Source organism: Pseudomonas sp. SO81 (genome assembly GCF_030374125.1).
Taxonomy (GTDB): domain Bacteria; phylum Pseudomonadota; class Gammaproteobacteria; order Pseudomonadales; family Pseudomonadaceae; genus Aquipseudomonas.
The window spans coordinates 3,431,942-3,487,939 of the sequence record NZ_CP126126.1 but is presented as its reverse complement, the minus strand read 5'-3'; the positions used below and the strand labels follow the sequence as shown (position 1 = coordinate 3,487,939).

The following is a 55,998-nucleotide window of genomic DNA, read 5'->3' as shown; positions in this document are numbered from 1 at the left end:
ACTTCTGGCATAACGCCGCCAAATTGGGGCCTCACCGGCTTGGCAAGGGCCTTGCTCTACCGACAGGACCATTCCTGGCCGGAAGCCCAACATGCTGGTGATCCATCACCGCCTCGAACCCCAGCCCTACTGGGACGAAGAACTGCACCTGACCTTCGACGCCCGTAGCAAGAGCCGCCTGCGCTGTTTCAGCGCGGCGGGCGAAGACGTCGGCCTGTTCCTCGAACGCGGCCAGCCCGCGCTACGCGACGGCGACTGCCTGCGCGCCGAGGACGGCCGCATCGTACGGATCTGCGCCCGTCCGGAAACCCTGCTGCACGTCACCTGCGCATCCAGCTTCGAGCTGATGCGCGCCGCCTACCATCTGGGCAACCGCCATGTGGCTCTGCAGCTGGGCGATGGCTGGCTGCGCCTGCTCGACGACTACGTGCTCAAGGCCATGCTCGACCAGCTCGGCGCCACCACCTGCACGGTCGACGCGCCCTTCCAGCCCGAACAGGGCGCCTATGGCGGCGGCCACCACCATTCGCATGCCGGCGAGGCCGAGTTCAGCTACGCACCGCGCCTGCACCAGTTCGGCGTGCGCCCGTGAACAAGGCCTGGGCCCTGCTGCGCCTGGCCAGCCCGCAGCTGCCGAATGATCTGTTGGCTACAGCGCAGCGGGTGCGGCCATGCATGCCCCTCTGCACGGAGCGAAGCCATGAATAAGGCATGGGCGCTGCTCAGGCTTGCCAGCCCGCAATTGCCCATCGGTGGTTACAGCTATTCCCAGGGCCTGGAGATGGCCGTGGAGCGGGAGCTGGTACGCGACCAGCACAGCGCACACAACTGGATCGCCGACCAGCTGCTGCTCAACTTGACGCGCTTCGAGGCACCGCTGCTGCTGGCCCACTGCCGCGCCGCGGCAAACGCGGACTGGCCAAGACTGGCCGAGCTCGCCGGGCAGCACCGCGCCAGCCGCGAGACCCGCGAGCTGGCCCTGGAAAGCCGGCAGATGGGCTACTCGCTGCGCCAGTTGCTGGAGGGCCTGCCCGAACTGGACCAGGAGGCCCGCGACTTTCTCGCCGACCAGTCCGAGCTGGGCCTGGCACCGGCCTGGGCCCTAGCCGCCCGCGCCTGGGTGATCGACCCGGAGGACGCCCTCGCCGCCTGGCTATGGGGCTGGCTGGAGAACCAGCTGGCGGTGCTGATGAAGACCCTGCCGCTGGGCCAGCAGGCCGCCCAGCGCCTGACCTCCGAACTGCTGCCGCTGCTGGAACAGGCGCAGCAGCAGGCCACCACCCACGAACCACACCATTGGGGCAGCGCCGCCTTCGGCCTGGCCCTGGCCAGCATGGCGCACGAGCGCCAGTACAGCCGTCTCTTCCGCTCATGAGAAAAGGAAACATGCCATGAACAGCCAACCCCTGCGCGTCGGTATCGGCGGCCCGGTCGGGTCGGGCAAGACCGCCCTGACCCTGGCCCTGTGCCAGGCCCTGCGCGAGCGCTACAACATCGCCGTGGTCACCAACGACATCTACACCCAGGAAGACGCCCAGTTCCTGGTGCGCAACGAGGCCCTGGCGCCCGAACGCATCATCGGCGTGGAGACCGGCGGCTGCCCGCACACGGCGATCCGCGAGGACGCCTCGATCAACCTGGAGGCGGTCGACCAGCTCAACCGACGCTTCCCGGGCCTCGACCTGATCATCGTCGAATCCGGCGGCGACAACCTGTCCGCCACCTTCAGCCCCGAGCTGTCGGACCTAACCCTGTACGTGATCGACGTGTCCGCCGGCGACAAGCTGCCGCGCAAGGGCGGCCCGGGCATCTGCAAGTCCGACCTGCTGGTGATCAACAAGGTCGACCTGGCGCCCATGGTCGGCGCCTCGCTGGAAGTGATGGACCGCGACGCGCGCAAGATGCGCGGCGACAAGCCGTTCGTGTTCAGCAACCAGAAGGTCGGCCAGGGTCTCGACGAGATCATCGCCTTCATCGAACGCCACGGCATGCTCAGCGCCGCCTGAGCCATGACTCCCTCTCCCCCGGGAGAGGGCTGGGGTGAGGGACACCCCGCCAACGCCATGCCTTACCAGGAGTACCCACCAATGAATCTGCGCAAACCCCTGTTCGCCATCGCCCTGTTCCTCAGCCCGGCGCTGGCCTTCGCCCATGCCGGCCACGACCACTCCGGCCTGATGGCGGGCGTCGCCCACCCGATCACCGGTCTCGACCACCTGCTGGCGATGCTCGCCGTCGGCCTGTGGGCCGCGCAGCAGAGCGGCGCGGCGCGCTGGGCTCTGCCAGGTACCTTCGTCGCCACCATGCTGCTCGGCGGCCTGCTCGGCTTCTCCGGCGTGGAAATCCCGCTGATGGAGACCGGCATCGCCGGCTCGGTGCTGGCCTTCGGTCTGCTGGTGGCGGTCGCCGCGCGCCTGCCGCTGGCGGTGTCGCTGGGCCTCACCGGCCTGTTCGCCCTGAGCCACGGCGTGGCCCATGGCCTGGAACTGCCGGAGCTGGCCAGCCCCTGGGGCTATGCCGCCGGCTTCGTGGCCGCCACCGCCGCCCTGCATGGCCTGGGCTACGCGGTCGTGCGTTACCTGCCGCGCGCCGCCGCACCGCTGGTGCGCCTGGCCGGTGCCGCATCGGCGGGTGCCGGAGTCTGGCTGCTGGCCAGCTGAGAAAACACTCACGGGCGTGCCCGGCACGCCCTTGCTAGACTGGCGGGGTCCATCCCCACGGTTCCCGCCATGCCTGTTCGTCCTCGCCGCGCGCTGATCGGCCTGCTACTGTTGTGCTCCTCGATCGCCCACAGTGCGCAGCCGCCAGGCCTGGAAGTGACCTGGAACATGAGCCCCTGGCCGGGCCTGATCAACATGCAGGACGGCCGGCCCAGCGACGGCATCATCGTCGACCTGCTGCAGCAGATCACTCAGCGCCTGCCGCAGTACCGCCACAACCTCCGCCTGAACAACCTCACCCGCGGCCTGGAGCAGCTCAAGCGCGAGCCGCTGAGCTGCTTCCTGCCGACCTTCCCCACCCCCGAACGCGACCAGCACGGCTACTACGTCGGCCTGTTCGTCGCCATGCCGCACCAGCTGGTGGTGCGCACCGCCGACCTGCAGCGCTTCGCCCAAGGCAAGGACGAGGTGTCGCTGCGCCAGCTGTTGCGCGACAGCCAACTGCGCGGCGGCCTGGTTCGTGATCGCAGCTACGGACCGATCCTCGACCCGCTGCTGCATGCTCCCGAGGCCCAGCCGCAGCTGCAGCGCATCCAGACCAGCAGCGCCGGCAGCAACCTCTACGGCATGCTCGAACACCAGCGCATCGACTACCTGCTGGACTACGCCGAGGTGGTGCAGTACGTGCAGCGCCAGCAGGGTGTGGCCCAGGGCCTGAGCCTGCTGCCGCTGGCCGAGGCCAGTTCGCCCTACGTCAGCGGCATCTATTGCAGCAAGAATGCCGAGGGCGCCGAGCTGGTCCGCCAGATCGACCGCATCGCCCGCCTGCCCGAGGTCATCGCCCTGTTCATCGAGGCGCAGAAGGCCTATATGCCACCGCGCACCCTGGCCCACTATCAGCCCTGGCTGGATCGCTTCTTCGCCGAGCGGCCGCACAAGGACCTGACCAAACTGCCGCGCTAATGGCTATGACGGCCATCGAGACAATCTAAGGGCCGGTGCCGCAGGGTCGGCCTACTCTGACGGCCAGCCCCAAGCGGAGATGCCGCCATGCCCATCCACGATTTCCTCTACGCCCTGCTGGCCTGCTACGCGGCCGGCGCCAGCGGCACCTGCCCGCAAGAGCTCGCCTGACCGATCGGACAGGGTTACCCTGTGCAGCCTTTTTCGCCTGGGAGCACCCTGCATGAGCCTGAAGTCCGTCTGCGTGTTCTGCGGCGCCAGCCCCGGCGCGCGCCCGATCTACCGTGAGGCCGCCGAGAATCTTGGCCGCAGCCTGGCCGAGCGTGGCCTGACCCTGATCTACGGCGGCGGCGCCGTCGGCCTGATGGGTGTGGTGGCGGACGCGGCCCTGGCCGCCGGTGGCGAAGTGATCGGCATCATCCCGCAGAGCCTGGAGCGCGCGGAGATCGGCCACAAGGGCCTGACCCGCCTGGAAGTGGTGGACGGCATGCACGCGCGCAAGGCACGCATGGCCGAGCTGGCCGACGCCTTCATCTCCCTGCCCGGCGGCCTCGGCACCCTGGAAGAGATGTTCGAGGTGTGGACCTGGGGCCAGCTCGGCTACCACGCCAAGCCCCTGGGCCTGCTGGAAGTGGACGGCTTCTACGCGCGCCTGACCGATTTCCTCGACCACCTGGTGGCCGAGCGCTTCGTCCGCGAACCGCACCGCGCCATGCTGCAGGTCGGCGAGTCGCCGGCCGAGCTGCTCGACCGCCTGGAAGCCTGGCAGCCCACCGTGGCGCCCAAGTGGGTCGACCGCACGTAACGCCCGCGGCGCCGATGACAGTGGCGCGGCGCCATGCTACACAGGGGCCCGACCCAACAAGGATGTTTCGCCCATGCCCCTGCTCGCGCTGCTGCTCATCGCCTGCCAGATCATCTGTGGCCTGCACGTGCTCCGTAGCGGCCAGGAGCGCTACTGGCTGTACCTGATCATCGCGCTGCCCGGCCTCGGCTGCCTGATCTACTTCCTCGGCGTGATGCTGCCGGACATGCTCGGCAGCCGCAGCGGCCGCCGCGCGATCAACCAGCTGCACGACCGCCTCGACCCGGAGCGCCATCTGCGCGCCCTGCGCGATGCCCTGGACCTGAGCGACACTCGCGAGACCCGCGTGCAGCTGGCCGACGAGCTGCTGCGTCTGGAGCAGCCCGCCGAGGCCGCCGATCACTATCGCGCCGCCCTGCGCGGCGTGCACAGCCACGCGCCAGACATCATGCTCGGCCTGGCCCGCGCCCAGTTCGCCCTGGACAACGCCGCCGCTTGCCGCGAGACCCTGGACCAGCTGATCCAGCACAACCCGCAGTTCCGCTCCGCCGACGGCCACCTGCTGTATGCCCGCGCCCTGACCCGGCTCGGCGAGCTGGCCAAGGCCGAGGAGGAGTTCCACGCCCTGCTCGGCCACTTCGCCGGCCCCGAGGCGCGCTACCACTATGCCCAGCTGCTGCGCCAGGCCAACCGCACCAATGAGGCCCGCGCCCAGCTGGAGCAGATCGAGCAGTACGCGCGGCGCGCGCCCAAGCACTACCGCAACCTGCACCAGGCCTGCCTGGCCCAGGTGCGCGACGAACTCAAGGCGCTGGACGCCCCGCAGCAGCAGAGCGCCTGAGGCCTGCCCTCAGCCGGCGGCCTGCTGGACGATCACCGTCTGCGCCGCCATCGGCGCCGGGAAACCGGCCTCGCCGAGGGCATCCTTGATCACCTTGTTGCTGTCGAAGTACACCTGCCAGTAGTGATCGGTGTGGCAGTAGGGCCGCACCGCCAGCACCGGGCCGACCAGGTTGAACTCGAGGATCTCCACGTCCACCGCCGGTGTCGCCAGCACGTTGTCGATGGCCGCGATGCGCTGCTTGAGCAGGGCCGCGGCGCTCTTCCAGTCGGCCGCGCCGGACAGCTGCGCGGTCAGGTCGACACGGCGGAAGGCGTTGTGCGAGAAGTTCTGGATGTTGTCGCTGAAGATCTTGTTGTTGCCCACCAGGGTCAGCACGTTGTCCGGGGTGTTGATCGCGGTGACGAACAGGCCGATCTCGGTGACGGTGCCGGTGACCCCGCCGGCGCAGATGAAGTCGCCGACCTTGAACGGCCGCAGCACGATGATGAAGCCGCCCGCCGCCAGATTGGCCAGCAGCCCGGACCAGGCCATGCCGATGGCCAGGCCGACCGCCGCGATCAGGGCGGCGAAGGTGGTGGTCTGCACCCCGAAGTAGCCGAGGATGCCGATCACCAGCAGGATGTTCAGGGTCACCGTGATGAAGTTGCCCACGTAGCGCAGCACGGTCGGGTCGACCTTCTGCCGGCCCAGGGCCTTCTGCAGCAGGCCGACGGCGAAGCCGATCAGCCAGCGCCCGATCACCCAGAACGCAATGGCTGCGAGCATCTTCGCGGCGAAGGCGGCGCCGTACTGCGCCACCATGTCCATCAGCTGGTTGACCTTGGTGGTCCCCACCGTGATCAGCGACTCGCCCTCTTCCATTTCCCTGCCCTCGCATGCCGTGAATGACAGCAAGAACGCTAGCACGCCATGGCCGAAACGCCCTGGCGGAGCGTCCGCTTTGCCGTTACGGCAAGGCACTTGGCCATCGTATACACTGCTGAAGCGCCCCCTCGCTTCCCGGTCCACCCCCATGCGCCCGATCCTGGTGTTGCTCGCAGTTCTGCTACCCCTCGCCCCGGGCTTCGCCGCAGCCAGCGAGGCGGTGCTGCGCCTGCTGACCTGGCCCGGCTACGCCGACGCCGACCTGGTGGAGCAGTTCGAGCAACGGCACGACGTGCGGGTGGAGGTCACCCTGGTCGGCAACGACGATGTATTGCGCAGCAAGCTGGCGGAGAACAAGGGCGGCAACTACGACCTGATCGCCGCCAACACCGCGGAGATCGACCACTACATCGACCAGGGCCTGCTGCAGCCACTGCAGCCGACGCGCATCGCCAATACCACCCGCCAGCTCTGGCGCTTCCGCGACTACCCGAAGATTCCCGGCATCAGCCGCGACGGCAAGGTCTACGCGGTGCCCTATACCTATTCGGAGATGGGCCTGATCTACGACCGCAACCAGTTCACCGAACCGCCGCAGTCCATCACCAGCCTGTGGGACCCGCAGCTGCAGGGCCGGGTGCTGGCCTTCAACGGCAGCAGCCACAACTTCTCCCTGGCCAGCCAGGCGCGCGGGCGCGACCCGTTCCGCATCGAGCCCGACGACTTTCCCCAGCTCACCGAGCAGCTGATCGCCCTGCGCCGCAACGTGCTGACCTTCTATTCGCTGCCCGAAGAGGCCGCCAGCCTGTTCCAGGAGCACAAGGTGGCGCTGCTGTTCGCCAACTACGGGCGCCAGCAGCTCAAGCAGCTGCGCGACAACGGCGCCGACGTCGGCTACGTGATCCCCCGCGAAGGTGCCCTGGCCTGGCTCGACTGCTGGGCGATCAGCCGCGGCGCCCGGGACGTGAAACTGGCCGAGGCCTGGATCGACTTCACCCTGGAGCCGCCGATGAGCCACGCCCTGGTCGAGCGCCAGGGCCTGTCCAACACCCTGCAGGAGGAGGAAAGCAGCGGCGTGCCCGGGCGCATGATCTGGCTGCGCCCGGTGGAGGACGCCGAGCGCCGCACCCGTCTGTGGGAGCGCATTCTCTCCGGCGAACGCCCGCCGCTGACGGAGGCGCCATGAAGTTCGGCATCGCCTTCAAGCTCGGCTGTCTGCTGGCGGCGTTCGGCGTGCTGGTCTGCGGCCTGACCGGCTACTACTCCTACAGCAGCAGCCGCGCCACCCTGCTCAAGGCGGCCGAGCGCGACCTGCTCACCGCCACCCAGGTACTCGGCCGCAACCTGCGAGGCAGCATCGACGGCGTGGCCCGCGACGCCCTGCTCATGGCCGAAGTCTCCAGAGCTCGCGAGCTGCCCAGGGTGACCGACGAGCACCACCGCGAACACAGCGAAGATGACCTGGCCGAGCTGTTCCGCGCGCAGATGCAGGTACACCCGGAATACATGCAGATCCGCCTGATCAGTGCCACCGGCCATGGCCTGGAGCAGGTGCGCATCGACCGCGCCGGCGAGCGTCTGCTGCACATCAGCGGCGCCAAGCTGCAGGAGAAGGGCCACTACGCCTACGTGTTCGACACCCTGCGCCTGCCGCCGGGCGAGGTGCGCCTGTCGCCCATCGTGATCAACCACGAGCTGGGCGCCCACTCGGGCCTGGGCAAGCCGACCCTGCACGTGTCCACCCCGGTGGCCGATGCCAATGGCAAGGCCGGCGCCCTGATCGTGATCAACGTCGACCTGGACCAGCTGTTCGCCCAGATCAAGAGCGACCTGCCCAGCCACTACCAGGTGTACCTGAGCAACCGCTGGGGCGACCTGCTGATCCACCCCGACCATCGCCGCACCTTCGGCTTCGACCAGGGGCGCCGGCTGTTCATCCAGGAGGAGTTCCCCGATGTCGCCGCCCTGCTCGGCGACGGCAAGCAGAGCAGCCTGATCAGTCGCACCGATAACAGCGGGCACGACCTGGTGGCCGCGTTCGTCCGCCTCGGCGTCAATGCCAGCACACCGGAACGCTTTATCGTCCTCGGCCTGGCCCAGCCGGAAGACCATGTGCTGGCCGAAACCACCCGCCTCGGCCAGCGCATCATCCAGGTGGTGATCCTCTCCAGCCTGCTGGCCGTGGCCATCGCCATCGTCGCCTCGCGAGCCATGACCCATTCGCTGAAGAGCATCACCCTGGCCGTGGAACAGTTCACCCGCGAACGCCGCAGCGGTCCCCTGCCGGTGCAGCGCCAGGATGAACTGGGTCAGCTGGCGCGCAGCTTCGCGCAGATGCAGGAGGAGATCCTCGACCAGCTCGACGAGCTCAACCAGAGCCGCAACGCCCTGGAGCACCTGGCGCGCCACGACGCGCTCACCTGCCTACCCAACCGGCGCATGTTCTTCGAACGCCTGGAACACGCCCTGGCCAACGCCCGGCGCAGCGCCATGCCGCTGGCCGTGCTGTTCGTCGACCTGGATCACTTCAAGCAGCTCAACGACAGCCTCGGCCACGGCGCCGGCGACCGCGTGCTGCAGGCGGTGGCCAACCTGCTGCGTTCGGCCACCCGCGAGAGCGACACGGTGGCGCGTCTGGGCGGCGACGAGTTCGTCATCCTGATCGAGCAGATGGACGATCCGCAGCGGGTGATCGCGGTATTGCACAAGCTGCACGAGCGCTTCCAGCTGCCCATGCTGATAGACGGCCACGAGGTGCAGGTGCAGGCCAGCATGGGCGTCAGCCTGTTCCCGCGTGACGGCGACGACATCGAATCGCTGCTGCAGCAGGCCGACCGCGCCATGTACGCGGCCAAGAACGCCGGGCGCAACACCTACAGCTACGAGGCCAACGAACAGCGCTGAGCGCCGCCAGCGCACGGGTACTTGTCACCGCTGCCCCGTCATGTTTTCCCCTATCGCGACCCGGCCGACACGCCGTCTATGCTTGCCCTAACGCTTATCACCAGGTGACTCCAGTGCTTCCACTGCTGGTCTGCGACGACTCGACCATGGCGCGCAAGCAGCTTATCCGCGCCCTGCCCCCGGAATGGCCGGTGACCATTACCCAGGCCAGCCAGGGCGAGGAAGCCATGGCCGCGATTCGCCAGGGCCTGGGCGAGGTGGTGCTGCTGGACCTAACCATGCCGGTGATGGACGGCTACCAGGTGCTAGCCAAGGTGCGCGAGGAAGGCCTGGCCTGCCGCATCCTGGTGGTCTCCGGCGATATCCAGGACGAGGCCCAGCGGCGCGTCGCCGAACTCGGCGCCCTGGGCTTCATTCAGAAGCCGGCGCCGGCCGAGGAGCTGCGCGCCACCCTTAAACGCCTCGGCCTGTTCCAGCCGCCCGCCAGCGGCGAGACGGCGCCGGCCCATGAAGAGCGGCTGTTCAAGGTCGGTTTCCGCGACGCCCTGCGCGAGGTCAGCAACGTCGCCATGGGCCGCGCCGCCGCCCTGCTGGCCGCCGAGCTGGGCGTGTTCGTGCAGCTGCCGATTCCCCAGGTCAATCTGTTCGAGGTCAGCGAGCTGCACATGGCCCTGGAGGACGCCCGGCGTGGCGAGCACCTCAGCGCCGTGTGCCAGGGCTTCATCGGCGAGGCCATCGCCGGCGAGGCGCTGCTGCTGTTCCATGACTCGGAAGTGGCCGACATCGCCCAGCTGCTCGGCTGGCAGCCCAAGGATGCCGGCGAGACCTCGGAGATGCTCCTGGACCTGGCCAGCATCCTGATCGGCGCCTGCCTGGCCGGCATCGCCGAGCAGATCGACATCCGCTTCTCCCAGGGCCATCCGCAGCTGCTCGGCCAGCACGCCGCCATCGGCGAGCTGATCCAGCTCAATCGCGAGCGCTGGAAGAAGACCCTGGCGGTAGAGATCAGCTATGGCCTGGAGGGCCACGCCGTGCACTTCGACCTGCTCCTGCTGTTCACCGAGGACTCGCTGCCCCGGCTGACCGGCAAGATCCAATACCTGATGGAGTGACCGACCCATGACCGGCCGCGCGCAGATCGACATGCAGGAGCTGCACTGGCTGCTCGACATCGTCCAGTGTCTGGACGTGGGCGTGCTGGTGCTGGATCGCCAGTATCGCATCGAGGTGTGGAACAGCTTCATGGAGAACCATTCCGGCCTGGGCGCCGACCAGGTGCAGGGCCGCGAGCTGTTCGAGCTGTTCCCGGAGATCGACCGGGCCTGGCTGGAGCGCAAGGTCAACAGCGTGCTGCGCCTGGGCACCCGGGCCTTCAGCCTGTGGCAGCAGCGCCCGTACCTGCTGCGCTTCAAGAGCTACCGGCCGATCACCGGGCAGGCCGACTTCATGTACCAGAACCTCACCGTGCTGCCGCTGGCCGCCTCCCGGGGCCAGGTCGAGCACGTATGCCTGGTGATCTACGACATGACCGACGCCGCCGTCGGCCAGCTGCGCGGCGGCTAGCGGTCAGCGCTTCTTCGGCCCCGGCTTGGGCTTCTCGCCGAACTTGGGCACCGCGCGCACGGCCTTGGCCTTGGGCTTGTCGTCGTCGGCCTCGAACCAGTTGCCCATGTGGATCTTGCCCTTGCCGGCGCGGGCACCGGCGCCGGGAATCACCTTGACCTTGGGCTTCTTCGGCTTCTTCAGTACCGCGCCGCCGGGGGCGGTCTGCGGCACCCGGTGATCCGGCTCGAAGCCCGGTTCGTCCTCGCGGCGGATGATCTGGCCGATCAGCGTCTCGATGGCCGCCAGCAGCTCCACCTCGTCGGCGCAGACCAGCGACACCGCCTCGCCGGTGGCACCGGCACGGCCGGTACGGCCGATGCGGTGCACGTAGTCCTCGGCGACGATGGGCAGGTCGAGGTTGACCACCCGCGGCAGCTCGCTGATGTCCAGGCCGCGTGCGGCCACGTCGGTGGCGGCCAGCACGCGCACCTCGCCTGCCTTGAACCGTTGCAGGGCACGCAGGCGCGAGGGCTGCGGCTTGTCGCCGTGGATCGAGTCGGCAGCGATGCCTTCGGCCAGCAGCAGCTGCTCCAGCTCGTCGACGCCCTTGCGGGTCTTGGCGAACACCAGCAGCTGGTCCCAGCCGTGCTCACGATACAGGTGCAGCAGCAGCTCGCTCTTGCGCTTCTTGTCCACCGTCACCAGCCACTGCTTGACGCTCTTGGCCGCCGCGTTGCGTGGGCTGACCTCGATGGACAGCGGGTCGCGCAGCAGCTCCTTGGCCATCAGGCGGATGGCGTCGGAGAAGGTGGCGGAGAACAGCAGGGTCTGGCGCTTGCGTGGCAGTGCGCTGAACAGTTCGTCCAGCTCCTTGGCGAAGCCGAGGTCGAGCATGCGGTCGGCCTCGTCCAGCACCAGCGCCTGCAGCTGGTCGAAGCGCACCGCGTTCTGCCGGTACAGGTCGAGCAGGCGGCCAGGGGTGGCCACCAGCAGGTCGATGCCCTTGCGCAGCTTCATCATCTGCGGGTTGATGCTGACCCCGCCGTACACCGAGTAGGTGCGCAGCGGCAGGTTCTGCGCGTACTGCTGCACCGCCTGCGCCACCTGCTCGGCCAGTTCGCGGGTCGGCACCAGCACCAGCGCACGCACCGAGTTGGCCGCTACCTGGCTGCCTTCCATGGTCAGCTTCTGCAGCAGCGGCAGGGCGAAGCCGGCGGTCTTGCCGGTGCCGGTCTGCGCCGCGGCGAGCACGTCGCGTCCCTTAAGCACGGCGGGAATGGCCTGCTTCTGCACCGGCGTGGGCTCGCTGTAGTCGAGCGCCTTCAGGGTACGCAGCAGGGGTTCGATCAGGCCGAGGGGTTCGAAGGACATGGCGGAGCAACCGGAAACGGAAAGACGCCAGTTTAACCGTTCGCTTCAGAACCTGTTCAAAGTCTCGCGAGCTAGAGCCAGGCTAGGCAAAAACAAGCGAAGAAGGCACTGGGCCCGCACACGGGTTTACGAGTGGTAAATGAGCATTCCGAGACGCCGCGTCCCGGCTTGTTTTTAACAACGCATGGCCGACGCGCAGCAGGCTTTGGGCAGGTTCTCAGTCGTGCTCGACTACCACGCGCAATCCCTCGTCACCGGCTTGTGCGCGCAGACGAATCGCCGCCGGGTCCTGCAGCACGCAGTCGGCGATGGCCGGCTCCAGCTCGGTGCGCACCCGCCGCGCCAGGGCACGGGCGCCATAGCGTGCGTCGTGGGCGCGGCACAGCCACTCCACCGCGCCCTCCTCCAGCCACAACGAGCGGCCCTGGCGGCCCAGGCGCTGGTTGAGTTTGGTCAGCTCGATCTCCAGCAGCGCCTCCAGCCAGTCGTCGTCGAGGCTCTGGAAGTCGAGGATGCGGTCGATGCGGTTGAGAAACTCCGGGTCGAAGCTGCGCCTGAGCGCCCGCTCGCGCTCGCCGGCCTCGTCGGCGCGCAGGCCCAGCCAGCTGCGCCAGCCACGGGCGAAACGCTCGCGCAGGCGCTGCACCGGCTGGGCGCCGACGTTGCTGGTCATGAAGATCAGGCTGTTGCGGAAATCCAGGGTGCGGCTGCCGGCGGTAAGGGTCAGGCGGCCGTTCTCCAGCACGCCGAGCAGGCTGCGCAGCACCTCGGGGCTGGCCTTCTCCAGCTCGTCGAACAGCACGATGCCGGGGCGGCCGAAGCTGCCGGCGATGGCCTCGGCGTCGAACAGGGTAGTGCCCTCCTTGCTGCCGACATAGCCTGGTGGCGCGCCGGTCAGCGCAGCGGCGTAGTGCTCCTGGGCCAGGGTATGCATATCGATACGGCAGAAGGCGTCACCGCGGCCATGGATGGCCTGGGCCAGCAGGCGCACCACCTCGGTCTTGCCGACGCCGGTGGGGCCCATGAACAGGTTGACCGACAGCGGCCGCTCACGCTCGCCGATGTCGGCCTTGACCACCTTGAGCAGCGCCTCGACCTGCTCCAGCACCGCATCCTGGCCGACGATGCGCTCGCGCAGCAGGGCCATGACCTTGCCCGGTTCGAACAGGAAGCGCGACTGCAAAGTGGCCGCCGGCGCCGCCTCGGCCAGGCGCTGGCGGTTGTGTTCGAGCAGGTCGTTGGCGAAGGGCATGGCTCAGCCTGCGACCTTTTCCTTGCCGGGGTGCGGCAGCTCGCCCACCGGGCAGTCGGCCACGCCGATGGTCGAGCGGGTCAGCTCCTCCACGTCCTCCCGGGCCTTCTGCGCGTCCAGCACCCAGGTGCGGTAGAACTCGAACGGGCAGTCGGCCACACCCTTGTCGCCGTCGCCGGAGTTGTACACGCCGGTGTAGCCACGATGCAGCAGCTTGAACAGGTGGTTCTGCGACTGGTCGTTGGCCCGTGCGTCACGGATCTGCGAGACCGACAGCTGGGCGTACTGGATGCCCATCTCCTCCTCGCCGCACTCGCCGAGAGTGCGGCCGTCGAAGCCAATCAGCGCGGAGTGACCGAAGTAGCTGTACACACCGTCGAAGCCGGTGGCGTTGGCCACCGCCACGTAGCAGTTGTTGGCCCAGGCCATGGTCTTGGCCATCAGCACCTGCTGGTCCTTGGCCGGGTACATGTAGCCCTGGCAGCGCACGATCAGCTCGGCGCCCTTCATCGCGCAGTCGCGCCAGATCTCCGGGTAGTTGCCGTCGTCGCAGATGATCAGGCTGATCTTCATGCCCTTGGGGCCTGCGGAGACATAGGTACGGTCGCCCGGATACCAGCCCTCGATGGGGCACCAGGGGATGCACTTGCGGTACTTCTGCACGATCTCGCCCGCATCGTTGATCAGGATGAGGGTGTTGTACGGCGCCTTGTGCGGATGTTCCTCATGGCGCTCGCCGGTGAGCGAGAAGATGCCCCAGGTCCTGGCGTCGCGGCAGGCGGCGGAGAAGATCGCGGTCTCCTCGCCGGGCACCGTGGCGGCGGTGGCCATCATCTCGTCCTTGTCGTACATGATGCCCATGGTGCTGTACTCGGGGAACACCACCAGGTCCATGCCTGGCAAGCCGAGTTTCATGCCCTTGATCATCTCGGCGATCTTGCGCGCGTTGTCGAGCACTTCGGCCTTGCTGTGCAGGCGCGGCATCTTGTAGTTGACGACGGCGACGCCGACGGTATCGGGGCTGCTGGAAATATCGCCGTGACGCATGACGGAACTCCTGTGTTGAGGCTGGAAACTAGTGGCTGATCATCCACGGCCGCGCCGAGGGGCTGGCCTTGAGGCCGTGGGGGTTGGCCTTGGTCCGCTCGACCGGCTTGCTCGGGCCGCAGCAGCTGCAACCGGCCGGGTGCTTGCGGTTGGCCTTGTACTCTTCGAGGGTCTGCGGCGCGTGGCGCGAGCGCTCGTTGGTCTCGTGCACGCGGCGCTGGCTGCCGGGCATGGTGGCCAGGCCCGGGGCGCTGAGAATCACCCGCTCGCTGACGGTTTCGCAGTAGGGGCAGGCGCAGGGCGTGTCGCGCTCGGCCATCGGCCGCAGCACGGTGAAGTCGCCACATTGCGGACAGTCGTATTCGTAGATCGGCATCGCGACCTCCTGGGAAGCGGAGCGCACGGCGCACACGGCGCCGTGCGCGGGTGCATCACTTGTCGTAGGCGATGGGCATGTCGATGCTGCCGTCCAGGTACTTGGTCGGGCCGCTCGCGCTGGGGTTGATGTCGAACTCGAAGATGTCGGTCGGCAGCCACAGGGTGGCGCAAGCGTTGGGGATGTCGACCACGCCGCTGATATGCCCCTGCACCGGCGCCGAGCCGAGCAGCGAGTAACCCTGGGCAGGCGAGTAGCCGAACTTGGTCAAGTAGTTGATGGCGTTGAGGCAGGCCTGCTGGTAGGCCAGGTTGACGTCCAGGTAGTGCTGCTTGCCGGCGTCGTCGACCGAGATGCCTTCGAAGATCAGGAAGTTGTTGTAGGTCGGCACGATCGGGCTGGGTTTGAAGATCGGGTTCTTGATGCCGTACTTGGCCATGCCGCCCTTGATCAGCTCGACCTTCATGTGCACCCAGCCGGCCATCTCGATGGCGCCGCAGAAGGTGATCTCGCCGTCGCCCTGGCTGAAGTGCAGGTCTCCCACCGACAGGCCGGCGCCGTCGACGTAGACCGGGAAGAAGATCTTCGAGCCACGCGACAGGTCCTTGATGTCGCAATTGCCGCCGTGCTCGCGCGGCGGCACGGTGCGCGCGCCGGTGGCGGCGGCCATGTCGCGGGAGGCGCCGGTCATCTTGCCCATGTGCGCGGTGCTGGCGAACGGCGGGTTGGCCAGCGGCGGCACGCGGGTCGGATTGGTGTCGATCAGCTCCTGCTCGCGGCGGTTCCACTCGGCGAGCATCTTGTGGTCCGGCAGGCAGCCGATCAGGCCGGGGTGGATCAGGCCGGCGAAGCGCACGCCGGGAATGTGCCGGCTCTTGGTGAACATGCCCTCGAAGTCCCAGATCGACTTCTGCGCGGACGGGAAGTAGTCGGTGAGGAAGCCGCCGCCGTTGTTCTTCGAGAAGAAGCCGTTGAAGCCCCACTGCGACTCGGCCTTGGCGCCGATATCGAGCAGCTCGACGATCAGCAGGTCGCCCGGCTCGGCGCCATGCACGCCGACCGGGCCGGACAGGTAGTGCACGGTGGACAGGTCGACGTCGCGCACGTCGCTGGCGTCGTCGTCGTTCTTGATCGCGCCGCCGGTCCAGTCGTAGGTCTCCAGGATGAAGTCGTCGCCCGGCTTGACCCAGCAGGCCATCGGGATGTCCGGGTGCCAGCGGTTGTGGACTTGTTCGTTCTCGGTGGCGGCCTGGTTGAGGTCGACCTTGATCAGGGTGTCGGTCATGACGTTGCTCCTGGGACCAGTGGTGGGTGCCTGGCGCCAATGCGCCGGGGTACGGTGGCCAGTCTCAGGGGGCGCAACGAAACGGAAAATACGTTGGATAACGTATGCGTGGCGCCAGCAATGGCGCGGCTTGCAGCGGCTTTTGTGCAGACACGAAAAAGCGGCCGGGGCATGGAGAACACGCCGGCCGTAAACAGGTGAAGCGCTGCCCTCCCCCGGCCGGGAGAGGGGCTGAAATCACACCGAGAGGTAGCGGCTGATGGTCGCCTCGTCGACCCTGTCGCGCGCCTCCTCGATGACGAACTTGCCCTTCTCGATGACCAGGAAGCGGTCGGCGATTTCCATGGTGAAGGACAGCACCTGCTCGGAGACGATGATGGTCAGGTCACGCAGGTTGCGGATCTCCTTCAGGGTACGGGCGATGTCCTTGATGATCGACGGCTGGATGCCCTCGGTCGGCTCGTCGAGCAGCAGCACCTTGGGATTGGTCGCCAGCGCACGGGCGATGGCCAGCTGTTGCTGCTGGCCGCCAGAGAGGTTGCCGCCCTTGCGGTGGCGCATCTCCTGCAGCACCGGGAACAGCGCGTAGAGGTCGTCCGGCACCTTGCCCTTGGCCGACGCCGGCAGGCCGGTCTGGATGTTCTCCAGCACGGTCATGCTGGGGAAGATCATCCGCCCCTGCGGCACGTAGGCGATGCCGGCCTCGACGCGCTGGTGGGTCTCCAGCCTGGAGATGTCCCGACCATCGACGCTGATCTGCCCGCCCCACTGCGGCAGCACGCCCATCAGGCTCTTGAACAGGGTGGTCTTGCCCATGCCGTTGCGGCCCATCACCGCGACGATTTCCTTCTTCGCCACGTCGAGGTTGAGTTCGTGGAGGATCTGGCTCTGGCCGTAGCCGGAGACGAGGTTGTCGATCTGGAACATGCTGGACTCCTTGACCCGGGGCTCAGTGCCCCAGGTACACCTCGATGACCTTGGGATTGCTCTGCACCGCGTCCATGCTGCCCTCGGCCAGCACCTTGCCCTGGTGCAGCACGGTGACCTTGTGGGCGATGCTCTTGACGAACTCCATGTCGTGCTCGATGACCAGCACCGAGCGGCCCTGGCTGATACGCTTGAGCAGCTCGGCGGTGGCCACGCGCTCGCTGACGCTCATGCCGGCCACCGGCTCGTCGAGCATCAGCAGCTGCGGGTCCTGCATCAGCAGCATGCCGATCTCCAGCCACTGCTTCTGGCCGTGCGAGAGCAGGTCCGCCTGCAGGTGCAGGTGCTCGCCGAGCATGATTTCGGTGGCCACCTGCTCGACCCGCTCGATCACCGCCTGCGAGCGTTTGAAGAACAGCGCGCCGAACACCTTGCGACCTTTGGGATAGGACATCTCCAGGTTCTCGAACACCGTCAGGTTCTCGTAGATCGACGGGTTCTGGAACTTGCGCCCGACGCCGGCGCGGACGATGTCGAACTCGCGCATCCTGGTCAGCTCGCGGTTCTCGAACTGGATGCTGCCGGCGGTGGCCTTGGTCTTGCCGCAGATCAGGTCGAGCACCGTGGTCTTGCCGGCGCCGTTGGGGCCGATGACCACGCGCACCTCGTTGCGGTCGATGTACAGGTTGAGATCATCGACCGCCTTGAAGCCGTCGAACGACACGGTCAGGCCCTCGATGGCCAGCACCGGTTTGGGCATCTGGAAGCCAGCGGGATTGGGGCTCATGGGGTGGTCTCCAGTTCGGGAGTAGGTGCGGCCTTGGCGACCGGCTTGGCCATCGGCTCGGTCTTCACCGGCGCCTTGGCCTTCGGCTTGAGGCGCGCGAGCCAGCGCTTGCCGTGGCTGTCCCACAGGCCGGCAAGGCCGTTGGGGAAGTACATGACCACGGCGATGAACAGGCCGCCCATCAGGTACAGCCACAGCTCGGGGAAGCTCTCGGAGAAGTAGGTCTTGCCGAAGTTGACCAGCAGCGCGCCGTACACCGCGCCGAGCAGCGACAGGCGCCCGCCGACGGCGGCGAAGATGACCATCTCGATCGACGGCACGATGCCGACGAAGCTCGGCGACATGAAGCCGACCTGCAGGGTGAACATCGCCCCGCCGATGGCGGCGAAGGCGGCGCCGACGCAGAACACGAAGATCTTGAAGCTGGCCACGTCGTAGCCGGAGAAGCGCACGCGCTCCTCCTTGTCGCGCATGGCCAGCAACAGGCGGCCGAGCTTGGAGGCGATGATGAAGCGCGCCAGCAGGATGCAGCCGAACAGCAGGAAGGCGCTGACGAAGTACAGGATCAGCTTGGCCTCGTCGGTGCGGATGTCCCAGCCCATCAGGGTCTTCAGGTCGGTGATGCCGTTGACCCCGCCGGTGTAGCCCTGCTGGCCGATGATCAGCACGGTGAGGATCAGCGCAATGGCCTGGGTGACGATGGAGAAGTACACGTCACCGACGCGGCGCTTGAACATGGTCAGGCCGATCACCAGGGCCAGCAGCACCGGCACCGCGATCACCGCCAGCAGGGTGAAACCGAAGCTGTGGAACGGCTGCCAGAGCATCGGCAGCTCGGTGATCTGGTTCCAGTCCATGAAGTCCGGGATGCCGGGGGTGGACTGGATCTTGGTGCTTTCCGGGTCGGATGCCTCGAGCTTGAGGAACATCGCCATGCAGTAGCCGCCGAGGCCGAAGAAGATGCCCTGGCCGAGGCTGAGGATGCCACCGTAGCCCCAGCACAGCACTAGGCCGACGGCAACGAAGGCGTAGGTCAGGTACTTGCCGACCATGTTCAGGCGGAAGGCATCGAGCAGCAGCGGGAACACCACCAGGATCAGCACGGCGAGCACCGCCAGGCCGATGGCGCCCTGCTTGCCGCCCAGAAGTTTGTCGAGAGTCGGATTCATGGGCGGTTCCTCATTTACGCACTTTGATCGAGAACAGGCCCTGCGGGCGCATCATCAGAATCAGGATCACCGCCGACAGGGTCAGCACCTTGGCCATCGAGCCGCTCATGAAGAACTCCATGATCGACTGGGCCTGGGCAATGGAGAACGCCGAGGCGATGGTGCCGAACAGGCTGGCCGCGCCCCCGAAGACCACCACCAGGAAGGTATCGACGATGTACAGCGAGCCGGCGGTCGGGCCGGTGGAGCCGATGGTGGTGAAGGCCGCGCCGGCCACACCGGCCACGCCGCAGCCGAGGGCGAAGGTCATGCGGTCGACGCGCTTGGTGTTGATACCCACCGCGCGGCTCATCACTCGGTTCTGCATGGTGGCGCGCACCTGCAGGCCCCAGCGCGAGCGGTACAGCATGAGGAAGATGGTGGCGGTGAGGAGAATGGTCAGGCCCATGACGAACAGGCCGTTACGCGGGATGTCGATGGTCTCGGTGGGGTTCCACGAGCCCATCAGCCACTCCGGCAGGGTGGCGCTGACCTCGCGCGCACCGAAGATCGAGCGGAACGCCTGCTGCATCACCAGGGACAGGCCCCAGGTGGCCAGCAGGGTATCCAGCGGCCGCTGGTACAGCTTGCTGATCATCGCCCATTCCACCAGCCAGCCGATGGCGCCGGCGATGAGGAAGGACAGGACGATGGCGAAGAAGAAGTAGTAGGGCCCGAAGGCCGGGGCGTACTGCTCGGTCAGCGAGGACACCACAAAGGTGGTGTAGGCGCCGATGGTGAGGAACTCGCCGTGGGCCATGTTGATCACGCCCATCTGGCCGAAGATGATCGCCAGCCCCAGAGCCATCAGCAGCAGGACGCAGAACACGGACAAGCCGTTGAAGCCCTGCATGGCCGCGATGGCACCAAATTCCGATAGCCATTCCATGTTGATGGTCTCCTGGCGGGAAAAATGGCGAGAGCAATTCAGCCCTCACCCCAGCCCTCTCCCGAGGGGAGAGGGGGTTGTACGGGAGTCGGCTGGAGGGCACCGCGCAAATCGGCGACACCGCTCCAGTCCCCTCTCCCACTGGGAGAGGGCTAGGGTGAGGGTCCGAGCGCCTCACCCCATCACATGCTTACTGGTAGCCTTTCGGGAAGGGGTTCGGCTCGATCAGGCCGGACTCGTAGACCACCTTGAACTGGCCGTCCTTCTGCACCTGGCCGATGCGGGTCTTGCTCCACAGGTGATGGTTGTCGTGGACCTTCACGTAGCTTTCCGGCGCGCTGTTCAGCTCGATACCCGGCGAGGCGGCGGCGACCTTGTCGACGTCGAAGCTGCCGGCTTTCTCGACCGCGGCCTTCCACAGCCACGGGCCGAGGTAGGCGGCCTGGGTCACGTCACCGATGACCGCATCCTTGCCGTACTTGGCCTTGAAGGCCTCGACGAAGGCGGCGTTGTTCGGGTTGTCCAGGCTCTGGAAGTACTTCATGGAGGCGTAGAAGCCTTCCATGTTCTCGCCGCCGATGCCGAGCAGTTCGTCCTCGGTAACCGACAGGGTCAGCACGTTCTGCTTGGCGGCGGTGACGCCGGCGGCCTTCATCTGCTTGTAGAAGGCGACGTTGGAGCCCCCGACCACGGCGGTGAACACCACATCAGGCTTCTTCAGCTTGACCTTGTTGATCAGCGAGCCGAACTGGGTGTTGCCCAGCGGGTAGTACTCCTCGCCCACCACCTTGCCGCCGAGCACGTTCTCGATGTGCTTGCGCGCGATCTTCATCGAGGTACGCGGCCAGATGTAGTCGGAACCGATCAGGTAGAAGGTCTTGGCGCCCTTCTCCTTGGCGATCCAGTCGAGGCCGGCGAGGATCTGCTGGGTCGCCTCCTGGCCGGTGTAGATGACGTTCTTCGACTGCTCCAGGCCCTCGTAGAAGGTCGGGTAGTAGAGCAGGCCGTTTTCCTTCTCGAACACCGGCAGCACCGCCTTGCGCGAGGCCGATGTCCAGCAGCCGAACACGGCGGCGACCTTGTCGCCCACCAGCAGCTTCTTGGCCTTCTCGGCGAAGGTCGGCCAGTCGGAGGCGCCGTCTTCCTGGATCACCTTGATCTGCCGGCCGAGGATGCCGCCGGAGGCGTTGATCTGCTCGATGGCCAGGCGCTCGGCCTGGATCGAACCGGTCTCCGAGATGGCCATGGTACCGGTGGCCGAGTGCAGCTGGCCGACCGTCACTTCGGTGTCGGTCACGGCCAGGCCGGTGGTGTTGGCGCTGTCGGCCATGACGCCCTGGCTGAACACGCTGGCGGCCAGCAGCGAGAGCGCGGCGGCGCCCAGCGCCAGCCGGCGGGGTAGAAGTCGGGTCGGTTGTGCATCCATCGTCGTGCTCCTCGTGCGGTTGGGTCGTTGCCGGCCTGTCTGCGCAGGTCTGCTCCGGGTTCGCCGCAAGAATGCGGGCGCCCTCCCCGCCGGGGTATACGCAGCATGACGTAAGCGCATACGTCATCTGACGTACAGCGCCACGGCACCAGCCTGGTGCACTCTCGAGCCCGAGCAGGAAGCCAGACAGAAGCCCGGGCGCACGCGCACGCGGCCCGCAGTTGGGGGCATGGATGTTGCAAATTCGCAGAGCAAACGGCAGCACCAGGAGCACGGGCGTGCAACCCACCGGAACCCAGCGCATCGTCAAGATCCGCCGCGACTACAACAGCTGGGTCGCCGACGAGACCATGGAGGACTACGCCCTGCGCTTCACCCCGCGGGCGTTCCGCAAGTGGTCGGAGCTGCGCATCGCCAACACCGCCCTCGGCGCCGTGTCGTTCCTCGCCCTGGAGGCCATCGGCGGCGCCCTGGCGCTGTCCTATGGCTTCACCAACACCCTGTGGGCGATCCTCGCGGTGAGCCTGGTGATCTTCCTCACCGGCCTGCCGATCAGCTACTACGCGGCGCGCTACGGCGTGGACATGGACCTGCTGACCCGCGGCGCCGGCTTCGGCTACATCGGCTCGACCATCACCTCGCTGATCTATGCCAGCTTCACCTTCCTGTTCTTCGCCCTCGAGGCGGCGATCATGGCCCTGGCCCTGGAGCTGTACTTCGACATCCCGCTGGCGCTGGCCTACGTGATCTGTTCGGTGATCATCATTCCCCTGGTGGCCTACGGCATCACCCTGATCAACCGCCTGCAGACCTGGACCCAGCCGGTGTGGCTGGTGCTGCTGTTGCTGCCCTACGCCTTCGTCATCGCCAAGAATCCCGAAGCGATCGGCGACTGGACCAGCTTCGCCGGCCGCGAGGGCGAGGCCGGCAGCTTCAACCTGCTGCACTTCGGCGCCGCCTGCACCGTGGCCCTGGCCCTGGTCACGCAGATCGGCGAGCAGGTCGACTACCTGCGCTTCCTGCCGGAGAAGACCGCGCAGAACCGCAAGCGCTGGTGGGCCGCGCTGCTCATGGCCGGCCCCGGCTGGATCATCCCCGGCGCGCTGAAAATGCTCGCCGGCGCCTTCCTCGCCTTCCTCGCCCTGCAGCACGAGATCCCCATCGAGCGCGCCGCCGAGCCGACGCAGATGTACCTGGTGGCCTTCCACTACGTGTTCGCCTCGCCGCAGTGGGCACTCGGCGCCATGGTGCTGTTCGTCATCGTCAGCCAGGTGAAGATCAACCTGACCAACGCCTACGCCGGCTCCCTGGCCTGGTCCAACTTCTTCGCCCGCGTCACCCACAGCCATCCGGGGCGCGTGGTGTGGCTGGTGTTCAACGTGGCCATCGCGCTGATGCTGATGGAGCTGGGCGTGTTCGAGGCGATCGAGGAGGTGCTCGGCCTCTACGCCAACATCGCCATCGCCTGGATCGGTGCGCTGGTGGCCGACCTGGTGATCAACAAGCCGCTGGGCCTGTCGCCACGCTACATCGAGTTCAAGCGCGCGCACCTGTACGACATCAACCCGGTCGGCGTCGGCGCCATGCTGTTCGCCTCGCTGCTCTCGGTGCTGGCCCACTTCGGCCTGTTCGGTGCCCTGGCCCAGGCCGCCTCGCCGCTGGTGGCGCTGTTCTCCGCGTTCCTCTGCGCGCCGCTGCTGGCCTGGTTCACCGGCGGCCGCTTCTATATCGCCCGCACCAGCACGGCGGCGCTGATCCACCCGCCGAGCGCGACCGACGCCGGCCGCTGCGGCCTGTGCAACAACGCCTTCGAGATCGAGGACATGGCCTTCTGCCCGGCCTACAGCACGCCGATCTGCTCGCTGTGCTGCTCGCTGGACGCGCGCTGCGGCGACGCCTGCAAACCCCATGCGCGGCTCAGTCGGCAGGTCGATGCGCTGCTGCACTGGCTGCTGCCCTGGGCCAGCATCCCGCGCCTGCACAGCCGCCTGGCCCAGTACCTGGGCTTCCTCGTCCTGCTGGTAGTGATGCTGTTCGGCGCCCTGGCGCTGATCTACAGCCAGGTCTCCCACGGCCTGGTGCCGCACTCGGCGGAGGTGCAGCAGACGCTGTACCAGGCCTTCATCAAGGCCTTCCTCACCCTCTCGCTGTTCGCCGGCATGCTCGCCTGGTGGATCGTCCTGACCCGCGAGAGCCGCCAGGTGGCGCAGCAGGAGTCGGACCGTCAGACCCTGCTGCTGATGCAGGAGATCGAGGCCCACGGCAAGACCGACGAGGCGCTGCAGAAGGCCAAGGTTCTGGCCGAGAACGCCAACGCGGCGAAGAGCCGCTATGTCACCGGCCTGTCCCACGAGCTGCGCACGCCGCTCAACAGCATCCTCGGCTACACCCAGATCCTGCAGCGCGACGCGGCCATGCCCGAGCGCCATCACGACGCCCTGGCCACCATCTACCGCAGCGGCTCGCACCTGCTGTCGCTGATCGACGGCCTGCTCGACGTGGCCAAGATCGAAGCCGGCAAGCTGCACCTGGAACTCTCGGAAATCGCCCTGCCCGAGTTCGTCGGCCAGCTCGAACGCATGTTCGCCCCCCAGGCCGCCGAGAAGGGCCTGGCCTTCCGCCTGGAAACGGCCGGGCGGATTCCCGCCGTGGTGCGCGGCGACGAGAAGCGCGTGCGGCAGATTCTGATCAACCTGCTGGGCAATGCCGTGCGCTTCACCGAGCAGGGCGAGGTGCGCCTGCGCGTCAGCTACTTGCGCGAGACCGCCTGCTTCGAGATCGTCGACACCGGTATCGGCATCGCCCCCGAGCAGATCGAGCGCATCTTCCAGCCCTTCGAGCGCGGCGACCTGATGCGCCAGGACAACGGCGTCGGCCTAGGCCTGACGATCACCCGCATGCTCACCGCGCTGATGGGCGGCGAGCTGTCGGTGCACAGCGAGCCGGGCAAGGGCACGCGCTTCCAGGTGCGCCTGTTCCTATCCGAGGTGCGCGCGCCGCAGGCGGTGGTGCACGTGGCGCACGACATCATCGGCTACCAGGGGCCGCGCCGCCTGGTGCTGGTGGTGGACGACCACCTGGAACACCGCCGCGTGCTGGCCGGCATGCTCGAGCCGCTGGGCTTTCGCGTCGAGCAGGCGGCCAGCGGCCAGGAGGCGATCCGCCAGGCCGCGCTGCTCAGCCCCGACCTGATCCTCATGGACCTGTCGATGCCGCAGATGGACGGCTTCGAGGCCAGCCGCCTGATCCGCCGCAACGCCCTGTGCCAGGCGCCGATCATCGTCATCTCGGCGAATGCCTTCGCCGACGACCGCGAGCGCAGCATCGCCGCCTACTGCAACGACTACCTGGCCAAGCCGGTGCATATCCCGGCGCTGCTCGAACGCATCCAGCAGCAGCTCGGCTTGCAGTGGCTGCACCGCGTGGCCGAACCGGAGCCGGCGCAGCCGCAGGTCGAGGCACTGCCCAGCGCCGGCGAGCTGGCCGAGCTGCGCGAGCTGGCGGCGCTCGGCTACATGCGCGGCATCCAGGACAAGCTCGACGCCATCGAACGCCAGACCCCGGCCTGCGCGCCCTTCACCAAACGCCTGCGGGCCCTGGCCAAGGGCTTCCGTCTGGATGAACTCAACCGCCAACTCAAGGAGGCCGAACATGAATGCAGCCACGCAGCTTGCTGAGCGCGGTACGGTGCTGATCGTCGACGACACACCGGACAACCTCGCCCTGCTCTCCGACGCCCTCGACGCCCAGGGCTACATGGTGCTGGTGGCGCTGGACGGCCAGAGCGCGCTGAACCGCATCCAGCGTCGGCGCCCCGACCTGATCCTGCTCGATGCGATGATGCCCGGCCTGGACGGCTTCGAGACCTGCCGCAGGATCAAGGCCGAGCCGAACAGCGCCGACATCCCGGTGCTGTTCATGACCGCCCTGACCGACAGCGAGCACGTGGTCGAGGGCTTCGCCGCCGGCGGCAGCGACTACGTGACCAAGCCGATCCACACCGACGAGGTGCTGGCGCGGGTCGCCGCCCACCTGCGCACCGCACGCACCCTGCAGTCGGCACGCGCCGCGGCGCAGCCGGTGGACCTGACCCTGAGCAACGAGCCGACCTTCGAGACCCTCTCGGCGCGCTTCCAGCTCACCGAGCGCGAGGTGGAAGTGCTGCGCTGGGTGGCCTGCGGCAAGACCAACCGCGACATCGGCGACATCCTCGGCCTGTCGCCACGCACGGTGAACAAGCACCTGGAACACGTCTACGTGAAGCTCGGCGTGGAGACCCGCACCGCCGCGGCGGCGGTGGCCATCTCCGCCAGCGTGGCGCGCTAAAGCGGCATAGCCGGGGCATTCACCCCTTGCCGCCCTGCTGCATCTGCCGCAGCAGCGGCGCGCACTGGCTGGGCTCGTCGCCACTGCTGGGCGCCACCAGTGCCAGCAGGCCTGCCGCCGGCGCCACCGCCACGCCGAGCGCCACTAGGCCGACGCCGCGCAAGGCCAGCGGTGTGCCCTTGACCCCGGCGTCGGGATTCTTGAAGGTGCCGCGCACGAACAGCGGCGAGCGCAGGGAGAAGATGCGCAGGCCCTTGGCCGCCGGGGTGACGACGAAATCGAGACGCTCGTTGGCGAAGCTGGCGCTGCCGTCGACCTTGATCAGCGCGTTCTCGGTATCGACCACGAACAGCCGGCTGCTCATCAGCCCGTTGCGGATGCCGAGGTCGGCGGCGGCGCAGTTGATGGTCACCTCGTCGTCGCCGAACAGCTTGCCGACCAGATAATTGCCGACGTTGAGCCCGGCGATTTCCAGCAGGCCGCGGCTCACGGCGCCATCGTTGATCAGCATCTGCAACTCGCCATCGGCACTGCCTAACAGGGCCGCCACCGAGTTGCCGGTGCCGCTCAGCTTGGCGTCACCATTCAGCGCACCGAGGCTGGTCTGCATCGGCGCGAAGGTGGGAAACAGCTGCTTGAGCTTGAGACCGCGGGCGCTCAGGCGTGCCTGCCCACGCATCGGCACCTGCGCGCCGTTCAGACGAATCTGCGCATCCAGCGTGCCGCCGGCCATGCCGAAGCGCAGGGGCTCCAGGCTGAGCACGCCGTAGTTGAGCACCAGGTGGGTGTCCAGGTCGCGGATCGGCAGCTTCTCGTCATGCACGATGCGCTTGCCGGTGAAGCGCACGTCGGCGTCCATGCTGCGCCAGCGCTCGGTGCGAAACTCCTCCACCGGCAGCACCTTGTTCGCCGGCTGGCTGACGGCGGCGCCGCGCGCCTTCTTCTCGGCATTGGAGTCGGCGCCGATCAGCGGCGCCAGGTCGGCGAACAGCAGTTGCTGGGAGGTCAGCCGCCCCGACAGCTTAGGGCGCGGCTGGCGGTTGACGAAGGTCAGGTCGCCCTGGATATCGCTGTCGCCGATGCGGCCATTGAAGTCCTGGTAGCGGAACAGCGCGCCGCCGGCGTCGCGCAGATCCGCCTGCAGGCGGCCGTCGGTGCTGTAGGGCGGGGTGTCCGGCAGGGTCACGCCGGTCAGCGGATAGAGTTGGCTCAGGCTGGTGCCCGCCAGGCGCAGGCGCAGGTCGAGGGCGCCGAGGTGCCGCGGATCGGTCAGGCTACCGGCGACGCGAATGCGCGTGCTGCCGATGCGTACATCGGCCTGCAGCGGAAACGGCAGGCTGGCGTCCTGCAAGGCGAGCAGGCCGCCGACCTTGCCGCTGCCGCTCACCGCCTGGCCCTGGAAACGGCCCTTGGCGCGCCAGGCGAAGGCGTAGTCCTGGGCCGCCGCATGTTCGTCGGCCAGGCGCTTGGCGGCGCTGTCGCCGACTATCTGGGCAAACGGGATGGGCGCGCCGAGCGGGTCGATCTGCGCCTCGAGGCGGGTCTTCGACACCTGGTCATCGAGGCTGACCACGCCCTGATCGAAGCCGATGGTGCCGATATCCAGGGTCCAGGGGCTCGGCTCGGCCGCCTCATCCGGCTGCTGGCCACCCAGGTCGAAGGTCCAATTGGCGCGGCCATCGGCCAGGCGCTGCAGGCTGACGTAGGGTGCGCCAAGCTCGATGCGCGGGATGCTCAGGGTCTTCCACAGCAACGGTAGGGGTGCTAGGCGGAACTGCACCCGGTCGAGGCTGACGAAAGTGTCGCCCTCGGCCCACTCGGGATTGCCCAGGTTCAGCTGTTCGGCGGCGAAGTGCGGCCACGGCAGCCAGGCGCGCCAGCCACCCTCCTCCGGCTCGCGCTGCCAGACCACGCTGAGGTTGCCCTCGATGGCGAACGGCCGGTTCAAGGCCTGCGACACCTTGTCGTTGATGCTCGGGCGCAGCAGGTTCCAGTCGAACAGCACCAGGAACAGCATGAGCGCCGCGACCGCCAGAAGCAGTACGGCCAACGCCCCGCTCATCCACTTGCGAATCCGCAGCATTCCTCGGTTTCCTTTCTGACCACTGCAGTTTCGACTGACGAAACGCGGGAACGCTCCCCAGGCTGGTGCACTCGAGTGAAATACCCGATGCTGGAACCTTCAACCGGACCCGCCCATGCAGCTGATCGACACCCACACCCACCTCGACTTCCCCGACTTCGACGCCGATCGCACCGAGCTGCTGGCGCGCAGCCGTACGGCGGGAGTGGAGAAGCTGGTGGTGCTCGGCGTGTACCGGGACAACTGGCAGCGCTTGTGGGATCTGGTGCAGTGCAATGAGGGCCTGTACGCCGCCTTCGGCCTACACCCGGTGTATCTGCAGCAGCATCGCCCCGAGCATCTGGATCAGCTGCGCGAGTGGCTGCAGCGCCTGGCCGGGAACCCGCGCCTGTGCGCGGTGGGCGAGTTCGGCCTGGACTACTACGTGGAAAGCCTGGACCGCGAGCACCAGCAGCAGCTGTTCGAGGCGCAGCTCGGCCTGGCCGCCGAGTTCGAGCTGCCCGCCCTGCTGCATGTACGGCGCGCCCACGCGGCGACCATCGCCACGCTCAAGCGCTACAAGCTGCCCCGCGGCGGGGTGATCCACGCCTTCACCGGCAGCTATGAGGAGGCCCGCGAGTACATTCGTCTCGGCTTCAAACTGGGCCTGGGCGGCGCGCCGACCTGGCCCCAGGCCCTGCGCCTACGCAAGGTGATCCCGCGCCTGCCGCTCGAGGCCATAGTGCTGGAGACCGATTCACCGGACATGGCCCCGGCCATGCACCCGGGCGTGCGCAACAGCCCGGAACACCTGCCGGACATCTGCGCAGCCCTGGCCGAACTGTGCGGCGTGACAGCCGAGGAGCTGGCCGCCGCCAGCAGCCGCAATGCGGCCGAACTGTTCGGCTGGCAGCTCTGAGAGCGGAGCGACACTCGCGCGCGGCCTTAACCCGCCCTGGAAACGACAAGGCCCGCCGATTGGCGGGCCCTGCTTGGCGAAGTGGCGATCAGACGCGGAAGGCGCCGATCAGCTCCTTCAGGCGCGCCACCTGATCGGACAGCGCGCGGCTGGCCTGCTCGGTCTCGACGGCGCCCTCGGCAGTGCGCTCGCCGGCCTGGTTGATCTCGACGATGTTCATGTCGATATCGTGGGCCACGGCGGTCTGCTGCTCGGCGGCGGCGGCGATCTGCTGGTTCTGGTCGACGATCATGCCGACCGCACCGAGGATGTTTTCCAGCGCGTGCTGCACCTGGGCCGACTGGCTGACGGTGCTCTCCACCATCTGGTGGCTGCCGTTCATGGCGGTCACCGTGGCGCCCACGCCGTTCTGCAGGCGACCGATCATCTGCTCGATCTCTTCGGTGGACTGATGGGTACGCTTGGCCAGGTTGCGCACCTCGTCGGCCACCACGGCGAAACCGCGTCCCTGCTCGCCGGCCCGCGCCGCCTCGATGGCCGCGTTGAGCGCCAGCAGGTTGGTCTGCCCGGCGATGCCCTTGATCACGTCCAGCACCTGGCTGATCGAGGCGCTGTCGGCGGCCAGCTGGTTGATCACGGTCACCGACTGGTCGATCTCGCTGGCCAGGCGCTGGATGCTGCCGACCTGGGATTCGACCATGGCGCGACCGCTGACGGTCTCGTCGTTGACGCTCTGCGCACTGCCCACCGCGGCGGCGGCGCTGCGCGCCACCTCCTGGGCGGTGGCGGACATCTGATTCATCGCGGTGGCCACCTGCTCGATCTGCCCGCGCTGGGCGGACACGGCCTGGCTGCTCTCACCGGAGACCAGCTCGACGCGATCGGCCTGGCGCTCCACTTCGGTGACGGTCTGGCCGACCAGCTCGATCAGGTCGCGGATCTTCGCCACGGTGCCGTTGAACACCTCGCCCAGCTCGCCCAGCTCGTCCTGGCTCTTGACGTTGACGCGCACGGTCATGTCGCCGGCGGCGACCTGGCCGAGGGTCTTGCCGAAGCCCTTGAGAGTGGTGCGGGTGGACACGTAGAAGCCGCCGTACAGGTAGCCGATGGAGAGGAACAGCACCACCAGGGCCACGACCAGCAGCACCATCTGGGTACGCTTCTGATCCAGGCGCTGGCTCAGTTCCTTGTCGAGGAAGTCGAGTACCGAGTCGTTCAGCGCGTAGGTCTTGTCGATGGCCACGCTGAGCTGGTCGAAGAAGCCCTGCCAGGGCGAGTCCAGGCTGTCGGCCATGAGCAACTGCTCTTCCAGCACGGCGCTGATCTCGGTCAGGCTGTTGCGGCTGGCCTCGGCTTTGTCACTCAGCTCGCGCTTGGCGTGCGCATTGCCATCCAGCGCGCTCTGCAGCTTATAGCCGTACTCGGCGTGCAGCTTTTCCAGCTCCAGCAGCAGCTCGTCGAGCTTGGTGCTGTCGGAAGAGCCGAGAATGCCCTGGCCCAGGGAATAGGAGCCCAGGGCGCGGCCCTTGCTCAGGGCCTCGGTCACCGGCGGGCTGGAGGTAGTCATCAGCTCGGTCATCTGCCGCACGGTCAGATCGCTGTCCTGGCTGAGGCCGGACTGGCTGGCGACGAACTTGATGAACACCTCGGAGTTATCCAGCGCCTTGACCACCAGGCCGGCCTTGCTGCGCAGCGAGGACTCGGCCGCCACCGCATCCATGGCCGACTTGATGGCATCGCGCTGGGCGTTGAATTCCTCGACCTTCTGCGCGTCATCGCTGGGCGACTCGAGCGCTCCCAGCGTCTCGCCGATGCCGGTCTCCAGCGGGCCGATCAGCGCGGTCAGCTTTTCCGCTTCACCGGACTGGCCGAGCACGGCATTGATCTCGTAGAGGTCGTTGAGACGCTCCAGGTCCTGGCGCATCTTCATGCTCTGCTTGAGCAGCGCGAGGCTCTGCAGCTCGGTGCGGGTATCGACGAAGGCGTCGTAGGACTCGCGCACCAGGAAGTAGTTGGTGACCAGCATGGGCAGGAAGAACAGCACGCTGATCAGGCTGAACTTCATGCCGAAGCTCATGCGGTTCATCAGGGCGATGGCAGGGTACAACACGCTATTCACTAGACGTCTCCTATTGCCATTATTGTTTTGCCAGCCGGGAGCGGGCTGATCTATTGAACGGCAAGGTAGCGGTATATCTGAAATTCTAGCGGGAGTGGCCATTTGCCAGGCACAGTGCCCCCACAGCCTGTATACCGGATATCGGCCTTTGCCTCTGTAACTTAAGGTTAAGAATGCGCACACCTTTTCGCCTCGGCATTGATCTGGGTGGGACAAAGACGGAAATCATCGCCCTCGAAGGTTCCGACGAGCGGTTGCGGCATCGCCTGCCCACCCCGCAGGGTGACTACCGAGCCACTCTACACACCATAGTGCAGCTGGTGAGGGAAGCCGAGCGGCAACTGGGAGGTCGCGGCAGCATCGGTGTCGGCATTCCCGGTACCCGCTCGCCGGACCACGGCCGCATCAAGAACGCCAACTCCACCTGCCTGATCGGTGAGGACCTGCAGGGCGACCTGGAGCACCTGCTGCAGCGCCCGGTCCGCCTGGCCAACGATGCCGACTGCTTCACCCTGTCGGAAGCCACCGACGGCGCCGGGGCCGGTGCGGCCAGTGTGTTCGGGGTCATCCTCGGCACTGGCGTGGGCGGCGGCATCGTCATCCACGGCCGCCTGCTGAGCGGTCCGAATGCCATTGCCGGGGAGTGGGGACATAACGCCCTGCCCTGGCGCAGTGCGGACGATGGCCCGGCAAGGCGCTGCTACTGCGGCCTGGACGACTGCATCGAGACCTTCCTCAGCGGCCCCGGCTGGGCCGCCCGCAGCGACCTGGGACTGAACGCAACCCAACTGGCCGAGGCGGCACAGCGTGGCGAGGCACCCGCCGTCGCGGCGCTGCAACGCTACTGCGAGCAGTTGGCGCGAGCGCTGGCATCGGTGATCAACGTCATCGATCCGGAGGTGATCGTGCTGGGCGGCGGGCTGTCGAACATGCCGGCGCTGTACCGGGAGGTGCCGCGTCTGCTGGTGCGGCACGTGTTCTCGGACCGGGTCAACACGCGCCTGGTGCAGGCCCGCCACGGCGACTCCAGTGGCGTGCGCGGCGCCGCCTGGCTCTGGCCGGAATAGAGCCTGCCTACAGCAGCAGGATCCACACGGCGAAGGCGGCGTACCACAGCACCGCGGCGCGAATCAGCAGCTGCCACAGCTCGTCCAGGCTGCTGGCGCCCTGCTCTCCCGTTTGCGGCTCGGCCAGCTCGCTGGCGGCGCGGCCGGCGTTGGCCACCAGCCGCGCGGCCGGTAGCTCCCAAGCCAGCAGATCGTGCAACACGGCGCGACTGACCGCGGCAAAGTTGCCCACCAGGGCGAAACTGGCGGCCAGCACCCGAACCGGCAACCAGTCCATGGCATGACGCAACTGCGCCGCCCGTTCGGCGACACCTGGGCTGGCATGTTCGGCGCTCAGCGCCAGCAGCCGATAGGCCAGGGCCGGCAGCGGACCGAGCAAGGCATACCAGAAGATCACCGCGAAGAAGCCCTGATAGGCTTGCCACAGCTCATAGTCCTGCACCCGCTCGAGCAACTCGGCCTCGCCATCGGCGGCCACGCCCAGATCGCGCTCTGCCACATGCAGGGCGGCCTGATCGTCACCACGGCGCCAGGCATCGCGGAACGGCCCCAGCGCCGCCAGCACATCGCCACGGCCGAGGCTGTAGACCAGCACCAGCAAGTGCACCGGCAGCGTCAGCCAGCCATAGGCCAGCGGCTCGAGCGCCAGCAGTAACAGGCCGAGCAGCACTACCGGCAGCAACACCGCCAACAGCAGGGTTTGCCACGGCGACGGCCCCTCGCTACGCGCCAGCCATTGCAACCAGGGGCCATCCTGCTGGATACGACGGCGCCCGGAGGAGAATTTCTCCACCCAGAGCGCCAGCAGAAGCACCAGAAAATTCATCTACCGCTCTCCTCGGTCTGCAGAGCCGCGCGCAGGCGTGCCCAGTCGAAAAAGGGCCCCGGGTCGGTCTTGCGCCCCGGCGCGATATCGCTATGGCCACGGATGCGCTCGACGCTCAACTCAGGATAGGCACGCAGCAACTCCCTCGTCAGGGCCGCCAGAGCCTGATACTGGGCATCGCTGAAGGGCAGCTCGTCGGTGCCCTCCAGTTCGATGCCAATGGAAAAATCGTTGCAGTTCTCCCGCTCCTCGAAACGCGACACGCCGGCATGCCAGGCCCGCTGTCCACAGGAGACGAACTGGGTAACGGCACCATCACGCTCGATCAGGAAGTGGGCGGAAACAGTGAGCTGGGCGATACCGGCGAAGTAGGGATGCTCGTCGACCGGCAGGCGGTTCTGGAAGAACTGCTGCACCTTGCCGGTACCGAACTGGCCCGGCGGCAGGCTGATGTTGTGGATCACCAGCAAGGAGACCTCTCCCAGCGGGCGCTCGTTGAAGTTCGGCGAGGGGCAGTGACGGGCTCCGTCACACCAACCGCTGGCAGGGTCCAGCCGCATTGCAGGCTCCTTGAAGACTGGCGCCACTCTAGCAGACTGCACCAACGAAAACGCCCGGCACAGAGCCGGGCGTTTCATCTAGCAGGTAGCGCTCAGGCGCCCTTGAGCTTGCGCAGGTTGCCGATTACCGACTCCAGGGCGCGATCGAACAGCAGCGCGTCGTCGAGCAGGCGGATGGCGCCGCGGCGGAACTCCACGGCCAGGCCCATGCGGGTCTTCTCCATCACCTTCATACCGGTACGGTTGACGAAGATGAACTTGCCGGTGGGCTTGATGATCGCTGCCAGCTTGCCACGCAGCTTGTGCTCCTCGTCCTCCTGGATTTCCACCCAGCTGCCGACGCGCAGGCTGTCCACCTTCTCCAGCGCCTCGTCATCGTCCGGCAGGCTGGCCTCGGGCTCCTGCGAACGGCTCTCGCCCGGCGCCAGCAGAACGATCTCCTCGACCACCTCGACCATGGCCGGAGCATCGACCTCAGGCTCCAGCGGCGGCAGCTCCAGCAGCGGGCCGGCGCCCAGCTCGACCACGACCTCGGCAGACGCCTCGACGCCCTCCTCGGCCTCGACCGGGACCGGAGCCGGAACGGCCTGTGGCTCGGCGGTTTCGCGCTTGAAGCGCTGGAAGGCCTGCACATGCACGGCCTCAAGCTTGCTGAAGAATTCGCTGGTGATGAACGGGTCGATGGCGGCACTGGACAGACCATCGCGCAGCGACTTAAGCAGGCTCGGCACCAGTTCCAGCAGGCGCAGGCGATCTTCCGGGGACTCGTGGGGCTCGACGCTCCACACCAGATCGTCCATCACCGTCAGCGCCGCTTCCCACTCGGCGGACTCGGCGCCGTGCTTCAGGCAGGTCAGCTGCAGCACCTTGCTCCAGCCTTCTTGCAACAGGCGCACCACCACTTCCGGCAGGGTCTTGCCGAGCAGACGGGAATTCAGGGCCTGCTCCACCTGCTGGCGAGCCAGCTCGGCCTTGGCGCGACCCTCCTCGGCATCGCGGGTGCGCTGCTCCAGCAACTCGCTGCGGCGCTTCTCGTCGCCGGTGAAGGCGAGGAACTCGGCCAGCACGTCGGAGAAGATCGCTGGATCGTCGGTGAAATCGTTGAGTAGGCGCTGCACTACCTGCTCGATGCGCTGGTACAGGGCATCGCGCTGCTCGTCGCCCTGAGCACTCCAGCCCAAGGCCGCGGTAGCGATCTCGTTGAGCAGACGGCGGGCCGGGTGGCTGCCACGACTGAAGAAGGTCTTGTCCAGCACCGCGACCTTGAGCATTGGGATCTGCAGGCGACCGATCAGCGCCTTGAGCGAGTCCGGCAGGGTGCGGTCGTCGAGGATGAACTCGAACAACATGGCGACCAGATTGATCACATCCTCGTCGACTTCACCGACGATGCGCGCCTTGCCACTCTTGGCGCTGGCGCGGGACAGCAGGCCTTCCAGCTGATTGCGCAAGTCGTAGTCATCGCTGACCTGCGGGCCACCGACCGGGAAATGCTGCTGCATGTGCGAGAGCAGGCGCATCAGGTCGTTGCTGGAAATCGGCACCGCATCGGCAGGAATATTCCGCCGCGGCAAGACGCTGGTACCGCGAACCTGGGACAACAGCTCCTGCAACGCACCGAAAACTTCCTGCACGCCCTCATCACCATAACCACCGGCCGCGGCGGCGCCCTGCGCCTCTGCGGAGTCGTCGCGCTGTGCGCGGCCACCGGCTTGTGCCGGACGTCCCGGCTGACGGCGGGCTGGTGGAGCGGATTTCAGCTCAGGCAGTACACCGGCCTCGACCAGTTGCTGGTTGGCATCGGCGAACAGCTGATCGAGATCACCCAGCACATATTTTTCGAACAGCTTGAGGATGATCAGCTTGACGCGAATCTCCACCCCCAAGCCTTCACAGGAGCCCAGAAACTGCTCGCAGAGCATGCGCGGCCCCAGGGGGTTGGACTTGTCATCGAGTTTCTTGCTGATCACCGCGTTGAGGCGGGTAGTCAGATGGCCCAGAGCGATGCCATCACGATGCATGACGCGGGAGACCATGGCATCTAGCGCCACGTTCTCTTCCAGGGTGTCGTTGTGCACCAGGCTGAGGGCATCGGAAGAAACGCTGTCGAGCACTGGCGCCTTGCCAATCTCGTACTGATTCAGAGTGGCGAAGCTCTCGAAGACCTTCTGCAGGAAGCCGCGCTCGATGCTCTTGCGCTTCAGGCGCAGGTCACGCATCGCTTCGAAGAAAGAATTCTGCTCGGCGTTGCTGGTCGCACGGTCGGCCATCTCGAAGAGGGTGTCGTCCGCATTGTCGAACAGTGCCTGCATGGCCTGTTTCAGCTGCTGAGCTGCCTTGTCGCGTACCTGAATAAGGGCCACGGGAAGCCTTCCTGCCGGCGAAGTTGGCGATTGCTCGGGGGCGACCTTGTTCAGGTGCACCACTTTCGCGTCGGTCTTCATTGCGAGTCTCCCGCAGGCTGCTTGATCAGAACCTGCCTGCATACGATCAGCTGGGCGTCATCCGTAACGTCAAAGGCATGGCGTCAAACTTAAATGCCAACCCGAGTATAGGGGGATGCGAAGCATGACCAAATACCCCCTGTCACAGACATGACCCAGATCACAGACCGCGGAGTTCGAGGTTACGAACGGTCACTATCGCTCGACCAACACGCTATCGGTCTAGCAGAAAGCCACGGTATTCACCCGGCAACACTGCGCCAAACGTCGGCTATCCCTATAATCGCGCCATCTGAATACGGAGAGCGACATGCCCAACCTGACTCTCGCCGAGCTCGGCGCCGAAATCGAAGCCAACGTGCGCACCGCACTGCGCGAGGATATCGGCAGCGGTGATATCACGGCCCAGCTGATTCCGGCCGAGCGTCTGGCGCGGGCCACCGTGATTACCCGCGAGCCCGCTGTCCTCTGCGGCACTGCTTGGGTCAATGCCGTCTTCCGCCAGCTCGACCCGCGCGTCGCCGTACACTGGCAGGTCGCCGATGGCGACAAGGTGGAAGCCAACCAAACTCTGCTTCACCTGGAAGGCCCGGCCCGCGCCCTGCTCAGTGGCGAGCGCAGCGCCCTGAACTTCCTGCAAACCCTGTCCGCCGTTGCGACTCGATGCCGCCATTTCGCCGATCTGGTCCAGGGCACTCAGGTAAAGCTGCTGGATACCCGCAAGACCCTGCCAGGCCTGCGCCTGGCGCAGAAATACGCGGTCACTCAAGGCGGTTGCTATAACCACCGCATCGGCCTGTATGACGCCTTCCTTATTAAGGAAAACCATATCGCCGCTTGCGGTGGCATTGCCCAGGCAGTCGCCGCCGCCCACGGCATCGCCCCGGGAAAACCGGTGGAAGTCGAGGTGGAAAGCCTGGAGGAACTGCGCCAGGCGCTGGAGGCAGGAGCCGATATCGTCATGCTCGACGAGCTGAGCCTGGACGATATGCGCAGCGCTGTCGGCATCACGGCCGGGCGAGCCAAGCTGGAGGCTTCCGGCGGTATAAATGAAAGCACCCTGCACAACATTGCCGAGACCGGCGTGGATTACATTTCCATCGGCAGCCTGACCAAGGACATCAAGGCCATCGACCTGTCGATGCGACTGAGCCTGTAAAAAGCGCATTACCAATGGAAAGCCCGCCAAATGGCGGGCTTTCTTATATCAGGGCGCCGAAGACAGCAATCAAACCTAGGAGAGGAAGCGGCTCTTTCACCGGCATCACGCGCTGGCGCAGCCCCTATAGCACCATGCCCCCGACTGGCGCCCCGGCCTTGAGAGACGCAAAGGGTGCCCTGCGGCACTCACCAAGGTCGCAGATCCACAATGGCAACGACTTCAGCCGTCTCCTTGCGCACCAGCACGACCATGGAGTTCGCTCCAGCCATCAGAGGCAACCATGCGTCCGCCTCATTCCAGCGCTCCAGCTCGACACTTACGCGAGCAGGCTCATTGAATAACGACAGCTTTTCCAACGGCGAAGCTTTCGCCTTGATCGAGAACGCCATCTTGGCAAGTGGGCGATATAACTCGGGGCGCTGGGCAATATCACTTCCTCCCACGGCCGCCTCCAACATCAGCGCCTGACGCTGCTTGGGATCCTCCGGATTATCCGCGCCTACCCAACGCGGCCCCGACCACGGGGCACTACGATATTCAGGCAAGGCATCGCCGAGTTTGCGAGTGTCGATATCCAGTGCCCGCACCACATCGAATCGATCGACATTGAACACCAGCCAGGCCGGGCGCCCCTCCGCCACGGTCCACACACCATAGGCAAGTGCCGAAAGCTGCAGCAGGAGAATCACTGCCATATCGAATACCAGGGTCTTCTTGCCCACCTTGAATACCAACAGGGTCAGCAGAGGCCCGATCACGACATCGACGGCCAGCAGCATCAGAAAGACATTGGTAACGCCCACCGCCTCATGCAAGGGAGAGGGATACCAGACTGAGAACACCAGCAACAACATCGCCAGCGCAACTACCGCCGAACCACCGAGGTGGAAATAGAACGCCTTGAAACGAGCAGAGCGAAGAAGGATTCCGAGCATCGTGACTACACCAGAGTATGGGGATGCCGGATGTTACTACCCCCGTATCGAAGGTTTAAGCCACTGGCGGCGGACCAAAAACCCTTGATAGCGGAAGTGAGCAGCGCATCAAGCCACACACTGGAACAGCCCCCCGACCCCGAGCAGCGATGACACTTTTTGTCAGTTATCGCCCATTGCGCAAGACCACTCCCCCCAGACTTCGCTTCAGAACCCTGCCAGACCCTGAAAACAAGCATCAGGAAAAGTTGGCATGGACCCTGCTTTACCAGATTCAGCGCAACGTCTCGTTGCCACTTACAACTCGGAGATATCTCTAATGAAAGCAATGCAGAAAGGCTTCACCCTGATCGAACTGATGATCGTGGTCGCCATCATCGGCATCCTGGCCGCCATCGCCCTGCCGGCCTACCAGGACTACACCGTCCGCGCCAAAGTTTCCGAAGGTGCGGTCGCCGCCAGCGCCCTGAAAGTAGGCGTTGCCGATATGTTCGCCGACCGCGGCCTGGCTGGCATTCAAGCCTACGCTGAGGAAATCGCTAACGACCAAGACAACCTGACCACTCCCGATAAGATCAGCGAAATTGTCATCGGCGACGACGGCACCATCACTGTTACCATGGGCAATATTCCACAGCTGGCCGGCGGTGACGATCTGGCCTACGTCCCAACTATCGGTGGCGCCGCCCTGAGTGACGAAAACTCCACCGGCACTATCGTCTGGGACTGCACCACCGCTGCGACCACCATCAACGCCAAGTTCCTGCCTGCCAACTGCCGCGCCGCTGCCGCTCCGTAATCTCGAGCTCACCAGCTGAAAACAAAAGAGACCGCCTTGGCGGTCTCTTTTACTATGTGCCCTAGTAAAACTAAAAAACCGCCAAGGCTCTGTCGCTTGACTCATGCTTCACAGCTAGTCGCTGATTATCTGGTCAGCTATAACACTTCATTGAATTGATAGCCTGGTTCTAGCCCATGAACGAACTCCCCTCTCTGACCGGTCTCGCCAAGCAACTGGTCATGACCAACCTTCTGGACGAAACCTCGGCTCAGCAGGCTCAGCTTCAGGCACAACGCAACAAACTCCCCCTCGTCACCTACCTGGCCCAGAACAAGCTGGTCAAGAGCCGGGTACTGGCCGAGCTGATCAGCGATCAATTCGGCATCGCCATGCTCGACCTGAGCAGCATCGACAAGGAGTCGATGCCGCGCGACACGGTCACGGAAAAGCTCGCACGTCAGCATCGCGTGCTGCCACTCTACAAGCGTGGCAACAAGCTGTTCATCGCCACCTCCGACCCTTCCAACCACCAGGCTGTCACCGATGTGCAGTTCAGCACCGGACTCAGCACCGAGGCCCTGCTGGTCGAGGACGACAAGCTCGGCGACGCCATCGAGAAATTCTTCGACAACGCCGCAAGCGGCCTGGCTGACTTGGGCGACGTGGACCTCGACAACGTCGATATCGAGAGCGTGGACGACGACAAGCAGGATGCCGGCGGCGGTGACGCCGACGATGCTCCGGTCGTGCGCTTCGTCAACAAGATGCTCCTGGACGCCATCAAGGGCGGCTCTTCAGATCTCCATTTCGAACCTTACGAGCGCGTCTATCGCGTGCGCTTTCGCACCGACGGCATTCTTCACGAAGCCGCCAGACCGCCGATACAGCTGGCCCCACGCATCTCCGCGCGCCTGAAAGTCATGGCCAGCCTGGATATCTCCGAGCGCCGCAAGCCCCAGGACGGCCGGATCAAGATGAAAATTTCCAAGACCAAGGCCATCGACTTCCGCGTCAACACCCTCCCCACGCTGTGGGGCGAGAAGATCGTGATGCGTATCCTCGACCCCACCAGCGCGCAGATGGGAATCGACGCCCTGGGTTACGAGGACAATCAGAAAGAGCTGTACATGAATGCCCTGAAGCAACCCCAGGGCATGATTCTGGTAACCGGCCCTACCGGCTCCGGCAAGACGGTGTCCCTGTACACCGGCCTGAATATTCTCAATACCACCGATGTGAATATCTCCACCGCCGAAGACCCGGTAGAGATCAACCTCGAAGGCATCAACCAGGTCAACGTCAATCCCAAGCAGGGCATGGACTTCTCCCAAGCCCTGCGCGCCTTCCTGCGCCAGGATCCGGACATCATCATGGTCGGCGAAATTCGCGACCTGGAAACAGCCGAGATCGCCATCAAGGCCGCCCAGACCGGTCACATGGTCATGTCTACCCTGCACACCAACAGTGCAGCCGAAACCCTGACCCGCCTGCGCAATATGGGAGTCCCGGCGTTCAACATCGCCACTTCGGTCAACCTGATTATTGCCCAGCGCCTGGCACGCAAACTCTGCAGCACTTGCAAGAAACCAGTGGATGTTCCTAAAGAAGTCCTATTGAAAGAGGGCTTCCCAGAAGACAAGATCGGCACCTTCAAGATCTACGGCCCCGTGGGATGCGAAAATTGCAAAGGTGGTTACAAGGGCCGGGTCGGTATTTATGAAGTGGTTAAAAACACCCCCGCACTGCAACGCATTATCATGGAGGAAGGCAACTCCATTGAAATCGCCGAGCAGACTCGCCGGGACGGCTTCAATGATCTGCGCACGTCCGGCCTGCTCAAGGCCATGCAAGGCGTTACCAGCCTTGAGGAAATCAACCGCGTGACCAAGGACTAATCCACCATGGCGGAAAAAGCTCTCAAAACCAGCACCTTCAGCTGGGAAGGCACAGATAAAAAAGGCGCCAAGATTAAAGGTGAAATGGGCGGGCAGACCCCCGCTCTAGTCAAAGCTCAACTGCGCAAGCAGGGTATTAACCCGATCAAGGTACGCAAGAAAACCACTTCGATCTTTAGCGCAGGCAAGAAGATCAAGCCCATGGACATCGCCCTGTTCACTCGACAGATGGCGACCATGATGAAGGCGGGCGTCCCCTTGCTCAGCTCCTTCGACATCATCGGCGAAGGCTTTGATAACCCCAACATGCGCAAGCTGGTTGACGAGCTTAAGCAGGAAGTAGCAGCCGGTAACAGCTTTGCATCTTCGTTAAGAAAGAAGCCCCTCTATTTCGACGATCTTTATTGCAACTTGGTTGATGCCGGCGAACAAGCAGGTGCGCTTGAAACGTTGCTCGACAGGGTAGCGACCTATAAAGAAAAGACCGAGGCCCTGAAGGCCAAGATCAAAAAGGCAATGACTTACCCCATTGCCGTGCTCGTAGTAGCGGTCATCGTGTCGGCGATCCTGCTAATCAAAGTGGTGCCGCAGTTCGAAGACGTCTTCAAGAACTTTGGTGCGGAGCTTCCTGCCTTTACCCAGATGGTTATTGGACTTTCCAATGTCCTGCAGGAGTGGTGGTTCATTGTATTGATAGGAATGATTGGCGCATCGTTCGGCTTCCGCGAGATCCACAGGCGCTCGGAGAACTTCCGCAACAGGCTGGACAAGATGGTGCTAAAGGTGCCGATCGTGGGTGACATCATTTATAAATCTTCGGTCGCCCGTTACGCGCGCACTCTTTCAACCACGTTCGCAGCAGGCGTTCCGCTAGTGGAAGCACTTGACTCGGTGGCTGGCGCTACTGGCAACGTAATATTCCGAGATGCCGTGAATAAAATTAAACAGGACGTATCCACGGGCATGCAGCTCAACTTCTCCATGCGCACCACCGGGGTATTCCCCAGCATGGCATTGCAGATGACAGCTATCGGTGAGGAGTCTGGTGCTCTCGACGATATGCTGGACAAGGTAGCCAGCTTCTATGAAGCAGAAGTGGACAACATGGTGGACAACCTCACCGCCCTCATGGAGCCAATGATCATGGCCGTACTGGGCGTACTCGTCGGCGGCCTTATCATTGCGATGTACCTCCCCATATTCCAACTCGGCCAAGTTGTATAAGAGATGGCAGTAGTAGATTTTCTGGCCGGCAATTTGCCGGCCTTTGTTTTAATAGCAACCCTGCTCGGCCTGCTAGTAGGCAGCTTCCTCAACGTAGTGATCTACCGCCTGCCAGTCATGATGCAACGCGACTGGCGTCAGCAGGCACGAGAGATTCTCGAACTGCCTGAGGAGCCCAAGCAGGACACTTTCAACCTAATCCTGCCGAACTCCTGCTGCCCCCACTGCGGCCATCAGATTCGCCCTTGGGAGAACATCCCGGTGGTGAGTTACCTGTTCCTACGCGGAAAGTGCTCTGGCTGTAAGACGCGGATCAGTAAGCGCTATCCGCTGGTTGAGCTGGCTTGTGGTCTGCTGTCTGGCTATGTGGCGTTTCACTACGGCTTCGGCTGGCAGGCGGCCGGTATGCTGATGCTGACCTGGGGCCTGCTGGCGATGAGCATGATCGACTGCGATCACCAGCTGCTGCCAGATGCTTTGGTGCTTCCGCTGCTATGGCTGGGTCTGATTGCCAACCTCTTCGGTGTTTTCACCAGCCTGGAGGATGCCCTGTGGGGTGCCATCGCCGGCTACCTGAGCCTGTGGTCGGTGTACTGGTTGTTCAAGCTGCTGACTGGCAAGGAAGGCATGGGCTATGGCGACTTCAAGCTGCTGGCCATGCTCGGCGCCTGGGGTGGCTGGCAGATTCTACCGCTGACCATCCTGCTCTCCTCGCTGGTCGGCGCCGTGCTCGGGGTAATCATGCTGCGCCTGCGCAATCAAGAGACCAGCACGCCCATCCCCTTCGGCCCCTATCTGGCCATTGCCGGCTGGATCGCATTGCTCTGGGGTGATCAAATAACCGGGACCTATCTGCATTTCGCCGGTTTTAGATGAGCAAACCCTGGATTCTCGGCCTTACTGGCGGCATCGGTAGCGGCAAGAGTGCCGTCGCCCAGCACTTCATCGACCTCGGCGTGCATCTGGTGGACGCCGATCACGCCGCCCGCTGGGTAGTCGAGCCGGGGCGCCCTGCCCTGGCGACGATTGTGGAGCGCTTCGGCGCCCAGGTACTGCAGGCCGACGGCACGCTGGACCGCGCAGCCCTGCGCCATCTGGTGTTCCAGGACGAACAACAGCGTCGCTGGCTGGAAGGTTTGCTGCACCCCCTGATCTTCCAGGAGATCAACCAGCACCTGGCGCGCGCCGAATCGCCCTACGCCATCCTGGTGTCGCCGCTGCTGGTGGAGTCCGGCCAGCATCGCATGACCCAGCGCGTGCTGGTGGTCGATGCACCCGAGCACCTGCAGCTGCAACGCAGCATGCTGCGCGACAGCAGCTCCGAAGAGCAGATCCGCGCCATTCTCAAGGCGCAGACCAGCCGCGAGGAGCGCCTGCGCCACGCCGATGACGTGCTGATCAACGACCGCGACCTGGCCTGGCTGCAGAGCGAGGTCGAACGCCTACATCACTTCTATCTGACCCTGCGCGGAGGCCAACCATGAGCACCACAGTGGAATGCCCGACCTGCGGAGCACCCGTGGAATGGGGGCCGCAGAGCCCCAATCGACCCTTCTGCAGCGAGCGCTGCAAGCTGATCGACCTGGGCGCCTGGGCGTCCGAGAGCCACGCCATTCCCGGTGACTCCCTGGAGGACTCACCCTTCTCCGACGACCTGCCACCGCGCGAGCACTGATCACGGCCGCATAAAAGCGTAGTCACGCTCCGGATCCAGATTGTCGGCGAGAAACTGCAGCTCCTGCGCCAGATCGGCCACCTCGCGCTCCAGGCGATTCAGCTCCACCGCCTCGCTGAGCAGCGCCCGCAGGCTCAGTAACGGATCGAAGCCCTGCCTCTGCGCCTGCTGCAGGCTGCTCTCCAGCTCTCGCCGCGCCCATGCGTGCACACTCATGATCTCGCCCTCCCGCGCCATTTCTCCCAGCATGGGGCAGGAAGAGCTGCGCGCCTTGATCCAGATCAGCTGCGCTAGCGAGATAAACCGCGCTTATGGACGGCGATCCGTATCGTCACCCTTCCACGGCGCCGCCAGGTAACGGGTGCGATTGAAGGTCTCCAGCCAGTCCGGATAGAACACCACTAGGCCAGTGACCAGCATGCCGTTGATGAAGGCCTCGGGGAACATCACCAGCCACAGGTAGCCGATGAAGTCCTCCAGCCAGGGCGGCATCACGTACAAGCCGTCATGCCAGAGCAGCCCCAGCCCGCCGAGCAGGCAGACCAGCGCCGTCAGCGCCGCAGGGAAGAAGCCGCAGCAGAAGATGTAGACGAACAGGTTGCGCGGCTGGCGTCGCTCCACCAGCACGGCAAAGGTTTCGGCGATGGCCACGGGTACGGCCACCAGCAGCAGGCCATTGACGCCCAGTGCCGCCCAGTCCAGGCGCCCCAGCGCCAGTAGACCCAGCTGCGCGGCAAAGCCACAGAGCAGCGCCAGCGGCCAATCCAGCAGCAGGGTCACGGCCGTCATGCCGATGAAGTGAAAGGACAGCCCCGAGGCGAAGTCGCGGCGCACCAGCCACAACAGAAACAGCGCCAGCATCGTGCCGAACAACAGGTGCTGGCGGCGCTGGTCGCTGAACAGCTCGACCCAGGGCGCGCGCCATAGCGCCCACAACAGCACTAGGGCATAACTCAGCCAGCCCAGCCACAGGCTGGTCGGCAGCAGCAGCTCGGCGGCGATCATGACGCGCCCCTGGTCGAAAACACCTGGATATCCGTGCGCGCGCTCCAGCTCTGCTGCGCCTGCCAGAAATCCAGAGCCTCGGGCGCATCGCGCAGCACGAAGACGTGGGACTTGCTCACGCCGAGCGCCGCCAGTCTGGCCAGCGCCTCGTCCAGCAGCGCCCTGGCCAGTCCGCGGCCACGCCAAGGAGCATCGACCACCAGATGCTGCAGATAGCCACGGCGACCGTCGTGGCCCACCAGCAAACAGGCGATGGGCGTTCCGTCGACCTCGAGCAGCAGACTCAGCTCGGGATTGCGCGCCAGATAGCGACAGAACGGTTCATAGGCATCCTCGGGGCGGATACAGATGCCCGGCGTGCGCCGCCACAGCGCGAACAATGCGGCGTGATCGGCGGGAATGATGGCGCGTATCTGCATGGCGGTTTCCGTGGCTGCTCGGCGCAGTCTAACGCGCCCGAACGCGACTGGCTTTTACGCTATGCTGCGGCCATGGACGACTCCGACTACCTGCGCCTGCTCACACGCCAAGCGGAACAGGCCAACGAATTTCTCTCCAATGCACGCAAATGGGAGCGCGAGCGCTGGGTCTGCCAGCGCCTGCTGACGGCGCTCAACCTGCGCCACCGGCAGGACGAGTTCGCCACCGGCCAGGAGCCACCGGACGTGCTGTTCCGCGGCGCCAACTTCGAGGTGTTCTTCGTGCTCGATCGTGATCGCCGCCTCAACGACGAGTGGCGCGAGGAGCTGCAGCGCCGCCGCAGCGCCCTGTCCCTCAGCCAGCTGCTGCGCCGCGAGGCTCGCCCACGGCGCATTCCGGCCAGCGAACTACAGGCGCGCCTGGCGCCGACCCTGCGCAAGAAGGCGCACAACTATGGCGAGCGCGGCCTCGAACTGGGGGAGCTGGACCTGCTCGCCTACGTCAGCCTCAAGCGCGAAGTGCTGGACCTCAACAGCCCCTTCCCGCCCCCCAGCGAATACCTGCGCCAGGGCTGGCGCTCGCTGTCGCTGGTCGGCCCCAACTACGCACGGGTGCTGTTCGCCCACCGCGACGCGCCGGACTTCCTGCGCCACAACCTGGGCCGCACCGTGCTGTTCGACGTCGGTATCAGCCTGTGAGCGAGCTACTGGACTTGCTCGCCACTGTGCCCCAACGCGGTCATGTGCGCTGGCTCGGGGTACGCCCGCAGGCGCGCGGCGCGATGCTCGAACCGGAAGCCGTCGAGGCCCGGCGCGAAGCCGGCCTGACCGGCGATCACGCCCGCCCCGGGCCGCGCAATGCGCGCCAGGTGACGCTGATCCAATGGGAACACCTGGCGGTGATCGGCGCGCTACTGAATCGCGAGATCACTCCGGCCGATCTGCGCCGCAACATCGCCGTCGCCGGCATCAACCTGTTCAGCCTCAAGGGTCGGCGCTTTCGCATCGGCCAGGCACTGCTGGAAACCACCGGCTGGTGCCAGCCCTGCGCACGCCTGGAGCAGCGCCTCGGGCCGGGCACTTTCCAGGCCATGCGCGGCCATGGCGGAATCACCGCGCGGGTGATCGAGGGCGGCATCATCCGCCTGGACGATCAAGTGCGCGTTGAGCCGGCGTGAGGGACGTGCCTAGAATGGGCGCATTCTTCGAGAGGATCGCCATGAGCAGCCGTCTCAGCCCGGAAGACCAGCAACGCGTCGAGCAGTACCTCAGCGCTCCGCAGCATCAGGTGGAGCGTCAGCCGTTCCGCCCCTGGCGCCTTCTGTTGATCGTCATCGCCCTGACGATCGGCCTAGGCCTCTTCTCCCGCCTACTTGTCGGACTGGCGCTATGAGCCGCATCGCGCTCGCCCAGTCGGGTCTACCGCTTTCTTTAAGCCTTGTGAGATATCCCCATGACTCATCGTATCGTGATCGTCGGCGGCGGCGCCGGCGGCCTGGAGCTTGCTACCCGCCTGGGTAGAACCCTGGGCAAACGCAAACAGGCCAGCATCGTGCTGGTCGACGCCAACCTCACCCATATCTGGAAACCGCTGCTGCACGAGGTAGCCGCCGGCTCGCTGAACTCCTCCGAGGACGAGCTGAACTACGTGGCCCAGGGCAAGTGGAACCACTTCGAGTTCCAGCTCGGGCGCATGAGCGGCCTGGACCGCGCGCGCAAGGTCATCACGCTGGCCGCCACCCTGGACGAGGACGGCGGCGAGCTGCTGGCCGAACGCGAGCTGACCTACGACAGCCTGGTGATCGCCGTCGGCAGTACCACCAATGACTTCGGCACGCCAGGCGCCGCAGAACACTGCATCTTCCTCGACACCCGCGAGCAGGCCGAGCGCTTCCACCGGCAGATGCTCAGCCACTACCTACGCGCCCACGCCGGCAACAGCGACGACGGCCGCATCAGCATCGCCATCGTCGGCGCCGGCGCCACCGGCGTGGAGCTGGCCGCCGAGCTGCACCACGCCGCCCACGAGCTGGCGGCTTACGGCCTGGATCGCATCCAGCCACAGAACATGCGCATCACCCTGATCGAGGCCGGCCCGCGCGTGCTGCCGGCGTTGCCGGAGCGCATCAGCGGCCCGGTACACAAGACCCTGGAGAAGCTCGGCGTCACCGTGCTGACCGGCACCGCGGTGAGCCAGGTGACCGCCGAGGCGCTGCTCACCGCCCAGGGCATGGAGGTTCCCGCCAGCCTCAAGGTGTGGGCCGCCGGCATCCGCGCGCCGGCCTTCCTCAAGGATCTGGACGGCCTGGAAAGCAACCGCATCAACCAGTTGCTGGTGCGACCGACCCTGCAGACCACCCTGGACGACAATATCTTCGCCTTCGGCGACTGCGCCGCCTGCCCGCTGGGCGACGGCAGCGAGCGCACCATCCCGCCGCGCGCCCAGGCCGCTCACCAGCAGGCGTCGCTGCTGGCCAAGACCCTCAAGCTGCGCCTGAACGGCCAGGCCCTGCCGGAATTCCGCTACCGCGATTACGGTTCGCTGATCTCGCTGTCGCGCTTCTCTGCCGTGGGCAACCTGATGGGCAACTTGATGGGCAGCGTGAAGCTGGAGGGTTGGCTGGCGCGTATGTTCTACGTGTCGCTGTACCGCATGCACCAGATGGCGCTGTATGGCGTGCTGCGCACCGCCCTGCTGATGCTCGGCGACCGCATCGGCCGCAGCACCGAGCCACGCCTGAAGCTGCACTAGTCAGGATAGGGGCGGTTCGCCGCCCCTTCCCGCATCGCCAGTTTTCTTCCAGGCAACAAAAAGCCCGCACTAGGCGGGCTTTTCGTTTAAATGATGGTGGGTCGTGTAGGATTCGAACCTACGACCAATTGGTTAAAAGCCAACTGCTCTACCGACTGAGCTAACGACCCAAGTGGTCGGGGTAGGGGGATTCGAACTCCCGACATCTTGCTCCCAAAGCAAGCGCGCTACCGGACTGCGCTATACCCCGCCAGGAAAATTGGCTCCGCGACCTGGACTCGAACCAGGGACCCAATGATTAACAGTCATTTGCTCTACCGACTGAGCTATCGCGGAACTACGATTTTCCAATCTCCTCTACCGGACCGGCCAGGCCGATTCCCGTATCAGAGGCGCGCCATTTTACGGGCCAGAATGCTTATGTCAACCCTGACAACGAGTTATTTCATCCGCGCCGCCGACGGCAATAAAAGGCTACTCTATTGCTGGAAACATGATTGAGATCACAGCGATAGCCTCGACCGAGCTATCGCCCCAGGACGCCGCATGAGCTCGCAGGACCTCCCACCACCCCATATTCCCGGCGTCGCCAGCCGCGCCATCCAGCCCCGCTTCGGCGAGCTGGTCCAGGATTGCCGCAAGCTGGTGATGAACAACCTGGCCGAACACCTGACCGGGCTGTTCGCGCAGGTCGACGACACGCTCTTCGAAGGCGCCGAGAAGGCCGAAAACAACAAGGTGCAGAGCCTGTTCTTCGATGCCATGCGCGACCTGCGCAAGCTGCGCCCGCAGATAGAACGCAGCTACCACCAGCGCATCGCGCAAAACTTCGCCGACTTCCTCGAGGGCAAGCTCAAGGCCAAGCCCCAGGACGGGGAAGCGGATGGCGAACACCTGAGCCTGATGCAGAACGAGGAGTACGAGGAAAGCCTGCAGGTGACCAACATGGTCAGCAAGGTCAAGGCGCGCAGCACCCGCGCCCTGTTCGCCCTGGAACAACGCCTGGCCCTGCTCAACAACGGCCAGAAGCTGGTGGAGGATGCCAACCCCTTCGGCCCCCAGGCCCTGGCCGAGGCCTTCCGCGAGGCCCTCACCCCGCACCCGCTGCCGCTGCGGATCAAGGTCATCCTCTACATGCTGTTCGACCGGCACGTGATGCAGGGCCTGGATACGCTGTACGAGATGCTCAACCAGCGTCTGGTCAACGCCGGCATCCTGCCCAACCTCAAGTTCACCGCCCAGCGCTCGCCGTCCGCCAGCCCGCCCAGTCGCCCGGCGGAGGGCGGTACAACGGCAGCACAGGCACCGACCGGTACGGCGCCGGCTGCCAACTTCGCGCCGCCTGGGATTAGCCATGCCGGCGCGGCGCAGACCACCCAGGCAGCCGCGCCGATCATTCAGGCCCCGGCGGACCTCAGCGCTCCACCGCCGCAGGACCCCGGCCAGCTGTTCGGCGGCCTGGCCGCCCTGCTCGGCGAGCGCCGCCAGCAGGACCTCGACGCGCCGCTGCCGGGCGGCACCCGCAGTATCGCCAGCTTCGCCCCGCGCACGGCCACCAGCACCTACAGCGCCGGCGAGCTGCTCGAGGCACTTACCCGCCTGCAGCAGCAGTCCGCCAGCACCCTGACCCAGCGCCTGCAGGGCCCGCAGCCGGTAGAGGACATCAAGGTCAACCTGCAGCAGCAGCTGGAGTCCCTCAGCAGCCTGCCGGGCCAGCAGAAACTGGCCGATCAGGAAGCCGACGTGATCGACCTGGTCGGCATGCTGTTCGACTTCATCCTCGACGATGACAACCTGCCGCACAGCTGCAAGACCGCCCTCTCCCACCTGCACACGCCCTACCTGAAGGTGGCGCTGCAGGACAAGGCGCTGTTCACCCAGCACCAACACCCGGCCAGACGCCTGCTCAACACCATGGCCCAGGCCGGCGTGCTGTATGGCGGCGAAGGTGACGAGCGCGGCCTGCTGGCGAAGATCCACTGGGTGGTGGAGCGGGTGATCCACGGCTTCACGGGCGACCTGCTGCTGTTCGACAACCTGCTGGAGGAGTTCAACGAGTTCGTCGCCACGCTCAAGCACAAGGTCGAGCTGCGCGAGAAGCGCGCGGTGGAGGCCGCCAAGGGCCGCGACCGCCTGCTCGGTGCGCGCCAGCAGGCGGTCGCGGTGATCCAGAACGTGCTGCGCGAGCGTCACCTGCCGAGCGTGATCCACAACTTCCTCGAACTGACCTGGGCCGATGTGCTGGTGTTTGTCCTGTTGCGCCATGGCGAGCGCAGCGCCGAATGGCAGCGCGCCGGTGAAGTGGCCGAGCAGCTGGCCTGGAGCGGCACGCCGCTGGATGCCGATGGCCGCAGTCGCCTGCAGAATCTGCGCGTCACCCTGCTGGACGAGCTGCGCAAGGGCCTCGAGCTGCTCGGCGGCTACCACGAGGACGGCATCCGCCGCCTGCTGCAGGACATAGTCGCCTGCCAGCACGCGGTGCAGGCCCAGCAGCCGCAGCTGGCCGCGCAGATCAAGAGCCAGCTGCAGGAGAGTCCGCTGGGCGCCATGCTCGGCGAGGACGCCGCCCTGGCCGAACCTGTCAAGCGCGAGGGCCAGCTGACGGCGCGCGCCCAGGCGCTGATCAAGGAACTGCAACAGCTGGAGTTCGGCACCTGGTTCGAGTTCGTCCAGGGCAAGGACACCCAGACCCTCAAGCTGTCCTGGTTCAGCCCGACCACCCACAACTACATGTTCGTCGATCACAGCGGCCAGCGGGTGGCGGTCAAGCCGATCCGCCAGCTGGCCAACGAAATGGAGCAGGGCCTGGCGCGCATCGTCGCACCGGAGCGCAGCGCACCCCTGGTGGACCGCGCCCTGGGCGCCATCTATCGCGTTCTGCAGCGCTTCACCGGGCGCGCCAACGAAGTCGGACAAGGAGCCTGAATGGACGATCGTCGCCAGCACAGCCGCCACACCACGCAACTGGGCATCGATGTACTCGACCTGCACAGCGGCCGCCGCCTGGGCCGCATCGTCGACCTTTCCGAGGACGGCTTCATGCTGGTCAGCGAGGCTCCGCCGGAGGCCGACTCGGTCTGGGAGTGCCGCCTGGTGCTGGACCAGCCCCTGGATGGCATTCATGAGGTCCGCGTGGGCGCCGACTGCCTGTGGAGCCGTCCCGGCGAAGCCGGACACAACGGCTGGTGCGGCTTCCATATCATCGACCTGGCCGATGACCAGGTCGGCCCCCTGGCGCTGCTGTTGCGCCACCTGCAGGTCTGAACGAAAAAGCCCCGGTTTCCCGGGGCTTTTTTCATAATCGCCGAACTCAGGCGAAGACGATCTCGTCGCCCTCGACCCGCGCCTGGATCGCCATGCCGGGCAGGAAGCTGCCGGCCAGGATCTGCTGCGCCAGCGGGTTCTCGATCCAGCGCTGGATGGCCCGCTTCAGCGGCCGCGCGCCGTAGACCGGGTCGAAACCGACCGACACCAGCTTGTCCAGCGCCTCGGCCGACAGTTCCAGGCTCAGCTCGCGCTCGGCCAGGCGCTGACGCAGGCGCGCCAGCTGGATCTCGGCGATGCCGGCGATCTGCTCGCGGCCCAGCGGCTCGAACACCACCACCTCGTCGATGCGGTTGACGAACTCCGGGCGGAAGTGACTGCTCACCGCATCCAGCACCGCCGCGCGCTGTGCCTCGCGGTCGCCGACCAGCTCCTGGATCTGCGCCGAGCCGAGGTTGGAAGTCATCACCACCACGGCGTTGCGGAAGTCCACGGTGCGCCCCTGGCTGTCGGTCAGGCGGCCGTCTTCCAGCACCTGCAGCAGCACGTTGAACACGTCCGGATGGGCCTTCTCCACCTCGTCCAGGAGGATCACCGAGTAGGGTTTGCGACGCACCGCCTCGGTCAGGTAGCCGCCCTCCTCGTAACCCACGTAACCGGGCGGCGCGCCGATCAGGCGAGCCACCGAGTGCTTCTCCATGAACTCGGACATGTCGATGCGCACCATGGCCTCCTCGGTGTCGAAGAGGAACTCGGCCAGCGCCTTGCACAGCTCGGTCTTGCCCACCCCGGTGGGCCCGAGGAAGAGGAAGGAGCCACTGGGCCGATTGGGATCGGCCAGTCCGGCGCGCGAACGACGCACGGCGTTGGCCACCGCCACCACCGCCTCGTGCTGACCGATCACCCGCTTGTGCAGATCGTCCTCCATGCGCAGCAGCTTCTCGCGCTCGCCCTCGAGCATCTTGGCCACCGGGATGCCGGTCCACTTGGACACCACCTCGGCGATCTCCTCGTCGGTCACCTTGTTGCGCAGCAGCTGGTTCTCGCTCTTGCCGTGCTGGTCGACCATCTGCAGGCTGCGCTCCAGGTCGGGGATGATGCCGTACTGCAGCTCGGCCATGCGCTGCAGGTCGGACTTGCGCCGCGCCGCCTCGAGGTCGGCCTTGGCCTGCTCGATCTTCTGCTGGATCTGCGCCGAGCCTTGCACCTCGGCCTTCTCCGACTTCCAGATCTCCTCCAGATCGGCGTATTCCAGCTCCAGCTTGGCGATGTCGTCCTGCAGCTTCTCCAGGCGCTTCTTGGCCGCCTCATCGTCTTCCTTCTTCAGCGCCTCGCGCTCGATCTTCAGCTGGATCAGGCGGCGCTCCAGGCGATCCAGGGCCTCCGGCTTGGAGTCGATCTCCATGCGGATGCGGCTGGCGGCCTCGTCGATCAGGTCGATGGCCTTGTCCGGCAACTGGCGATCGGTGATGTAGCGATGGCTGAGCTTGGCCGCGGCGATGATCGCGCCGTCGGTGATGGTCACGCCGTGGTGCACCTCGTAGCGCTCCTTGAGGCCGCGCAGGATGGCGATGGTGTCCTCTTCGCTCGGCTCGTCCACCAGCACCTTCTGGAAGCGGCGCTCCAGGGCGGCATCCTTCTCGATGTACTGGCGGTACTCGTCCAGGGTGGTGGCACCGACGCAGTGCAGCTCGCCACGGGCCAGGGCCGGCTTGAGCATATTGCCGGCATCCATCGCGCCTTCGGCCTTGCCCGCGCCGACCATGGTGTGCAGTTCGTCGATAAACAGGATGATCCGCCCTTCCTGCTTGCCCAGCTCGTTGAGCACGGCCTTCAGGCGCTCCTCGAATTCGCCGCGGAACTTGGCCCCCGCAATGAGCGAGCCCATATCGAGAGCCAGCAGGCGCTTGTCCTTCAGACCATCCGGCACCTCGCCATTGATGATGCGCTGGGCCAGACCCTCGGCGATGGCGGTCTTGCCGACGCCGGGCTCGCCGATCAGCACCGGGTTGTTCTTGGTACGGCGCTGCAGGACCTGGATGGTGCGACGGATCTCGTCGTCACGGCCGATCACCGGATCCAGCCGGCCTTCCTCGGCACGCTTGGTCAGGTCGACGCAGTACTTGTCCAGGGCCTGGCGCGACTCCTCGACATTGGGGTCGTTGACCGCCTGGCCGCCGCGCAGGTTGGCGATGGCGTTCTCCAGCGCCTTCTTCGACACGCCCTGGGCCAGCAGCAGCTTGCCCAGCTTGGTGTTCTCGTCCATGGCGGCCAGCAGCACCAGCTCGCTGGAGATGAACTGGTCACCCTTTTGCTGGGCCAGGCGGTCGGCCTGGTTGAGCAGGCGCGCCAGGTCCTGGGACAGGTTCACGTCGCCGGTGGGGTTCTGGATCTTGGGCAGGCCGTCCAGCTCCTTGGCCAGGGCCTTGCGCAGGGCGCCGACATCGAAGCCGACCTGCATCAGCAGCGGCTTGATCGAGCCGCCCTGCTGATCCAGCAGGGCCTGCATCAGATGCAGCGGTTCGATGGCGGCATGGTCGAGGCCGACGGCAGTGGACTGGGCGTCGGACAGGGCAAGCTGGAGCTTGCTGGTAAGACGATCGATACGCATGAATTGTCCTTCCTTCAGAAAGCGGGCCGGAGCGCTGAACAGCTCCTCTGAGTGAAGCCCGGTATTGCTCTGTAGATAGGGACAGTTTCGGCCGATTCAAGCGCCAATCATTTGCTGCGGATCAATCGACCAGCCACACCAGAGAGGCGAAGCGCCCGGTGCGGGCGGCGCGGCGGTAGGAGAAGAAGCGCTCGTCGCCGACCGTACAGAGGCCGCCGCCATATACGGCGGTGACACCGCGGGCCGCCAGACGGATGCGCGCCATGGCATAGATGTCGGCCATGTATTTGCCGGGGTTGCGGCTGGAGCCGAAGGCGCGCTCGGCCTCGGCATGCTGGGAGACGAACGCCTCGCGCACTTCCGGACCGACCTCGAAGGCCTGGGGGCCGATGGCCGGCCCCAGCCAGACCAGCACTTCGGCGGGCTCGACGGCCAGCGCCTCCAGGGTGTTTTCCAGCACGCCACCGGCCAGCCCGCGCCAGCCGGCATGGGCCGCCGCCACGCGAGTGCCGGCGCGGTCGCAGAACAGCGCCGGCAGGCAGTCGGCGGTCAGCACGGCACAGGCGATGCCCGGCGTGGCGCTCCAGCTGGCGTCGGCGACGGGCACGTGGACGGGATCGGCTTCGACCACATCTGGGCTATGCACCTGTCTCAGCCAGGCCGGCTGGCAATCCAGGCGCTCGACCAGCAGACGGCGGTTGTCGGCCACAGCCTGCGGATCATCCTCGACGTGATCGCCGAGGTTGAGGCTGTCGAAGGGCGACAGGCTGGTGCCACCGGCTCTCGTAGTGACGCAGGCACGGACATTGGCCGGGGCCGGCCAGTCCGGCAGCAGCCAGTCAGACGAAGGACTCATTGTCCTGGCGCAGCAGCGAGAGCATCCACACCAGATCTTCTGGCAGCGGCGAGACCCACTTCATGCGCTGCCCGGTGGCGGGGTGCTCCAGCTCCAGGAAACGCGCGTGCAGGGCCTGGCGCGGGAATTCCTTGAGGGTCTGCACCAGGGTCGGGCTGGCCGCCGGCGGGATGCGGAAGCGCCCGGCGTACAGCGGGTCGCCGATCAGCGGGTAGCCAACATGGGTCATGTGCACGCGAATCTGGTGGGTACGGCCGGTCTCCAGCTTCACCCGCACATGGGTGTGCGAACGGAAACGCTCCAGCACCCGGTAGTGGGTCACGGCCGGCTTGCCGCCATCGATCACCGCCATGCGTTGGCGGTTGGCCGAGCTGCGACCGATCGGCGCGTCGACGGTGGCGCCGGAGGTGATCACGCCGATGCAGATGCATTCGTAGATGCGGCTGACCGTGCGCTTCTGCAGCTGGTCGACCAGCTTGGTCTGCGCCTGCAGGGTCTTGGCCACCACCATCAGGCCGGTGGTGTCCTTGTCCAGGCGATGGACGATGCCGGCACGCGGCACGTTGATGATGTCCGGCACATGGTGCAGCAGGGCGTTGAGCAGGGTGCCATCGGCGTGCCCGGCCGCCGGGTGGACCACCAGGCCGGCCGGCTTGTCGATCACCAGGATGTGCTCGTCCTCGTAGACGATGTTCAGCGCGATGTCCTGCGCCACCCACTCGCCCTGGGCCTCCTGCTCGGCCTCCAGGCTGAGCACGGCGCCGCTGTGGACGATGTCACGCGGGCGCAGCACGGCGCCATCGACGGTCAGGCGGCCGTCCTTGATCCAGGTCGACAGGCGCGAGCGCGAGTACTCGTCGAACAGCTGGGCGGCGACCTGGTCGAGGCGCTGGCCACCGAGGTCGGACGGCACTTCGGCGGTGAGTTGGATGAGCTGATCGGAATCTTCGGACATGGGCTGCTGCGGAGGGCGGTGCGGCTTTTGGTTTCGGCGGCACGCTGTGGTTAAATACGGCGTCTTTGTCCCGGCGTTTTCCGGGGCGCTCATCATAACAGGACGGTCGAGGCCTAGACAGCCGCCGTCACAGGGACGCAAGCCACCATGCAAGTGAAACACCTGCTGCTGATCGCCACCCTCGCCTTCGTTGCCGCGTGCTCCTCCAACAAGCCGGAAGTGGATGAGAACCTGAGCGAGACCGAGCTCTACCAGCAGGCCCAGGAAGATCTCAGCAGCAACAGCTACAACAATGCCATCGCCAAGCTGAAGGCCCTGGAGTCCCGCTACCCGTTCGGCCGTTACGCCGAGCAGGCCCAGCTCGAACTGATCTACGCCTACTACAAGAACGTCGAGCCGGAGGCCGCCAAGTCCGCCGCCGAGCGCTTCATCCGCCTGCACCCGCAGCACGCCAACGTCGACTACGCCTACTACCTCAAGGGCCTGGCATCGTTCGACCAGGACCGCGGACTGATCGCCCGCTTCATCCCGCTGGACCTGACCAAGCGCGACCCGGGCGCCGCCCGTGACTCGTACAACGAGTTCGCCCAGCTCACCAGCCGCTACCCCAATAGCCGCTATGCGCCGGACGCCAAGGCGCGCATGGTCTACCTGCGCAACCTTCTGGCCGCCTACGAGATTCACGCCGGCCGCTACTACCTGACCCGCCAGGCCTATGTCGCCGCCGCCAACCGCGGCCGCTATGTGGTGGAAAACTTCCAGGAAACCCCCGCCGTCGGCGACGGCCTGGCCCTGATGGTCGAGGCCTACCAGCGCCTGGAGCTGAACGATCTGGCCGCCACCAGCCTGGAAACCCTGAAGCTGAACTACCCGGACCACCCGACCCTGGTCGACGGCCAGTTCGTGCCCCTGGAAGAGGAAGCGGACAACCGCTCCTGGTTGGCCAAGGCCACTCTGGGCCTGATCGAATCCGACGCACCGCTGCCGC

At 65.9% G+C, this 55,998-nt stretch carries 51 protein-coding genes, 3 tRNA genes and 2 pseudogenes (1 of these 56 running past the window's edge); 29 read left to right on the top strand and 27 right to left on the bottom strand.

What is annotated here, in order from left to right:
- The first annotated feature begins 91 nt into the window (after positions 1-91).
- The 7 genes from ureE (at position 92) to OH686_RS16255 (ending at position 5,269) form a co-directional block, all read left to right on the top strand.
- On the top strand, positions 92-592 hold the full coding sequence (gene ureE, locus OH686_RS16285) for an urease accessory protein UreE (protein ID WP_289533967.1): 501 nt from the start codon (positions 92-94) through the stop codon (positions 590-592).
- 108 nt (positions 593-700) lie between these two features.
- Entirely contained in the window at positions 701-1,375 is a 675-nt protein-coding gene (locus OH686_RS16280) for an urease accessory protein UreF (RefSeq protein ID WP_289533966.1), read from the top strand.
- A gap of 16 nt (positions 1,376-1,391) precedes the next feature.
- Positions 1,392-2,006 carry an urease accessory protein UreG gene (gene ureG, locus OH686_RS16275; protein WP_137970948.1) on the top strand — a complete coding sequence of 205 codons (615 nt, stop codon included), beginning with the start codon at positions 1,392-1,394 and terminating at the stop codon, positions 2,004-2,006.
- A gap of 81 nt (positions 2,007-2,087) precedes the next feature.
- Positions 2,088-2,660: a HupE/UreJ family protein gene (locus OH686_RS16270; protein WP_289533963.1), complete on the top strand. Its 573-nt coding sequence runs from the start codon at positions 2,088-2,090 to the stop codon at positions 2,658-2,660.
- 69 nt (positions 2,661-2,729) lie between these two features.
- Entirely contained in the window at positions 2,730-3,623 is an 894-nt protein-coding gene (locus OH686_RS16265; RefSeq protein WP_289533961.1) for a hypothetical protein, read from the top strand.
- A gap of 223 nt (positions 3,624-3,846) precedes the next feature.
- Positions 3,847-4,428 (top strand): cytokinin riboside 5'-monophosphate phosphoribohydrolase, encoded by a 582-nt coding sequence (locus OH686_RS16260; protein WP_289533959.1) that lies wholly within the window; start codon positions 3,847-3,849, stop codon positions 4,426-4,428.
- 73 nt (positions 4,429-4,501) lie between these two features.
- Positions 4,502-5,269: a tetratricopeptide repeat protein gene (locus OH686_RS16255; protein ID WP_289533958.1), complete on the top strand. Its 768-nt coding sequence runs from the start codon at positions 4,502-4,504 to the stop codon at positions 5,267-5,269.
- A gap of 9 nt (positions 5,270-5,278) precedes the next feature.
- Here the strand turns inward: OH686_RS16255 and OH686_RS16250 are convergent, their stop codons facing one another.
- The gene (locus OH686_RS16250; protein WP_289533957.1) at positions 5,279-6,133 is read right to left on the bottom strand and encodes a mechanosensitive ion channel family protein; all 855 of its coding nucleotides are present in this window, start codon (positions 6,131-6,133) and stop codon (positions 5,279-5,281) included.
- Positions 6,134-6,284: 151 nt separating this feature from the next.
- Between OH686_RS16250 and OH686_RS16245 the strand changes: the two genes are divergently transcribed.
- The 4 genes from OH686_RS16245 (at position 6,285) to OH686_RS16230 (ending at position 10,603) form a co-directional block, all read left to right on the top strand.
- On the top strand, positions 6,285-7,322 hold the full coding sequence (locus tag OH686_RS16245) for an ABC transporter substrate-binding protein (protein WP_289533955.1): 1,038 nt from the start codon (positions 6,285-6,287) through the stop codon (positions 7,320-7,322).
- The gene (locus OH686_RS16240) at positions 7,319-9,040 is read left to right on the top strand and encodes a diguanylate cyclase domain-containing protein (RefSeq protein ID WP_289533953.1); all 1,722 of its coding nucleotides are present in this window, start codon (positions 7,319-7,321) and stop codon (positions 9,038-9,040) included. The genes OH686_RS16245 and OH686_RS16240 overlap by 4 nt, the downstream gene beginning before the upstream one ends.
- A gap of 146 nt (positions 9,041-9,186) precedes the next feature.
- Positions 9,187-10,152: a response regulator gene (locus tag OH686_RS16235; RefSeq protein ID WP_502942818.1), complete on the top strand. Its 966-nt coding sequence runs from the start codon at positions 9,187-9,189 to the stop codon at positions 10,150-10,152.
- A 7-nt stretch (positions 10,153-10,159) separates the two neighbouring features.
- A complete protein-coding gene (locus OH686_RS16230) occupies positions 10,160-10,603 on the top strand; it encodes a PAS domain-containing protein (RefSeq protein WP_137970939.1) in 444 nt (147 codons plus the stop codon).
- A gap of 3 nt (positions 10,604-10,606) precedes the next feature.
- On the opposite strand, the gene rhlE1 is transcribed toward OH686_RS16230, so the two are convergent.
- From rhlE1 to urtA, 10 genes are all read right to left on the bottom strand, one after another.
- On the bottom strand, positions 10,607-11,956 hold the full coding sequence (rhlE1, locus tag OH686_RS16225; protein WP_289533949.1) for an RNA helicase RhlE1: 1,350 nt from the start codon (positions 11,954-11,956) through the stop codon (positions 10,607-10,609).
- A gap of 217 nt (positions 11,957-12,173) precedes the next feature.
- The gene (locus tag OH686_RS16220; protein ID WP_289533948.1) at positions 12,174-13,208 is read right to left on the bottom strand and encodes an AAA family ATPase; all 1,035 of its coding nucleotides are present in this window, start codon (positions 13,206-13,208) and stop codon (positions 12,174-12,176) included.
- A gap of 3 nt (positions 13,209-13,211) precedes the next feature.
- Positions 13,212-14,255 (bottom strand): aliphatic amidase, encoded by a 1,044-nt coding sequence (locus tag OH686_RS16215; RefSeq protein ID WP_289533946.1) that lies wholly within the window; start codon positions 14,253-14,255, stop codon positions 13,212-13,214.
- Between the two features lie 28 nt (positions 14,256-14,283).
- Positions 14,284-14,631 (bottom strand): FmdB family zinc ribbon protein, encoded by a 348-nt coding sequence (locus tag OH686_RS16210; RefSeq protein ID WP_289533944.1) that lies wholly within the window; start codon positions 14,629-14,631, stop codon positions 14,284-14,286.
- 55 nt (positions 14,632-14,686) lie between these two features.
- Positions 14,687-15,916, bottom strand: a complete 1,230-nt coding sequence (fmdA, locus tag OH686_RS16205) for a formamidase (RefSeq protein ID WP_289533943.1) — start codon at positions 15,914-15,916, stop codon at positions 14,687-14,689.
- Between the two features lie 237 nt (positions 15,917-16,153).
- Positions 16,154-16,843, bottom strand: a complete 690-nt coding sequence (gene urtE / locus OH686_RS16200; protein WP_252272686.1) for an urea ABC transporter ATP-binding subunit UrtE — start codon at positions 16,841-16,843, stop codon at positions 16,154-16,156.
- A gap of 22 nt (positions 16,844-16,865) precedes the next feature.
- Entirely contained in the window at positions 16,866-17,630 is a 765-nt protein-coding gene (gene urtD, locus OH686_RS16195) for an urea ABC transporter ATP-binding protein UrtD (protein ID WP_289533940.1), read from the bottom strand.
- Entirely contained in the window at positions 17,627-18,799 is a 1,173-nt protein-coding gene (urtC, locus tag OH686_RS16190; RefSeq protein ID WP_289533938.1) for an urea ABC transporter permease subunit UrtC, read from the bottom strand. Before urtC ends, urtD begins: the two co-directional genes overlap by 4 nt.
- Positions 18,800-18,809: 10 nt before the next feature.
- Positions 18,810-19,727: an urea ABC transporter permease subunit UrtB gene (gene urtB / locus OH686_RS16185; protein ID WP_289533936.1), complete on the bottom strand. Its 918-nt coding sequence runs from the start codon at positions 19,725-19,727 to the stop codon at positions 18,810-18,812.
- A 190-nt stretch (positions 19,728-19,917) separates the two neighbouring features.
- Positions 19,918-21,153, bottom strand: coding sequence for an urea ABC transporter substrate-binding protein (gene urtA, locus OH686_RS16180; RefSeq protein WP_043308874.1), 1,236 nt, complete (start codon positions 21,151-21,153; stop codon positions 19,918-19,920).
- Positions 21,154-21,431: 278 nt separating this feature from the next.
- Here urtA and OH686_RS16175 point away from each other — a divergent pair, with 278 nt between their 5' ends.
- Entirely contained in the window at positions 21,432-24,830 is a 3,399-nt protein-coding gene (locus tag OH686_RS16175; protein WP_289533935.1) for an ATP-binding protein, read from the top strand.
- A complete protein-coding gene (locus OH686_RS16170; RefSeq protein ID WP_289533933.1) occupies positions 24,805-25,479 on the top strand; it encodes a response regulator in 675 nt (224 codons plus the stop codon). Before OH686_RS16175 ends, OH686_RS16170 begins: the two co-directional genes overlap by 26 nt.
- Positions 25,480-25,498: 19 nt before the next feature.
- Here OH686_RS16170 and OH686_RS16165 read toward each other — a convergent pair whose 3' ends face one another.
- Positions 25,499-27,562: an AsmA family protein gene (locus OH686_RS16165; RefSeq protein ID WP_289533931.1), complete on the bottom strand. Its 2,064-nt coding sequence runs from the start codon at positions 27,560-27,562 to the stop codon at positions 25,499-25,501.
- A 115-nt stretch (positions 27,563-27,677) separates the two neighbouring features.
- Between OH686_RS16165 and OH686_RS16160 the strand changes: the two genes are divergently transcribed.
- Positions 27,678-28,460 (top strand): TatD family hydrolase, encoded by a 783-nt coding sequence (locus OH686_RS16160; protein WP_289533929.1) that lies wholly within the window; start codon positions 27,678-27,680, stop codon positions 28,458-28,460.
- Between the two features lie 88 nt (positions 28,461-28,548).
- Here the strand turns inward: OH686_RS16160 and OH686_RS23410 are convergent.
- Positions 28,549-29,067 (bottom strand): annotated as a pseudogene (locus tag OH686_RS23410) (methyl-accepting chemotaxis protein); the annotation flags it as partial.
- A 336-nt stretch (positions 29,068-29,403) separates the two neighbouring features.
- Positions 29,404-29,610 (bottom strand): annotated as a pseudogene (locus tag OH686_RS23405) (HAMP domain-containing protein); the annotation flags it as partial.
- Positions 29,611-30,752: 1,142 nt separating this feature from the next.
- Here OH686_RS23405 and OH686_RS16150 point away from each other — a divergent pair.
- The gene (locus OH686_RS16150; protein WP_289533927.1) at positions 30,753-31,646 is read left to right on the top strand and encodes an ROK family protein; all 894 of its coding nucleotides are present in this window, start codon (positions 30,753-30,755) and stop codon (positions 31,644-31,646) included.
- Between the two features lie 7 nt (positions 31,647-31,653).
- Here the strand turns inward: OH686_RS16150 and ampE are convergent, their stop codons facing one another.
- From ampE to OH686_RS16135, 3 genes are all read right to left on the bottom strand, one after another.
- Complete coding sequence (ampE, locus tag OH686_RS16145) at positions 31,654-32,472, bottom strand: regulatory signaling modulator protein AmpE (RefSeq protein WP_289533925.1); 819 nt, start codon at positions 32,470-32,472, stop codon at positions 31,654-31,656.
- Positions 32,469-33,032: a 1,6-anhydro-N-acetylmuramyl-L-alanine amidase AmpD gene (ampD, locus tag OH686_RS16140; protein ID WP_289533923.1), complete on the bottom strand. Its 564-nt coding sequence runs from the start codon at positions 33,030-33,032 to the stop codon at positions 32,469-32,471. Before ampD ends, ampE begins: the two co-directional genes overlap by 4 nt.
- 92 nt (positions 33,033-33,124) lie before the next feature.
- Positions 33,125-35,476, bottom strand: coding sequence for a DUF1631 domain-containing protein (locus OH686_RS16135; protein WP_289533922.1), 2,352 nt, complete (start codon positions 35,474-35,476; stop codon positions 33,125-33,127).
- Positions 35,477-35,786: 310 nt separating this feature from the next.
- Between OH686_RS16135 and nadC the strand changes: the two genes are divergently transcribed.
- Positions 35,787-36,635: a carboxylating nicotinate-nucleotide diphosphorylase gene (gene nadC / locus OH686_RS16130; RefSeq protein ID WP_289533921.1), complete on the top strand. Its 849-nt coding sequence runs from the start codon at positions 35,787-35,789 to the stop codon at positions 36,633-36,635.
- 188 nt (positions 36,636-36,823) lie between these two features.
- On the opposite strand, the gene tfpZ is transcribed toward nadC, so the two are convergent.
- Entirely contained in the window at positions 36,824-37,573 is a 750-nt protein-coding gene (tfpZ, locus tag OH686_RS16125) for a TfpX/TfpZ family type IV pilin accessory protein (RefSeq protein WP_289533919.1), read from the bottom strand.
- Positions 37,574-37,892: 319 nt separating this feature from the next.
- On the opposite strand from tfpZ, the gene OH686_RS16120 reads away from it, so the two are divergent.
- The 6 genes from OH686_RS16120 (at position 37,893) to yacG (ending at position 43,148) form a co-directional block, all read left to right on the top strand.
- Entirely contained in the window at positions 37,893-38,372 is a 480-nt protein-coding gene (locus OH686_RS16120) for a pilin (RefSeq protein ID WP_289533917.1), read from the top strand.
- A 176-nt stretch (positions 38,373-38,548) separates the two neighbouring features.
- Positions 38,549-40,249, top strand: a complete 1,701-nt coding sequence (gene pilB / locus OH686_RS16115) for a type IV-A pilus assembly ATPase PilB (RefSeq protein WP_289533915.1) — start codon at positions 38,549-38,551, stop codon at positions 40,247-40,249.
- A 6-nt stretch (positions 40,250-40,255) separates the two neighbouring features.
- The gene (locus OH686_RS16110; protein WP_289533913.1) at positions 40,256-41,473 is read left to right on the top strand and encodes a type II secretion system F family protein; all 1,218 of its coding nucleotides are present in this window, start codon (positions 40,256-40,258) and stop codon (positions 41,471-41,473) included.
- A gap of 3 nt (positions 41,474-41,476) precedes the next feature.
- Positions 41,477-42,349: a prepilin peptidase gene (locus tag OH686_RS16105; RefSeq protein ID WP_289533911.1), complete on the top strand. Its 873-nt coding sequence runs from the start codon at positions 41,477-41,479 to the stop codon at positions 42,347-42,349.
- Positions 42,346-42,957 (top strand): dephospho-CoA kinase, encoded by a 612-nt coding sequence (gene coaE, locus OH686_RS16100; protein ID WP_289533909.1) that lies wholly within the window; start codon positions 42,346-42,348, stop codon positions 42,955-42,957. Before OH686_RS16105 ends, coaE begins: the two co-directional genes overlap by 4 nt.
- Positions 42,954-43,148, top strand: coding sequence for a DNA gyrase inhibitor YacG (gene yacG / locus OH686_RS16095; RefSeq protein ID WP_137970913.1), 195 nt, complete (start codon positions 42,954-42,956; stop codon positions 43,146-43,148). Before coaE ends, yacG begins: the two co-directional genes overlap by 4 nt.
- Here yacG and OH686_RS16090 read toward each other — a convergent pair whose 3' ends face one another.
- The 3 genes from OH686_RS16090 to OH686_RS16080 all read right to left on the bottom strand — a co-directional run bounded on the left by OH686_RS16090 (position 43,149) and on the right by OH686_RS16080 (position 44,599).
- Positions 43,149-43,364 carry a hypothetical protein gene (locus OH686_RS16090; RefSeq protein WP_289533907.1) on the bottom strand — a complete coding sequence of 72 codons (216 nt, stop codon included), beginning with the start codon at positions 43,362-43,364 and terminating at the stop codon, positions 43,149-43,151. It abuts the gene before it with no gap.
- A gap of 93 nt (positions 43,365-43,457) precedes the next feature.
- Positions 43,458-44,153, bottom strand: a complete 696-nt coding sequence (locus OH686_RS16085; protein ID WP_289533905.1) for an energy-coupling factor ABC transporter permease — start codon at positions 44,151-44,153, stop codon at positions 43,458-43,460.
- Entirely contained in the window at positions 44,150-44,599 is a 450-nt protein-coding gene (locus OH686_RS16080; RefSeq protein ID WP_289539005.1) for a GNAT family N-acetyltransferase, read from the bottom strand. The genes OH686_RS16085 and OH686_RS16080 overlap by 4 nt, the downstream gene beginning before the upstream one ends.
- Before the next feature lie 45 nt (positions 44,600-44,644).
- Here OH686_RS16080 and OH686_RS16075 point away from each other — a divergent pair, with 45 nt between their 5' ends.
- The 4 genes from OH686_RS16075 to OH686_RS16060 are packed head-to-tail and all read left to right on the top strand — an operon-like array spanning position 44,645 to position 47,324.
- Positions 44,645-45,271 (top strand): DUF1780 domain-containing protein, encoded by a 627-nt coding sequence (locus OH686_RS16075; protein WP_289533903.1) that lies wholly within the window; start codon positions 44,645-44,647, stop codon positions 45,269-45,271.
- The gene (locus tag OH686_RS16070) at positions 45,268-45,750 is read left to right on the top strand and encodes an MOSC domain-containing protein (protein WP_289533900.1); all 483 of its coding nucleotides are present in this window, start codon (positions 45,268-45,270) and stop codon (positions 45,748-45,750) included. The genes OH686_RS16075 and OH686_RS16070 overlap by 4 nt, the downstream gene beginning before the upstream one ends.
- 41 nt (positions 45,751-45,791) lie before the next feature.
- Positions 45,792-45,965 carry a DUF3094 domain-containing protein gene (locus OH686_RS16065; RefSeq protein WP_289533898.1) on the top strand — a complete coding sequence of 58 codons (174 nt, stop codon included), beginning with the start codon at positions 45,792-45,794 and terminating at the stop codon, positions 45,963-45,965.
- 60 nt (positions 45,966-46,025) lie between these two features.
- Positions 46,026-47,324 (top strand): NAD(P)/FAD-dependent oxidoreductase, encoded by a 1,299-nt coding sequence (locus tag OH686_RS16060; protein ID WP_289533896.1) that lies wholly within the window; start codon positions 46,026-46,028, stop codon positions 47,322-47,324.
- 94 nt (positions 47,325-47,418) lie between these two features.
- On the opposite strand, the gene OH686_RS16055 is transcribed toward OH686_RS16060, so the two are convergent.
- The 3 genes from OH686_RS16055 to OH686_RS16045 form a co-directional block, all read right to left on the bottom strand.
- Positions 47,419-47,494 (bottom strand) — tRNA-Lys (locus tag OH686_RS16055).
- 3 nt (positions 47,495-47,497) lie between these two features.
- Positions 47,498-47,574: transfer RNA gene (locus OH686_RS16050), tRNA-Pro, on the bottom strand.
- A gap of 10 nt (positions 47,575-47,584) precedes the next feature.
- Positions 47,585-47,660 (bottom strand) — tRNA-Asn (locus OH686_RS16045).
- A gap of 210 nt (positions 47,661-47,870) precedes the next feature.
- On the opposite strand from OH686_RS16045, the gene OH686_RS16040 reads away from it, so the two are divergent.
- Positions 47,871-50,249 carry a DUF1631 domain-containing protein gene (locus OH686_RS16040; RefSeq protein WP_289533894.1) on the top strand — a complete coding sequence of 793 codons (2,379 nt, stop codon included), beginning with the start codon at positions 47,871-47,873 and terminating at the stop codon, positions 50,247-50,249.
- On the top strand, positions 50,250-50,588 hold the full coding sequence (locus OH686_RS16035; protein ID WP_289533892.1) for a PilZ domain-containing protein: 339 nt from the start codon (positions 50,250-50,252) through the stop codon (positions 50,586-50,588).
- Between the two features lie 46 nt (positions 50,589-50,634).
- On the opposite strand, the gene clpB is transcribed toward OH686_RS16035, so the two are convergent.
- From clpB to rluD, 3 genes are all read right to left on the bottom strand, one after another.
- Positions 50,635-53,199 (bottom strand): ATP-dependent chaperone ClpB, encoded by a 2,565-nt coding sequence (gene clpB, locus OH686_RS16030; RefSeq protein ID WP_289533889.1) that lies wholly within the window; start codon positions 53,197-53,199, stop codon positions 50,635-50,637.
- A gap of 121 nt (positions 53,200-53,320) precedes the next feature.
- The gene (gene pgeF / locus OH686_RS16025; protein WP_289533887.1) at positions 53,321-54,055 is read right to left on the bottom strand and encodes a peptidoglycan editing factor PgeF; all 735 of its coding nucleotides are present in this window, start codon (positions 54,053-54,055) and stop codon (positions 53,321-53,323) included.
- Positions 54,039-55,010, bottom strand: coding sequence for a 23S rRNA pseudouridine(1911/1915/1917) synthase RluD (rluD, locus tag OH686_RS16020; protein WP_289533885.1), 972 nt, complete (start codon positions 55,008-55,010; stop codon positions 54,039-54,041). The genes pgeF and rluD overlap by 17 nt, the downstream gene beginning before the upstream one ends.
- Before the next feature lie 147 nt (positions 55,011-55,157).
- On the opposite strand from rluD, the gene OH686_RS16015 reads away from it, so the two are divergent.
- A protein-coding gene (locus tag OH686_RS16015; protein ID WP_289533884.1) for an outer membrane protein assembly factor BamD crosses the window boundary here: on the top strand, positions 55,158-55,998 show its 5' portion. It continues 185 nt past the right edge of the window; only the first 841 of its 1,026 coding nucleotides appear in the window; its start codon is at positions 55,158-55,160; the stop codon falls past the right edge of the window.

Coding starts and splice junctions, on each gene's coding strand:
- ureE (WP_289533967.1), top strand. CDS start 92: ATGCTGGTGATCCATCACCGCCTCGAACCCCAGCCCTACTGGGACGAA.
- OH686_RS16280 (WP_289533966.1), top strand. CDS start 701: ATGAATAAGGCATGGGCGCTGCTCAGGCTTGCCAGCCCGCAATTGCCC.
- ureG (WP_137970948.1), top strand. CDS start 1,392: ATGAACAGCCAACCCCTGCGCGTCGGTATCGGCGGCCCGGTCGGGTCG.
- OH686_RS16270 (WP_289533963.1), top strand. CDS start 2,088: ATGAATCTGCGCAAACCCCTGTTCGCCATCGCCCTGTTCCTCAGCCCG.
- OH686_RS16265 (WP_289533961.1), top strand. CDS start 2,730: ATGCCTGTTCGTCCTCGCCGCGCGCTGATCGGCCTGCTACTGTTGTGC.
- OH686_RS16260 (WP_289533959.1), top strand. CDS start 3,847: ATGAGCCTGAAGTCCGTCTGCGTGTTCTGCGGCGCCAGCCCCGGCGCG.
- OH686_RS16255 (WP_289533958.1), top strand. CDS start 4,502: ATGCCCCTGCTCGCGCTGCTGCTCATCGCCTGCCAGATCATCTGTGGC.
- OH686_RS16250 (WP_289533957.1), bottom strand. CDS start 6,133: ATGGAAGAGGGCGAGTCGCTGATCACGGTGGGGACCACCAAGGTCAAC.
- OH686_RS16245 (WP_289533955.1), top strand. CDS start 6,285: ATGCGCCCGATCCTGGTGTTGCTCGCAGTTCTGCTACCCCTCGCCCCG.
- OH686_RS16240 (WP_289533953.1), top strand. CDS start 7,319: ATGAAGTTCGGCATCGCCTTCAAGCTCGGCTGTCTGCTGGCGGCGTTC.
- OH686_RS16235 (WP_502942818.1), top strand. CDS start 9,187: ATGGCGCGCAAGCAGCTTATCCGCGCCCTGCCCCCGGAATGGCCGGTG.
- OH686_RS16230 (WP_137970939.1), top strand. CDS start 10,160: ATGACCGGCCGCGCGCAGATCGACATGCAGGAGCTGCACTGGCTGCTC.
- rhlE1 (WP_289533949.1), bottom strand. CDS start 11,956: ATGTCCTTCGAACCCCTCGGCCTGATCGAACCCCTGCTGCGTACCCTG.
- OH686_RS16220 (WP_289533948.1), bottom strand. CDS start 13,208: ATGCCCTTCGCCAACGACCTGCTCGAACACAACCGCCAGCGCCTGGCC.
- OH686_RS16215 (WP_289533946.1), bottom strand. CDS start 14,255: ATGCGTCACGGCGATATTTCCAGCAGCCCCGATACCGTCGGCGTCGCC.
- OH686_RS16210 (WP_289533944.1), bottom strand. CDS start 14,631: ATGCCGATCTACGAATACGACTGTCCGCAATGTGGCGACTTCACCGTG.
- fmdA (WP_289533943.1), bottom strand. CDS start 15,916: ATGACCGACACCCTGATCAAGGTCGACCTCAACCAGGCCGCCACCGAG.
- urtE (WP_252272686.1), bottom strand. CDS start 16,843: ATGTTCCAGATCGACAACCTCGTCTCCGGCTACGGCCAGAGCCAGATC.
- urtD (WP_289533940.1), bottom strand. CDS start 17,630: ATGAGCCCCAATCCCGCTGGCTTCCAGATGCCCAAACCGGTGCTGGCC.
- urtC (WP_289533938.1), bottom strand. CDS start 18,799: ATGAATCCGACTCTCGACAAACTTCTGGGCGGCAAGCAGGGCGCCATC.
- urtB (WP_289533936.1), bottom strand. CDS start 19,727: ATGGAATGGCTATCGGAATTTGGTGCCATCGCGGCCATGCAGGGCTTC.
- urtA (WP_043308874.1), bottom strand. CDS start 21,153: ATGGATGCACAACCGACCCGACTTCTACCCCGCCGGCTGGCGCTGGGC.
- OH686_RS16170 (WP_289533933.1), top strand. CDS start 24,805: ATGAATGCAGCCACGCAGCTTGCTGAGCGCGGTACGGTGCTGATCGTC.
- OH686_RS16165 (WP_289533931.1), bottom strand. CDS start 27,562: ATGCTGCGGATTCGCAAGTGGATGAGCGGGGCGTTGGCCGTACTGCTT.
- OH686_RS16160 (WP_289533929.1), top strand. CDS start 27,678: ATGCAGCTGATCGACACCCACACCCACCTCGACTTCCCCGACTTCGAC.
- OH686_RS16150 (WP_289533927.1), top strand. CDS start 30,753: ATGCGCACACCTTTTCGCCTCGGCATTGATCTGGGTGGGACAAAGACG.
- ampE (WP_289533925.1), bottom strand. CDS start 32,472: ATGAATTTTCTGGTGCTTCTGCTGGCGCTCTGGGTGGAGAAATTCTCC.
- ampD (WP_289533923.1), bottom strand. CDS start 33,032: ATGCGGCTGGACCCTGCCAGCGGTTGGTGTGACGGAGCCCGTCACTGC.
- OH686_RS16135 (WP_289533922.1), bottom strand. CDS start 35,476: ATGAAGACCGACGCGAAAGTGGTGCACCTGAACAAGGTCGCCCCCGAG.
- nadC (WP_289533921.1), top strand. CDS start 35,787: ATGCCCAACCTGACTCTCGCCGAGCTCGGCGCCGAAATCGAAGCCAAC.
- tfpZ (WP_289533919.1), bottom strand. CDS start 37,573: ATGCTCGGAATCCTTCTTCGCTCTGCTCGTTTCAAGGCGTTCTATTTC.
- OH686_RS16120 (WP_289533917.1), top strand. CDS start 37,893: ATGAAAGCAATGCAGAAAGGCTTCACCCTGATCGAACTGATGATCGTG.
- pilB (WP_289533915.1), top strand. CDS start 38,549: ATGAACGAACTCCCCTCTCTGACCGGTCTCGCCAAGCAACTGGTCATG.
- OH686_RS16110 (WP_289533913.1), top strand. CDS start 40,256: ATGGCGGAAAAAGCTCTCAAAACCAGCACCTTCAGCTGGGAAGGCACA.
- OH686_RS16105 (WP_289533911.1), top strand. CDS start 41,477: ATGGCAGTAGTAGATTTTCTGGCCGGCAATTTGCCGGCCTTTGTTTTA.
- coaE (WP_289533909.1), top strand. CDS start 42,346: ATGAGCAAACCCTGGATTCTCGGCCTTACTGGCGGCATCGGTAGCGGC.
- yacG (WP_137970913.1), top strand. CDS start 42,954: ATGAGCACCACAGTGGAATGCCCGACCTGCGGAGCACCCGTGGAATGG.
- OH686_RS16090 (WP_289533907.1), bottom strand. CDS start 43,364: ATGAGTGTGCACGCATGGGCGCGGCGAGAGCTGGAGAGCAGCCTGCAG.
- OH686_RS16085 (WP_289533905.1), bottom strand. CDS start 44,153: ATGATCGCCGCCGAGCTGCTGCTGCCGACCAGCCTGTGGCTGGGCTGG.
- OH686_RS16075 (WP_289533903.1), top strand. CDS start 44,645: ATGGACGACTCCGACTACCTGCGCCTGCTCACACGCCAAGCGGAACAG.
- OH686_RS16065 (WP_289533898.1), top strand. CDS start 45,792: ATGAGCAGCCGTCTCAGCCCGGAAGACCAGCAACGCGTCGAGCAGTAC.
- OH686_RS16060 (WP_289533896.1), top strand. CDS start 46,026: ATGACTCATCGTATCGTGATCGTCGGCGGCGGCGCCGGCGGCCTGGAG.
- OH686_RS16040 (WP_289533894.1), top strand. CDS start 47,871: ATGAGCTCGCAGGACCTCCCACCACCCCATATTCCCGGCGTCGCCAGC.
- OH686_RS16035 (WP_289533892.1), top strand. CDS start 50,250: ATGGACGATCGTCGCCAGCACAGCCGCCACACCACGCAACTGGGCATC.
- clpB (WP_289533889.1), bottom strand. CDS start 53,199: ATGCGTATCGATCGTCTTACCAGCAAGCTCCAGCTTGCCCTGTCCGAC.
- pgeF (WP_289533887.1), bottom strand. CDS start 54,055: ATGAGTCCTTCGTCTGACTGGCTGCTGCCGGACTGGCCGGCCCCGGCC.
- rluD (WP_289533885.1), bottom strand. CDS start 55,010: ATGTCCGAAGATTCCGATCAGCTCATCCAACTCACCGCCGAAGTGCCG.